The 57,671-nt window shown below is 34.4% G+C and carries 50 protein-coding genes, 3 tRNA genes, 2 rRNA genes and 1 pseudogene (1 of these 56 running past the window's edge); 22 read left to right on the forward strand and 34 right to left on the reverse strand.

What is annotated here, in order from left to right; all coding sequences use genetic code 11:
• The 5 genes from IC220_RS00005 to typA all read right to left on the reverse strand — a co-directional run.
• On the reverse strand, window positions 1-135 hold a 135-nt coding region (locus tag IC220_RS00005; RefSeq protein ID WP_369408739.1), incomplete at its 3' end, for a transposase.
• 12 nt (window positions 136-147) lie between these two features.
• On the reverse strand, window positions 148-573 hold the full coding sequence (locus IC220_RS00010) for a ComF family protein (RefSeq protein WP_223158709.1): 426 nt from the start codon (window positions 571-573) through the stop codon (window positions 148-150).
• A gap of 49 nt (window positions 574-622) precedes the next feature.
• Window positions 623-1,153, reverse strand: coding sequence for a cytochrome c oxidase assembly protein (locus IC220_RS00015; protein ID WP_188152572.1), 531 nt, complete (start codon window positions 1,151-1,153; stop codon window positions 623-625).
• A 13-nt stretch (window positions 1,154-1,166) separates the two neighbouring features.
• The gene (locus tag IC220_RS00020) at window positions 1,167-1,889 is read right to left on the reverse strand and encodes a Bax inhibitor-1/YccA family protein (protein WP_188152573.1); all 723 of its coding nucleotides are present in this window, start codon (window positions 1,887-1,889) and stop codon (window positions 1,167-1,169) included.
• A gap of 141 nt (window positions 1,890-2,030) precedes the next feature.
• Window positions 2,031-3,863, reverse strand: a complete 1,833-nt coding sequence (typA, locus tag IC220_RS00025; protein ID WP_188152574.1) for a translational GTPase TypA — start codon at window positions 3,861-3,863, stop codon at window positions 2,031-2,033.
• Between the two features lie 239 nt (window positions 3,864-4,102).
• Here typA and IC220_RS00030 point away from each other — a divergent pair.
• Window positions 4,103-4,176 (forward strand) — tRNA-Arg (locus tag IC220_RS00030).
• A gap of 107 nt (window positions 4,177-4,283) precedes the next feature.
• On the opposite strand, the gene IC220_RS00035 is transcribed toward IC220_RS00030, so the two are convergent.
• Entirely contained in the window at window positions 4,284-6,617 is a 2,334-nt protein-coding gene (locus IC220_RS00035; protein ID WP_188152575.1) for an ankyrin repeat domain-containing protein, read from the reverse strand.
• Window positions 6,618-6,813: 196 nt separating this feature from the next.
• On the opposite strand from IC220_RS00035, the gene murG reads away from it, so the two are divergent.
• The 3 genes and pseudogenes from murG to IC220_RS08165 form a co-directional block, all read left to right on the forward strand.
• The gene (gene murG / locus IC220_RS00040) at window positions 6,814-7,848 is read left to right on the forward strand and encodes an undecaprenyldiphospho-muramoylpentapeptide beta-N-acetylglucosaminyltransferase (RefSeq protein ID WP_188152576.1); all 1,035 of its coding nucleotides are present in this window, start codon (window positions 6,814-6,816) and stop codon (window positions 7,846-7,848) included.
• A 76-nt stretch (window positions 7,849-7,924) separates the two neighbouring features.
• On the forward strand, window positions 7,925-10,336 hold the full coding sequence (gene mutS, locus IC220_RS00045; protein WP_188152577.1) for a DNA mismatch repair protein MutS: 2,412 nt from the start codon (window positions 7,925-7,927) through the stop codon (window positions 10,334-10,336).
• 286 nt (window positions 10,337-10,622) lie between these two features.
• Window positions 10,623-10,728 (forward strand): annotated as a pseudogene (locus IC220_RS08165) (IS982 family transposase); the annotation flags it as partial.
• Here IC220_RS08165 and IC220_RS00050 read toward each other — a convergent pair.
• The 7 genes from IC220_RS00050 to hflK all read right to left on the reverse strand — a co-directional run bounded on the left by IC220_RS00050 (window position 10,700) and on the right by hflK (window position 16,454).
• Complete coding sequence (locus tag IC220_RS00050; protein ID WP_188152578.1) at window positions 10,700-11,326, reverse strand: SURF1 family protein; 627 nt, start codon at window positions 11,324-11,326, stop codon at window positions 10,700-10,702. The pseudogene IC220_RS08165 and the gene IC220_RS00050 sit on opposite strands and share 29 nt — an antisense overlap.
• Window position 11,327: 1 nt before the next feature.
• Window positions 11,328-11,804, reverse strand: a complete 477-nt coding sequence (gene bfr / locus IC220_RS00055) for a bacterioferritin (RefSeq protein ID WP_188152579.1) — start codon at window positions 11,802-11,804, stop codon at window positions 11,328-11,330.
• A 53-nt stretch (window positions 11,805-11,857) separates the two neighbouring features.
• Window positions 11,858-12,343 carry an RDD family protein gene (locus IC220_RS00060; protein ID WP_188152580.1) on the reverse strand — a complete coding sequence of 162 codons (486 nt, stop codon included), beginning with the start codon at window positions 12,341-12,343 and terminating at the stop codon, window positions 11,858-11,860.
• Window positions 12,344-12,351: 8 nt separating this feature from the next.
• Window positions 12,352-12,990 (reverse strand): HAD family hydrolase, encoded by a 639-nt coding sequence (locus tag IC220_RS00065; protein ID WP_188152629.1) that lies wholly within the window; start codon window positions 12,988-12,990, stop codon window positions 12,352-12,354.
• A 93-nt stretch (window positions 12,991-13,083) separates the two neighbouring features.
• Window positions 13,084-14,553, reverse strand: a complete 1,470-nt coding sequence (locus IC220_RS00070) for a DegQ family serine endoprotease (protein WP_188152581.1) — start codon at window positions 14,551-14,553, stop codon at window positions 13,084-13,086.
• 3 nt (window positions 14,554-14,556) lie between these two features.
• Window positions 14,557-15,423 carry a protease modulator HflC gene (gene hflC, locus IC220_RS00075; RefSeq protein ID WP_188152582.1) on the reverse strand — a complete coding sequence of 289 codons (867 nt, stop codon included), beginning with the start codon at window positions 15,421-15,423 and terminating at the stop codon, window positions 14,557-14,559.
• A 2-nt stretch (window positions 15,424-15,425) separates the two neighbouring features.
• A complete protein-coding gene (gene hflK / locus IC220_RS00080; protein ID WP_188152583.1) occupies window positions 15,426-16,454 on the reverse strand; it encodes an FtsH protease activity modulator HflK in 1,029 nt (342 codons plus the stop codon).
• Between the two features lie 399 nt (window positions 16,455-16,853).
• Here hflK and IC220_RS00085 point away from each other — a divergent pair, with 399 nt between their 5' ends.
• From IC220_RS00085 to trhO, 7 genes are all read left to right on the forward strand, one after another.
• Window positions 16,854-18,776, forward strand: coding sequence for an actin-bundling T4SS effector WalE1 family protein (locus tag IC220_RS00085; RefSeq protein ID WP_188152584.1), 1,923 nt, complete (start codon window positions 16,854-16,856; stop codon window positions 18,774-18,776).
• 215 nt (window positions 18,777-18,991) lie between these two features.
• Complete coding sequence (locus IC220_RS00090; RefSeq protein WP_188152585.1) at window positions 18,992-19,777, forward strand: succinate dehydrogenase iron-sulfur subunit; 786 nt, start codon at window positions 18,992-18,994, stop codon at window positions 19,775-19,777.
• 233 nt (window positions 19,778-20,010) lie between these two features.
• Window positions 20,011-20,454, forward strand: a complete 444-nt coding sequence (locus IC220_RS00095; RefSeq protein ID WP_188152586.1) for a PAS domain-containing protein — start codon at window positions 20,011-20,013, stop codon at window positions 20,452-20,454.
• A gap of 67 nt (window positions 20,455-20,521) precedes the next feature.
• Window positions 20,522-20,728: a 50S ribosomal protein L35 gene (gene rpmI / locus IC220_RS00100; RefSeq protein WP_188152587.1), complete on the forward strand. Its 207-nt coding sequence runs from the start codon at window positions 20,522-20,524 to the stop codon at window positions 20,726-20,728.
• A gap of 17 nt (window positions 20,729-20,745) precedes the next feature.
• Window positions 20,746-21,105, forward strand: coding sequence for a 50S ribosomal protein L20 (gene rplT / locus IC220_RS00105; protein ID WP_188152588.1), 360 nt, complete (start codon window positions 20,746-20,748; stop codon window positions 21,103-21,105).
• 11 nt (window positions 21,106-21,116) lie between these two features.
• A complete protein-coding gene (gene fmt / locus IC220_RS00110; RefSeq protein ID WP_188152589.1) occupies window positions 21,117-22,025 on the forward strand; it encodes a methionyl-tRNA formyltransferase in 909 nt (302 codons plus the stop codon).
• 36 nt (window positions 22,026-22,061) lie between these two features.
• Complete coding sequence (gene trhO, locus IC220_RS00115) at window positions 22,062-22,874, forward strand: oxygen-dependent tRNA uridine(34) hydroxylase TrhO (protein WP_188152590.1); 813 nt, start codon at window positions 22,062-22,064, stop codon at window positions 22,872-22,874.
• 7 nt (window positions 22,875-22,881) lie between these two features.
• Here the strand turns inward: trhO and IC220_RS00120 are convergent, their stop codons facing one another.
• From IC220_RS00120 to IC220_RS00135, 4 genes are all read right to left on the reverse strand, one after another.
• Window positions 22,882-23,736: an ankyrin repeat domain-containing protein gene (locus tag IC220_RS00120; protein ID WP_188152591.1), complete on the reverse strand. Its 855-nt coding sequence runs from the start codon at window positions 23,734-23,736 to the stop codon at window positions 22,882-22,884.
• A 90-nt stretch (window positions 23,737-23,826) separates the two neighbouring features.
• On the reverse strand, window positions 23,827-25,164 hold the full coding sequence (gene ffh, locus IC220_RS00125) for a signal recognition particle protein (RefSeq protein WP_188152592.1): 1,338 nt from the start codon (window positions 25,162-25,164) through the stop codon (window positions 23,827-23,829).
• Window positions 25,149-26,702 (reverse strand): proton-conducting transporter transmembrane domain-containing protein, encoded by a 1,554-nt coding sequence (locus tag IC220_RS00130; RefSeq protein ID WP_188152593.1) that lies wholly within the window; start codon window positions 26,700-26,702, stop codon window positions 25,149-25,151. Before IC220_RS00130 ends, ffh begins: the two co-directional genes overlap by 16 nt.
• Before the next feature lie 103 nt (window positions 26,703-26,805).
• On the reverse strand, window positions 26,806-26,943 hold the full coding sequence (locus IC220_RS00135; protein ID WP_188152594.1) for a hypothetical protein: 138 nt from the start codon (window positions 26,941-26,943) through the stop codon (window positions 26,806-26,808).
• Between the two features lie 75 nt (window positions 26,944-27,018).
• On the opposite strand from IC220_RS00135, the gene truA reads away from it, so the two are divergent.
• Window positions 27,019-27,756, forward strand: a complete 738-nt coding sequence (truA, locus tag IC220_RS00140; RefSeq protein ID WP_188152595.1) for a tRNA pseudouridine(38-40) synthase TruA — start codon at window positions 27,019-27,021, stop codon at window positions 27,754-27,756.
• A gap of 45 nt (window positions 27,757-27,801) precedes the next feature.
• Here the strand turns inward: truA and uvrC are convergent, their stop codons facing one another.
• The 4 genes from uvrC to IC220_RS00160 form a co-directional block, all read right to left on the reverse strand.
• Window positions 27,802-29,619 (reverse strand): excinuclease ABC subunit UvrC, encoded by a 1,818-nt coding sequence (gene uvrC, locus IC220_RS00145; RefSeq protein ID WP_188152596.1) that lies wholly within the window; start codon window positions 29,617-29,619, stop codon window positions 27,802-27,804.
• On the reverse strand, window positions 29,619-31,853 hold the full coding sequence (glyS, locus tag IC220_RS00150; protein ID WP_223158710.1) for a glycine--tRNA ligase subunit beta: 2,235 nt from the start codon (window positions 31,851-31,853) through the stop codon (window positions 29,619-29,621). Before glyS ends, uvrC begins: the two co-directional genes overlap by 1 nt.
• Window positions 31,854-31,856: 3 nt before the next feature.
• On the reverse strand, window positions 31,857-32,696 hold the full coding sequence (locus IC220_RS00155) for a glycine--tRNA ligase subunit alpha (RefSeq protein ID WP_188152597.1): 840 nt from the start codon (window positions 32,694-32,696) through the stop codon (window positions 31,857-31,859).
• Between the two features lie 61 nt (window positions 32,697-32,757).
• Window positions 32,758-33,498 carry a phosphatidylglycerophosphatase gene (locus tag IC220_RS00160; protein WP_188152598.1) on the reverse strand — a complete coding sequence of 247 codons (741 nt, stop codon included), beginning with the start codon at window positions 33,496-33,498 and terminating at the stop codon, window positions 32,758-32,760.
• 186 nt (window positions 33,499-33,684) lie between these two features.
• Between IC220_RS00160 and IC220_RS00165 the strand changes: the two genes are divergently transcribed.
• From IC220_RS00165 to IC220_RS00180, 4 genes are all read left to right on the forward strand, one after another.
• Window positions 33,685-33,756 (forward strand) — tRNA-Glu (locus IC220_RS00165).
• Window positions 33,757-33,930: 174 nt separating this feature from the next.
• Window positions 33,931-34,005, forward strand: a tRNA-Arg gene (locus IC220_RS00170).
• Window positions 34,006-34,136: 131 nt separating this feature from the next.
• Window positions 34,137-35,264: a molecular chaperone DnaJ gene (gene dnaJ / locus IC220_RS00175; protein WP_188152599.1), complete on the forward strand. Its 1,128-nt coding sequence runs from the start codon at window positions 34,137-34,139 to the stop codon at window positions 35,262-35,264.
• A gap of 219 nt (window positions 35,265-35,483) precedes the next feature.
• The gene (locus tag IC220_RS00180) at window positions 35,484-38,189 is read left to right on the forward strand and encodes a hypothetical protein (protein WP_188152600.1); all 2,706 of its coding nucleotides are present in this window, start codon (window positions 35,484-35,486) and stop codon (window positions 38,187-38,189) included.
• Between the two features lie 75 nt (window positions 38,190-38,264).
• Here the strand turns inward: IC220_RS00180 and IC220_RS00185 are convergent, their stop codons facing one another.
• Window positions 38,265-40,088 (reverse strand): ribonucleoside-diphosphate reductase subunit alpha, encoded by a 1,824-nt coding sequence (locus IC220_RS00185; protein ID WP_223158711.1) that lies wholly within the window; start codon window positions 40,086-40,088, stop codon window positions 38,265-38,267.
• 22 nt (window positions 40,089-40,110) lie between these two features.
• Complete coding sequence (locus IC220_RS00190) at window positions 40,111-41,190, reverse strand: methyltransferase domain-containing protein (protein WP_188152631.1); 1,080 nt, start codon at window positions 41,188-41,190, stop codon at window positions 40,111-40,113.
• A gap of 298 nt (window positions 41,191-41,488) precedes the next feature.
• On the opposite strand from IC220_RS00190, the gene IC220_RS00195 reads away from it, so the two are divergent.
• Window positions 41,489-44,277, forward strand: a 23S ribosomal RNA gene (locus IC220_RS00195).
• Window positions 44,278-44,332: 55 nt separating this feature from the next.
• Window positions 44,333-44,439: ribosomal RNA gene (gene rrf / locus IC220_RS00200) — 5S ribosomal RNA — on the forward strand.
• A 46-nt stretch (window positions 44,440-44,485) separates the two neighbouring features.
• Here rrf and IC220_RS00205 read toward each other — a convergent pair.
• The 3 genes from IC220_RS00205 to rpmH all read right to left on the reverse strand — a co-directional run bounded on the left by IC220_RS00205 (window position 44,486) and on the right by rpmH (window position 45,330).
• The gene (locus IC220_RS00205; protein WP_188152602.1) at window positions 44,486-44,773 is read right to left on the reverse strand and encodes a hypothetical protein; all 288 of its coding nucleotides are present in this window, start codon (window positions 44,771-44,773) and stop codon (window positions 44,486-44,488) included.
• Between the two features lie 82 nt (window positions 44,774-44,855).
• Complete coding sequence (gene rnpA / locus IC220_RS00210; protein WP_188152632.1) at window positions 44,856-45,212, reverse strand: ribonuclease P protein component; 357 nt, start codon at window positions 45,210-45,212, stop codon at window positions 44,856-44,858.
• Window positions 45,196-45,330 carry a 50S ribosomal protein L34 gene (rpmH, locus tag IC220_RS00215; RefSeq protein ID WP_188152603.1) on the reverse strand — a complete coding sequence of 45 codons (135 nt, stop codon included), beginning with the start codon at window positions 45,328-45,330 and terminating at the stop codon, window positions 45,196-45,198. Before rpmH ends, rnpA begins: the two co-directional genes overlap by 17 nt.
• Before the next feature lie 84 nt (window positions 45,331-45,414).
• Between rpmH and pstC the strand changes: the two genes are divergently transcribed.
• The 3 genes from pstC to IC220_RS00230 all read left to right on the forward strand — a co-directional run bounded on the left by pstC (window position 45,415) and on the right by IC220_RS00230 (window position 48,277).
• Entirely contained in the window at window positions 45,415-46,518 is a 1,104-nt protein-coding gene (pstC, locus tag IC220_RS00220; RefSeq protein WP_223158712.1) for a phosphate ABC transporter permease subunit PstC, read from the forward strand.
• A 62-nt stretch (window positions 46,519-46,580) separates the two neighbouring features.
• Window positions 46,581-48,020 carry a F0F1 ATP synthase subunit beta gene (gene atpD / locus IC220_RS00225; RefSeq protein ID WP_188152605.1) on the forward strand — a complete coding sequence of 480 codons (1,440 nt, stop codon included), beginning with the start codon at window positions 46,581-46,583 and terminating at the stop codon, window positions 48,018-48,020.
• Entirely contained in the window at window positions 48,017-48,277 is a 261-nt protein-coding gene (locus tag IC220_RS00230) for a F0F1 ATP synthase subunit epsilon (RefSeq protein ID WP_188152606.1), read from the forward strand. Before atpD ends, IC220_RS00230 begins: the two co-directional genes overlap by 4 nt.
• 43 nt (window positions 48,278-48,320) lie before the next feature.
• On the opposite strand, the gene pheT is transcribed toward IC220_RS00230, so the two are convergent.
• Together pheT and dprA are read right to left on the reverse strand one after the other, a co-directional pair.
• A complete protein-coding gene (pheT, locus tag IC220_RS00235) occupies window positions 48,321-50,642 on the reverse strand; it encodes a phenylalanine--tRNA ligase subunit beta (RefSeq protein WP_188152607.1) in 2,322 nt (773 codons plus the stop codon).
• Between the two features lie 79 nt (window positions 50,643-50,721).
• Window positions 50,722-51,828: a DNA-processing protein DprA gene (gene dprA, locus IC220_RS00240; RefSeq protein ID WP_188152608.1), complete on the reverse strand. Its 1,107-nt coding sequence runs from the start codon at window positions 51,826-51,828 to the stop codon at window positions 50,722-50,724.
• Between the two features lie 164 nt (window positions 51,829-51,992).
• Between dprA and IC220_RS00245 the strand changes: the two genes are divergently transcribed.
• Entirely contained in the window at window positions 51,993-52,388 is a 396-nt protein-coding gene (locus IC220_RS00245) for a ferredoxin family protein (protein ID WP_188152609.1), read from the forward strand.
• Here the strand turns inward: IC220_RS00245 and trpS are convergent.
• From trpS to purF, 6 genes are all read right to left on the reverse strand, one after another.
• On the reverse strand, window positions 52,382-53,371 hold the full coding sequence (trpS, locus tag IC220_RS00250; RefSeq protein WP_188152610.1) for a tryptophan--tRNA ligase: 990 nt from the start codon (window positions 53,369-53,371) through the stop codon (window positions 52,382-52,384). The two genes, IC220_RS00245 and trpS, sit on opposite strands and share 7 nt — an antisense overlap.
• Before the next feature lie 3 nt (window positions 53,372-53,374).
• Window positions 53,375-53,926 (reverse strand): nucleotide exchange factor GrpE, encoded by a 552-nt coding sequence (locus IC220_RS00255; RefSeq protein ID WP_188152611.1) that lies wholly within the window; start codon window positions 53,924-53,926, stop codon window positions 53,375-53,377.
• 55 nt (window positions 53,927-53,981) lie between these two features.
• Entirely contained in the window at window positions 53,982-54,950 is a 969-nt protein-coding gene (locus tag IC220_RS00260; protein WP_188152612.1) for a polyprenyl synthetase family protein, read from the reverse strand.
• Between the two features lie 23 nt (window positions 54,951-54,973).
• Window positions 54,974-55,249, reverse strand: a complete 276-nt coding sequence (rpsP, locus tag IC220_RS00265) for a 30S ribosomal protein S16 (RefSeq protein ID WP_188152613.1) — start codon at window positions 55,247-55,249, stop codon at window positions 54,974-54,976.
• A 62-nt stretch (window positions 55,250-55,311) separates the two neighbouring features.
• A complete protein-coding gene (locus tag IC220_RS00270; protein ID WP_188152614.1) occupies window positions 55,312-56,337 on the reverse strand; it encodes an ankyrin repeat domain-containing protein in 1,026 nt (341 codons plus the stop codon).
• 79 nt (window positions 56,338-56,416) lie between these two features.
• A protein-coding gene (purF, locus tag IC220_RS00275; RefSeq protein WP_188152615.1) for an amidophosphoribosyltransferase crosses the window boundary here: on the reverse strand, window positions 56,417-57,671 show its 3' portion. Its footprint extends 119 nt past the window's final position; only the last 1,255 of its 1,374 coding nucleotides appear in the window; its start codon lies off the right edge, out of view; it ends in the stop codon at window positions 56,417-56,419.

A 57,671-nucleotide genomic window follows, 5' to 3' on the forward strand; every position in this document is an offset into this window, starting at 1 on the left:
TCCTGTTCGCCCTATCCACATCACTGCTGCTATGAACTTTCTGTTGTCCTTTGCACTCCTTCCACTATCCCCTTTCTTTCCGGGTAAACTCTCCTTTATCCTTTCCCATTGCTTATCTTTTAAGTCGTATAACATCCTTAGCTTCTCTCAAAAATTGTTATTATAACTCCTTTCTTTTTGAATGTCTACACTACCTAATGGTACAGGAATAATTACCTCAACATCATGAAATATATCTTTATGAGTTTGATACATCCACTTTGCAAAAATTTTCACATAATTTAAATTATCGAAAAACTTAAAGTTTACTATCATATTTTTACTATTTTGATCATAGGCAAAAACTGATCTTAATACCTTGAATTGCGGGGGATTAGCAATGCATTTACCACACGTATAAATGTTGCCTGCAATTACTGAGCCACAAACATTGCAGTAGTGTTTAGTTAAAAAATTGATTTTTTTGTTACATTCATTGCATAAATCAAGATTCTCACCAATGATGCACTCACAACTTGCACATACATTAGGAAATATTAGATTTTTAGCTTTGGTCAGTAGTGCAAAGCTCATAATTTAAATTATATTAATATAATAACTATATTATATAATAATTTTAGTATTATTTAAGCTTAAAAAACGTATATGATAAAGTAATTTCACTTAAATCTTTAGTATTATGATCACGCATTATTTCAGGATCTACAAAAAAAGATACTGGCATAGCCGTCTTTTGTCCTGGCAACAACATTTGCTCTTCGAAGCAGAAACATGCAACTTTATTGAAATACTTACCTGCTTTAAAAGGTGTGACATTGTATACAGCCATTCCATACAGAGGCTGGTCAGATAGATTTTTTGCATAGTAGAAAGCTAAGCTTTGTTCTCCTATTTTTGTATCAATGTAATTAACTTCCGGACTGAACTCCCAAGGTAAACCAGGTATCACATCAGCATTAAAATAAACCCTAAGTTTTTGATCAGTTGTATTTACTGTTGCATTGATCACCTTTTTTGTCGTACCACCATACCCGGTAGCCTTACAAAAGATACTATATAGTGGCACTGATGCATATGCAAAACATAGCATTGATATCACTAATGATACTAAAAAGAAAACTATAGATTTATTCTTCTTAGAAAAGAAGAACATCTAATATCTATTTCTAATCTCTATTATTAAGCAGGTTTAGTAACCTGAGTAAATTGAGAAATATGTTGATAAAGTCGAAATAAAGACTAGTTGCACCTAATATTGCCAATTTCGTAGTTGCAACTTCTGATCCATCATTGAACCTATAATAAACGTCTTTAATTCTTTGAGCATCATACGCAGTCATTAAGGTAAATACTATTACTGATACAAACGATACTGCAAAATAGAGCGAACTGCTTCCAAGAAAGAAATTTACTAGAGACGCAATAATTAATCCCCAGACTCCCATAATGAGAAAAGAACCCATACTTGTTAAGTCCTTTTTTGTATTATTACCATACAGAGCCATAGAACCGAACATTATTGCTGTAATGAAAAATGCTCTTGTTATATTTGCCGCAGTATATTTTATAAAAATATACGACATAGAGGCCCCCATTAAGGCTGAAAACGCAAAGAACATGACAATCGTGGCTTGAGCGCTAAGTTGTGGAAGTTTATAATACATGAAAAATACTAGCACAATTGGAGAGAACATTACCATGAGTGATAACATAGGATTAGAATGTATCACTTGGAATAAACCAGAAGACACAACAAAAAATGCGACCAATCCCGTAACCCCAAGAGCTAAGGCCATATAATTATATACCTTAATTAAATAATCTCTTAGTCCAGCACTATAGTAAGCACCCTGAGAGCGGATATCTTGTTCATTTTTCATATAAGACATAATTCAACTCCTTTCATCACCTAGTAGCAAAACATATTATAATACAAAATTACATTTTTATCAAGTTAAGAGTTACAATGATCTATTCTACCTTAACTAAAAATTCATTAATAACTTTTCTCTAAATTACCTAATATAAGTTTACTCTTTACGCATTGCCCTACCAGCACGCTTACGTTCATTAGGGTCAAGGAATTTCTTTCGTAAACGTATAGATTTTGGTGTTACTTCCACCAATTCATCATCATCTATATACGCTATCATATCTTCCAGTGTCATTATTTTCGGTGGAGTGAGTTTAATAGCTTCATCACTTCCTGATGCCCTTACATTTGTTAACTGTTTGCCCTTTAGCACATTTATTTCCAAGTCATTATCACGACTGTGCTGACCAACAATCATACCACAATACACTTTATCTTGTGGTTTGACAAACATTGTTCCTCTATCTTGTAAGTTGAAAATTGCGTACGCCACAGCTTCACCTTTATCTGTAGAAATTAAAACGCCATTCCTCCTACCAGAAATTGAACCTTTATGTACAGCATAACTATGAAATAAACGGTTAATTATCCCTGTACCTCGAGAGTCAGTTAAAAACTCCCCCTGATACCCAATGAGTCCTCTTGATGGCACTAAAAATGTCAATCTTGTTCTACCATTACCAGAAGGCCTCATATCAATAACTTCACCTTTACGGAAGCTAAGTTTTTCCATGATAATTCCGCTATATTCATCGTCCACATCAATAACTACTTCTTCAATAGGTTCAAGTTTTTTTCCACCTTCTTCTTTAAATAACACTCGAGGGCGTGAAACAGAAAGCTCAAAACCTTCCCTTCTCATATTTTCAATCAACACCCCAAGCTGTAATTCACCACGTCCTCCTACTTCAAATGCTTCACCACTTGGTGTTGGAGTCACAGTAATTGCAACATTGGTCTCTGCTTCTGCATATAGACGATCTTTTATAACAGTGGAAGTAAGTTTTGTACCCTCCTGCCCAGCAAAAGGTGAGTCATTAACACTTAGAGTAATTGCCATTGTTGGCGGATCAACAGGAGTTGAACTTATTGCAGTTGTTACTTCTGGTACCGCTATAGTATTTGAAACTGAAGCTTCTTCAAGCCCTGCAATTGCAATGATATCTCCTGCTACAGCCTCCTCTACTGGAATACGTTTTAACCCAGAAAATGATAGTAACTTTGTTAATCTTCCACGCTCAATTATCTTTCCATCTAGATCAAGCACCTTAAGATCTGAATTAACCTTTGCAACACCTTGATAAACCTTACCTGTTAGTATTCTTCCAAGAAATTTATCAGATTCAAGTAATGTAACCAGCATAGCAAATGATGCATCTTGATCATAACTAGCAGGTTTTATATAGTCCAAAACTGTTGAAAATAAAGGAGCTAAATCTTTCCTTTCATCAGAAAGCTCTTTAGCACACCAACCATTTCTCCCTGAAGCATACAGCACAGGAAATTCTAACTGTTCGTTTGTTGCATCTAGATTGAAAAAAAGTTCATATATTTCATTCAATACTTCATCAATTCTACTATCGGGACGATCAACTTTATTGATTATTACTATCGGCTTTAAATTTGCTTTTAGTGCCTTCGATAACACAAACTTAGTTTGTGGCATTGGACCTTCTGCAGCATCAACCAACAACAACACTCCATCTGCCATACATAACACTCTTTCTACTTCTCCACCAAAATCTGCGTGTCCTGGAGTATCTATAATGTTAATTTTTTCTTCATTCCACATAATTGATGTGCATTTTGCAAGTATAGTAATCCCACGCTCACGTTCTTGATCGCCACTATCCATTATTCGCTCTTGAATCTCTTGATTCTCACGAAATGTACCACTTTGTTTTAGCATATTATCAAGTAAAGTAGTTTTACCGTGGTCAACGTGAGCGATGATTGCGATGTTGCGTATTGATTTAAATCCCATTGCCATAAATTTTAAAATTATAATTGTAACATATAAGATTTAATTTTATAACAAGTTTTGCAATAAGTCTAGTATTGCTTTCATAAAGAAATTAGATCACTTGAAAAACCTATTTCTGATGGTAGTGTTGCAGTCAAAGCTTGTCTATGCTTCTCAAACACATCCAAGAGACACAAGGTCTATTCTCACATTTTACATGAAATATCTTGACTTTAGGCCTGTTCAGAAGCATTTTATATGTATGTGTGCCTGTAGCTCAGCTGGATAGAGCAGCAGCCTTCTAAGCTGCGGGTCGTGGGTTCGAATCCCTCCAGGCACGTTCTCTTTAGATCTATCTACACTTTCTAAATATATGATCCCAAAGCGCATTAAAAAAATCAGTGAATAATGCAGGCAAGCTTTCCTGCCTGCATTTTAAGAGGTATACTACTTACAATTACCAATGGTTTGTTTTTCCTTATGTTCTACACGATTCTGCCATTGTTTTCCATCTCCGTCTGAAGAATTTTGTGGTGGTAGCTGTTCTACAACACTCTGGCATTTCTTATCATTTCCCTCCTTTTCTTTCTCTGGGGATTTTTGTTTTTGCTGCTGTTTTACACGATTCTGCCATTGTTTTCCATCTCCTGTCTTTTCTTCTTTTGGAGGGTTTGTATACTCATGCATTACTTCAGGCATTGGAAGTTTTTCAGATCTGACAAAGAACCCTTGCTTAATCGCTTCATTTACTGACAATCCTCCTAGTGAACAGTTAATACCTATTTTTTCATTGCTATCTAACTTTGCTAGTGTCTCTTTATCCATAACTTCCACTTTTACTAGATCTTTACTCTTTTCGTTAGTATATAACCTAACTTTTAACTCTCCTGCACTAGTATGGAAAGTTAATACTACATCACTACCATCTGCAAGATTAGTGTAATTCCTCTTGCCATTATGTGTTTCAATTTCCGCTTCACTTTTTCCAATTCTTATTATATCTTTGCGTGTTTCAATTTTCACTTCATCTTTTCCACATGCTATCTTTCCATTTACTAATCCTAAATTTCTTGCCCCACCTATAACTTTTGCAACATCTATTTTACTATCTTTTGAAAATTCTAGGAAAAAAGTAGTGTTATCCATTATTGCACTATTCAATTTACCACTAATTACAGCACCTTCTGCCATCTCCACAAAGTTCCGATTGAAATTCAAATGCGTGTCATAAGCTTTGATTAGACTTGTATGTCCTCCAGGCTTTAATGCTTTATCAAAAAGCTCTAAACTATTTCTATTGCCTGATACTGCTCCTCGCAATACCAATTCGCATATTATATCACTAGCAACCTGAGGATTTTCTTCTAACTTACCAATTCTGTCTATCACAGAATCTAAAAGATAAGTCTGATTTTGATCAGTATCTTCCCTATGATATTGAATAAAATTCAACATTATTCCAGAATTAATATATTGATTTACATATTTCTGTAATTCAATCATATTCTTAACTTGCGATAGCCCATTCATGAACTCAAGTCTCATTTTATCTTGTTGTTTTAAATAAGCATCAAACAAACTTTGTGTTGCTTTTTTATCTCCTTCTTCTACCATACATACTTCTCTTTTGACCTTGACTACTCCTATCACCTTTGCCGCGTCTTCCACAAGCTTCCTTACACGATCGCATGCACTATCTTTAGGCAACGTTTCGTACACCTTTATAACACCTTCTTCGTTCCTATGACTTAAAACTGTCTTTAAATCTTCATTGCCCTTATTCTGATCAAGAAATTTTTCTAAATCTTCAACATTTTTGTTGTTAAGTCTAGGTGGAGATATCCAGTCGGTAAATTCATATGTACTGTTAATCAGCCTATATAGCTTTTCGTACAATTCTTTTTGTGTGCTACTAAAGAAGCATTCTGCGTTATAAAAATTATTATCACTTGCAATTTGCATAGGAGTTTTTTTATCATTATCCATTGCACTAAGGTCAGCTCCATTCTTTAAGAGCAAATTTACACACGCTATAGTTTCATCATTAGGACAAATATCATCAGCACAATAATGTAAAGCTGTTTTTTTTCTGTTATCCTGCATGTTTGGATCAGCTTTATTTTCCATGAGTAAACTCACAAGATCATATTTGTCAGCAATATAATGTAGAGGAGCTCTTCCTGCATGATCCTGTATGTTCGGATCAGCTCCTGCCCCTAAGACACACTTCGCTAAGTCATAGTTATGACTCATACATAGTACATGCAACAATGTTAACTCAGATTTCCCCCTTTTAAGATCAAGAACAGCTTTTAAGTCTTTATCAAAATCTTTGTTATCCTTATTGTTATCTAACAATTCTTTAAGCCCTAAAATATCATTGCTCTTGATAAAGTTAAGAAGTTTTATATTTAGCTCTTTTTGACCTTTTGGCAAATCCAGATCACACGCTTCGACACGCCATTGCAATATCACTTGATCTTCATGTTCGTATCTATGTTGATAAGTCGAATTGACAGAAGATAAACGTAAGTTTTGTTTAATGAATTCATAATAATCTTGTTCTGCTGATGAAGTGACTGCTTTCATCTGTGAACCCTTATTTTTTGGTGAAGTGATTGTTTTTGCCTTTGCCTTTGCCTTTGCCTTTGATCCATTTGTTTTTGGCGAATCACCATCGCCATCCCAATTCCAATCCAAATCATCTTGTTCAGTATGAGTTCCTTGAAAAGAATTAGCAAGAAAAGGCAAGCTTTGTATAGTCTTTGAAAATTTAGACATATTGTACCCCCTAAATTATATTATACATTAAGTATAGTATATGTTGTATGTGACATTAACGCAAGCATCAAATTCTCCTTTCATCGTCAGTTAACTGTTCTTTAAGTTTTCAACCATCATTTATAGTTTCACAATTTTGTACGTGCAAATTGTTACATGGTAGTGAATAATCAGGCATTGGTTTGTTATTTCACAGATGGATATTATTCTAGCAACTGGCGGGACGGGTGGACACATCTTTCCGGCTATCACCTTAACAAAAGCATTAAAAACTCAAGGCTATAAATGCATATTATTCACTGACAGGCAGATAAGCAGAGATACGGACATAGAGAATTATGTGCTGCCATTATGCAAACCAAGTGTTCACAAGCTTAAATTTTTTTTCTTACTGTTTTGTAGCTGCATATCAGCACTATATCACATAAGAAAGTTAAAACCCAAATTAGTTATTGGTTTTGGTAGCTACGCATCTTTTCCGACCCTTCTTGCGGCAAAAATTCTTTCAATACCTATAATTTTACATGAACAGAATGCAGTACTGGGAAGAGTAAATAGATTTTTTTTCAAGAGTGCAAAACTTGTTGCAACCAGTTTTCCAACAACCAAGTATGCACAAGGAAATAAATGTGTTGTTATTGGAAATTTTGTTGGTGAGAAAGTGTTAGAAACACAAGATATCACAGAAAATTTCAATATATTAATAATAGCAGGTAGCCAAGGTGCCAACTTTTTCGATGATGTAATAAGCAGTGTCATCTGTGATTTGCCTAAAACACTAAAGAAAAGAATCAAAGTAACGCAACAATGTACAAAGAAAAATATAAGTAAGATTGAGAATCTATATAAGAACAAAGAAATCAATTTTGAATTAAGCGAATTTTTTGATGATATAGAAAAGAAATTGGCTAGTTCACATCTAGTAATTAGCAGAGCAGGAGCAACTTCAATAGCAGAAATCACCCTTTCTAGACGTCCTGCTATATATATTCCATATCCTCACTCAAAAGATAATCATCAATTTTATAATGCAAAGCATATTGAAAACTCGAATGCAGCGGTAATAGTTGAACAGAATAGTCAAGCAAAAGAAAATTTAACGAAATTATTAGTCGACTTATTAAGTAATCCTAAAAAATTATATAATATGGCTAATAGTACTGAAAAAACAGAAATGAAGGATGGAGTGACAGAGTTTATTCAGATGTTAACACTAAAACACTTTTTTTAAGAACTTATTTCTAAATCTTTATATAAAATGGGTTATAATACACTATGTTAATTGTTTGTTGCTAATACAGAATACTATGGATTTAACAAAAGAAAGAGCAACTCCTGTAATGGAGCAGTATTTAAATTTAAAGGCTCAATATAAAGACTATTTGTTATTTTACAGGCTTGGAGATTTTTATGAGTTATTTTTTGACGATGCTATTCAAGCAGCAAAACTGCTGAATATAATATTAACCAAAAGAGGTAACTCGAACGGTAAAGATATACCTATGTGTGGTGTGCCCGCTCATAGTAGCGAATCTTATCTGCATAAACTTATAAATTTAGGATTTAAAGTTGCAATCTGTGATCAACTAGAAACAGCAGATGAAGCAAAAAAAAGGGGATATAAATCTATAGTAAAACGTGATGTGGTAAGAATCGTAACTCCAGGCACAGTGATTGAAGATTCGTTATTAGAGAATAAAAACAATAATTATCTTGCGTCTATTGTTGAAAAAGATGGCGAATATGCTATTGCTTGGCTTGAATTATCTACAGGAAAGTTTTTTTATTCTTCTGTAAGTCTCAAGACATTAGATAGTGATTTATTACGTATTTCACCAAGGGAGTTACTGATTTCCGAAAAAATGGCAGAAGAAGAAGAAATTAGGTCAATTTTAAAGAATTATAAGATATCAATCACGCAGCATGCACAGAATTGTTTTGAATACAACAGATCTCACAGAACTCTGTGTGAGTTTTATAAAGTTAAGGGACTCGAAGTTATAGGCAATTTCAACAAAGTGGAAGTTATGGCATGCGGTGCCTTACTAGAATACGTAAAAGTAACACAAAGGGGTTCTGTTCCCAGACTTGAATTTCCTAAAACTTATAAGCAACAGAATTTTATGCTTATTGATGCTTCAGCAAGGAGAAATTTAGAGTTATTTTCAACTCAATTTGGCGAAAAAAAAGGCTCTTTAATTTCAGTTATTGATCACACAGTTACAGCACCTGGCGGACGTCTATTAAAGCAGATGCTTTCTTCACCACTGGTTTGTCCTAAAGCAATTAACTTAAGGCTTGATACCGTTAAGTTTTTTGTGGACAATCACGAATTTTGTGGGAAAACAAGAGAGATACTGTCTAGTATTCCAGATATCGAAAGATCATTATCGCGTCTAATGCTAGGAAGCGGCTCACCTAAAGATCTTAATCTGTTGAAGATAGGGCTCAACAAAATTTTAAAATTATCTGAGTTTCTACATACAGTGAAATCAAGCGAAAACGAATTGGAAATCATATACAAAAGCCTAGGTGATCACAAAGATATGTGTGAATTTCTCAACAACGCTATTCTGGATAATAATGTCAGCAACGTAAGAGAAGGCGGATTTATTGATCCGAATTATAATGCAGAATTATCTGAGCTGTCTTATATATTAAATAACAGTAATAAGTTGATAACTAAGCTACGTACTTCCTATCGCGATCTTACTGGCATTGCAACGCTTAAAATACTGCATAACAACATACTCGGCTACTACATTGAAGTTTCATCGAATCATAAGATAACTTCAGATATCTTTATTCACAGACAAGGTTTGGCAAACAGTTCTCGTTACACTACCAACGAATTAAGAGAGTTAGAAAATAAAATCCTTACTGCACGTGATGCTGCAATTAATTTGGAAATTAAAATTTTTGGTGCACTATGTAGTAAAATTGCTGAAGAATATGAAAAAATTGCCCTTGCTGCCAATGCCTTAGCAAAACTTGATATCAGAACTGCATTTGCAGAACTTGCTGTGAGGAACAAATACGTGAGACCAGTTATTGATGACAGCAAGGAGTTTAATATCTTAGGTGGTAGGCATCCTGTAATTGAAGTAAATAATAAATTTATTCCAAATAGTATTGACTTGGCTGGTATACATTTAATTACAGGACCTAATATGGCTGGAAAAAGCACCTTTTTAAGACAGAACGCTTTAATTGCAATTCTAGCCCATATGGGGTCATTTGTACCTGCAGAAAGTGCACATATTGGAGTAATTGACAAAATATTCAGTAGGGTTGGTGCAACAGATAACATAGTGGCAGGTTATTCTACTTTTATGGTAGAGATGATTGAAACAGCAACAATAGTAAATCAGGCCACAGACCGTTCTTTAGTTATTCTCGATGAAATTGGTAGAGGTACCGGAGTGTACGATGGGTTGTCAATTGCTCAAGCAGTAATAGAACATATTCATGACGTAAATAAGTGTCGAGCTATTTTTGCAACCCATTACCATGAGCTCACTAAAGTGAGTAAGTATTTAGATCGTGTAAAGTGTTTTTGTGTAAAAATAAGAGAGTGGGACGGAAGGGTTATATTTTTGCATGAAGTAATCGAAGGAATTGCCGATGAATCATACGGAATACATGTGGCAAAGCTTGCCGGTTTTCCTGAATCAATTTTAAGCAGGGCGAGTGAGGTATTTCAAGATTTAGCTAAATGATTTAGTGTCCCCATCGGGGATTATAAAAACCCCTCGCCTTGAGGAGAAGGACAAGTTATAATAAGACCCCCTGCAAAACCGATTTCTGACGGCAATTTTGTTTACCTACGCTCCTCAAATACATCTAGGTGTATGGTCCCTAAGTATTCTGCGGTGCTCACCTGCGTTTCTCCTAAAACGTTTCTCGTCATAAATCGGTTTTGCAAGAGGTCTATTACAGATATAATGCACACTTCAAGCATGATATGAACTTTGAAAGAGGTCTGATGTCTGAAAAATAGGCTGGCACACCAGACATAGATCTCCTGCTGGTGCATATTTTTTCAACACTTATTTCATATTGCATGAAGCGAAAAAAGCCCTCTATTTCTCAGTTTTACTGCCATGGTTAATCCGCAACTGGGGTTTGTAATAAACTATACACATAATTAACCAAATTAAGGCAAGCAAAAACCAAGTTACTGCATATTCCAAATGTTTCATTGGCTGTATAACTAGTTTATCACTTAAGCTATCTTGCCATAATATGCACTTTTCTAGCTTTATACCCAATTCATTTGATATTTCTTCTGTGTTAAATGTAAACCACATATTTGCAGACACATCATTTTTAATAAACCAATTTTTTTTGCTATCACAATATAATACCCCTTCAGTCACTACTTTTTTCACCTTTACTTCCCTTTCTTTTTTCTCACTGGTTATTCCTTTATTGATTAACATATAATTTCCAGTGGTGAGTAGCATAGGAGATAATATATAATACCCATGTTGTCCCGCAAAAACATATAGCTCTACATTACTTAATACTCCATCAATTTTGACATGCCGGTAGTTAAACTTTTCAAGATCATCACTAATTAACAGGTGTATTATTGGAAGATTCATACTTTTTATGATATCATTCTTCCAGTTCAACCTGAACACTTGCCATAATCCTAATGAAAAAAGAAGTGTGAAGATTAAAATGAAGACTATTCTTTTTAACACTTTATACTTGCGTTCTTAAATAATTTTCAATACCCATTAATGCGATAAGATCCATCTGCTTTTCAAGCCAATGAAGATGTTCTTCTTCATTTTTCAATAATTCTTCTAGGAGCATCACGCTAACAAAATCTTTCTCTTTTTCAGCAGTAGAAATTGCTTCTCTGATATCCTTTATACCTTTATCTTCTAATTTTAAATTAGCTGACAAAATTTCTTTTATCGTGTCTTTTGTGAATTTTCCATCATATTTTGATATCTCATTTGTATCCTGAAAATTTGGTATTCCTTTCAGTAATAAAATCCTTTCCGCTAACTTATGTGCATGCTCAAGTTCTTCATTAAGCTCATCTTTCATCTTTTCCGCAAGTTTACTAATCCCATGGTTCTTAAGCACTGCAAAATGTGAAAGATATTGACGTACAGAAGTCAATTCATTTGTCAACAATTTATTAAAATGTTCTAACATTTGTTTATTCATAATTTCTCTTTAGTTTAAATATAATCTATACAATATAGATTGTCATATAGCAATCATTTAACAGCACCCCTGACAACAACTGTATCAAATAATATATCATGAAACGTTTGTCTGTTTTTAGAGAAACAAGCTACCAGATACCAACAGAGAGTGAGCAGCATTATAGAAACTTTCAATATATTCAAAACATTTATTAACGTATCTTGCTCTACAGAAAAATCAGTCAAAATGGCTATGACGCTATTTAATGAAGGAAGAAAGAACTGAGATATACTTCTATCAAATGCTAAATTTATATCTATCTTTGGATAATTCATGCTAATAGTATATATATCCATCAACTTCTGGCCAGGAGTTGCCTGAGCATTTGCAGATATAAAGTAAGTAAAGTAACTACAATTTATACACATGCATGATAAATGAAAGATCAACGGAAAATCTCTTAATAATACAGTAATCAATATGGTTGGAATTAATAAAATTACTATATCTATTAAATACGCACAAAAACGCCTTTGTATGCTTGAAATCTCAATCACAGTAGTTATTACCTATTTTCTAAATATTTTACTATAAAGTCTGTAAGTTTATCAAAACATTGAAAACATAACAAATCTTCATAACCGCTCATTGACTGATTGTATACAATAGGCAAACAATTTGCACCTTTTGCACATAAAATATCTGTAATACTATCTCCAACAAAGAACACATTTTCTTGATTTATCGGTAATGTACTTTCTTCTAATGCAAATAATACAGGAGTTATAGATGGTTTATCTTCTGTAGTATCACCTGATCCAACTATTCTAGTAAAATAAGAATCTAACTTAAAATGGGCTACTTCTTTTTGCAAATTGGTATTTTTTTTATTGCTTACTATGGCTAGATAAACATTGTGGCTTTTTAATGTTTTTAACATTTTTTCCACTCCTTGGTTTAAAGTAATATTTTGCAAGAGTGCCTTATCTAAATATTGCTGATATATTGCATTGGCTTTTTTCCACTGCTCACCAAATAACCCAACCATGTAATCTTTTCTTGATTCATGAGAGTTTCTATCCGCAGTTTGATTTCTATATCCCATTGCATTTATAGTATGCTTTATAGCATTAAAGATATTATCCTGAGTGTCAACCAGGGTATTGTCCCAGTCAAATAATACTGCTAATGGGTTGTTTGCCATTTTTTTCATTAATATATATTTCAACTTAACAAGTAAACAGTACTTTAATACAAAAGTATTAGCAAGTGCTACACTTCTTGCAGATTATGTTCACTACTCTTTCTTCAATTTAATTGAAGTGAAAAATTGATTACCATTGCGATAAATAAGTAACATAATTGCATCCTTGCTGCTTTTCTTTACTGCTAAATTAATTTGCTTTTGAAAATCACTAGTACTTTCAATATCGTTTCCATCCACTTGAATAATGATATCCCCTTTTCTAATATCACGCAGTGCAGCATTACTATTACCATTAACGTTAGTGACTACGACACCTTTCTTAGGCATATCACCTTTATTTTCCCTAAAATCATTTGGTAAATTTGAAACAGTTAAGCCTGTTATATAATCAGATTTCGATTTATCTTCCTCTTGATTATAAACATCATCTTGATTATCCCCTGTAAACTCTTCCACCACAACCTTGATATTCACTTCTTTGCCTTTTCTGAGTAGCTTAACTTGCACTTTTTTCTTAGGCTCAGTTCTGGAAACCATTTGAGGTAATTGTGTCATTCTATCAATTTGTTTGTTATCGAACTCCAGTAATATGTCACCAACTTTAATCCCGCCTTTTTCTGCAGGGCTATCTTTAATTATACTTGAAACCAACGCACCTTTTGTATCTTTTAAACCTAAAGACTCAGCAAATTCTTTTGTTATTTGTTGCACTTGTACACCAAGCCAACCATGTTTTATTTTTTTACCACTTTTTAATATATCAATGATCGATATAGCAAAATTAGATGGAATAGAAAAACCTACACCCACATTACCGCCAGATTCAGATGGAGAATAAATAGCAGTGTTAATGCCTATAACTTCCCCATTAAAATCAAATAATGGACCTCCAGAATTTCCTTTATTGATTGCAGCATCAGTTTGAATAAATTCACTCATAGTGCCAATACTAATATCTCTAGACCTAGCAGAAATAATTCCTTTACTCACAGAACTACCTAAACCAAATGGGTTGCCTATAGCTATAACTGAATCACCAACTCTTGCTTTACTGGAATCACCAAATTTAACAGAAGGAAGTGCCTTATCAGAATTGATCTTAAGTACAGCAAGATCAGTCTGTAAATCGTAACCCAGAACTTCGGCCTTGAAATAAGAGCTATCATTCATAGTTACTGTTATTTCTTTGGCATTTCTAATAACATGATAATTGGTAACTATAATCCCGTCTTTATCTATAATAAATCCAGAACCAAGAGATACTACCTCCTTATTAGTGTGAGGGCCTCTATCCATGAAAAACTGATCAAATTCATCAAAAAACCTCCTAAATTCGTCAAAAAAATTGTCCTTAGGAGCAGCAGGTGTTTTGGCTCTGTTACTATTTTCTTGTTTAATTATTTGTTCGCTTGAAATATTGACAACTGCTGGAATCAGGTCTTCCACGAGATCAGCGAATCCTTGATCACAGCTGCAAAGATTAGATTTACTAGCAGCTTCAGCGTATGAAAAGAATGAGATAAAAAAACATATAAATATAGATAAAAATTTATTTTTCATAAGTTATTTCCAACCCTTATTTAAAATATCCAAAAAACTATTATTTGGCGAAAGCACAAATCTAGTATTGTCACTCGGGAATGACTTACTGTACGCAATCATAGAACGATAAAAGTTAAAAAACTCTTCATCAACCCTAAACGCTTCATTATAAATTTTAGTAGCTTCAGCATAACCACGACCTCTTATTTCATGTGATTCTTTCACTGCACTAGAGATAATCTCTCTTCTTAATTTATCAGCTTTCGATCTAATTTCTTGGCCTGCTTGTTCCCCTTCCGCTCTAATTTCTTTTGCCTCTTTTTCTCTCTCTGTTTGCATACGGCGGAATATTGCAGAGCTATTTTCTTCCGGCAAATCTGCTCTCTTAATTCTCACATCTATTATCTCTATACCAAACTTTTCAGCTTCAGAGTAAACACCGCGCTGAATCAATTGCATAACTTCTGATCTCTTTTCATTCAGCAAACTAATCAATGAAAATCTACCTATATTTTCTCTAATATGTGCTTCCATAATTGGGTACAGCCTTCTGGTTAGCCCTGATTCATTTCTCACAACTTGATAAAAAACAATAGGCTTTATTATCTTATACTTTGCATAAGCATCTACGATAATACGCTTTTGGTCTGCAGTAATTACCTCCCTTGGAGTACTATCGGCTTTTAAATCTAGGACCCTTTTATCAAGAAACACCACGCTATTTATGAATGGTAATTTAAAATATAATCCACTCTCTCTAATATCTCTAACAACTTTACCTAATTGAATAACAATTGCTTGTTTTGTCTCAGAGACAATAAACATTGAATTAAATAGAACAATCAACAAAGTAACAAAAATAAAAGAAATTTTAACACTACGATTCATAACTATTTTCCTAAATTTGTAAGGGGTAAATAAGAGAACATACCTTTTAAATCATCAGTAACGACAACTTTATCTGCTTTATTAAAGATATTTTCCATAGTCTCAAGGTAAAGGCGATTTTTCACGAGAGAAGGATTTTGTTTATATTCCTCATAAAGAGACATAAAACGATTTGCGTTACCTTTTGCTTCATTTATTGCCTCATTTTCATATGCTTCTGCATCTAGTTTTATCTTTATCGCTTCACCTTTTGCTCTAGGTATAACGTCATTACTATAAGAGTGTGCTACATTTATGGTGCGTTCCTTATCTGCACGAGCACTTTGGACATCTCTAAATGAGTCAATCACCTTTGCTGGTGGATCGATTTTTTTCATTTGCACAGATAAAACTTCTATACCCATTTGATATCTATCAAGAATCTGTTGCAATAAAGCTCTGGCGTCTCGAGAAATTTCTGCTCTACCCTGTCCCTCTAGTGCAAAAGAAATAGTATTCTTACCTATAATTTCTCGCATAGCACTTTCAGCAGCATTCTTAACACTTAAACCTGATCTAGAATCACGCACTTTGAACAAATAATCCTTTGCATCTCTAACGCGCCATTGCACTTCAAAGTTGACGTTTACTATATTTTCGTCTCCGGTGAGCATTATACCCTCACCACGATCTATATCCCGAGTATAAGAACTGCTGACTCCAATTTCTTCGCGATTTATTTCCTTCACGTTGACTTTTAAAACCTTACCAACAGGGTAGGGGAAATGATAACGTAACCCAGATGTTTCTGTATTAGAATATTTACCGAAAGTAAGCTCCACGCCTTCTTGACTTGGGTGCACAATATAAAAACCGGTACAGACATAGATCAGCAAGATCGCAAAAATGACAAAATAAGGTTTTTTGCCTCTGTTTTTGGTTAAATAAGCAACCAAATGCTTTAAATCAGATATAGCCTTACTCAAGACATTTTCGTTATTGGGGTCTCTTGGTTTTTTACCAAAATCCCAGGGATTGTACTCATTAGACATAACTATTTGTTCTATGGTAATGTATTGATCTTACTTACCTAATCAAAAGATGCAAATATAAATTATTACTTAATTAGTAGAATATGATCATACACTTCTCTTTCTCTGTGTAGTATAGTTGACTCTATTGAAGTTTCCGGTTTCTTTTTAAATTCATCACCCTTGAGGTGTATAACATCCTCATGGCAGCTGGTGTAATACTGCAAAAGTAAACCAACCAGTATTGTAGCAATTAGCAAGATGAATATTTTTTTCATACTTTATAAATTTCTACACGTACAAGAAAAAGCGTCAAGCGAAATTATTTAGCAAAAAATTAATATTTGCAGCAAATTTAATACTAATTTAATAATTGAGAATATACAATTAAAGCATGTTTATTAATATTGAGGATACAAAATGACACACAAACAACAAAATGCCAATCCTAACGTTCAGGGAAGAGTTCACAACACTGCTCCTGTTAATGGTATAAAAGCTTCAGAAGACGATGCTAAATTCGTAAATCCAACATACGGCTGGGATGGCATGACTGGTCAAGACCAATCTGTTAGCGGTGATTCTCATCATAGTGAAGATGATTTAGATCAAATAAGTGCTGAATTACAAGTGTTAACGGAAAAATTAGATGCTGAAATACAAGCGTTAGATAATAAAGGAAACGCCCAGAGAAATCCTAGCCCAACTTGGGGTGATAATAATAATGTTGAAGCTGGATCAAACCCTGGTTTCACCGATAACTTTGCTAATTGGGACCACTTCAGTGTTACCGCGTCTCATGAACCATTTGGCGATGCTGTTAACAATCAGAGAGATGTAAAAGTTCTTAGAAACTTTGCTCCCGTTATAGCTAATCCCACTAGATTAGCAAACTTCGATAATGAATCACGTCCATACAGATCAAGTCATCTTAATGATGAAGGCTACGACAGCAGTCCTGATTATGGTGACGATTTAGACCACGAGTCAGAAGAAGGTAATAAAAAATTCAAATTCCCAAAGACAAAAGAAGAAGCCGCTGAATTGTTTGGTATAGCAGGAAAAAGATTTTCTGAATTGCCGATAGAGAAGCAAGTGATTTTGGGTGCTGCTGCAGGTGCACTACTTGCTATAGCACTTCCAGTTTTATTATTTGCTGTAGCAGTCATTGCAGCAGGTGCTGTAGTAGGCGCAGCAGGTGCTGTAGTAGGTGCAGTTGTGGGTGCAGGTTTATATGCTGGTGTAAAAACAGTTCAAGGATTTAATTGGACAGCGAAAAAAACAATTGAGGGTACTAAAATTGCTGCGGGGAAGATAGCAAGCGCTTATGCTGCTGCAGATCAAAAAGTAAGAAAAGCGACTAGCGATGGGTTACGCAGTGTAGCAAATCGGTTGGAAAAGCTGGCTGGTAAGACCAATCACCCAGAAGAACTAACGAATCTTGATGAAACTACAAAAGAAAACTGCAAGAAAGCAGTGAAAGTGCTTCAGGATAAAGTTCTTGGTAATCCAGATTTTTCACAAGAAGAACGGGAGTCTATTGTGGCAGCTACGATGGGAAAAGTAGCATTTAAGCTAGGCTTGAAGATAACAACTCAGGAGAACATTACAAAAGACCCTAATGCAACAGAATACGCAAGAGAGGAAGCACAAGAATACTGCGAACTGTGGACAAAACAGAAAAATTTTATTAGTGGTCTGAATTTTAAAAAATTGGGTAACCTTCTTGATAGTGAATACAAATCAGCGCCTAGGGATCTTTACTTATTCAAAACTGCTCTTGCTGATCATCATGGAGAAGTCAATAGTGCTGTACATGAGGCAGTACAGGAATTCTTGGAATACAAACAAGAACGTGCAAATGCTGCTTCAAATGCAGAAAGCAAACCAAAACTTTTCGGATGGTTTAAATCAAAACCTAAAGCAGTATCCGATGATTCAGGATTGGAGAGTGACGCTACCTCTCAAACATCACTCAGTGAAAGCTTGCCTGAAAGTAGACGTGGCAGTTACGCTGGTGAACATACTGAAGATAGAGCAACTCCTCTTGTTACATCTAGGCCGCATGTCCCAAGTTATGGTACCTTCTCATCACCAAACAATATATCTGGTAGTGAGAGTGATAACTTAGCTAATAGTGGTAGCAGCAACTCACTAAGCAATGGCAGTGCTGATAGTGGAGTTAACTCACCTACTGAAGGTTCACCTGTACATGGTAACAATTTACTTAAACCTAATCTAGGTGAAATAGGTCAAACTAGATTAAAGAATACGGGTGACTTGCGTAGGCTCGTGAATGTTGACATTGAGCGACATGTTGGTAATGAGGTAACGGTGAACTAAGGTAGTAAAATTCTGCTTTATTCAAAAGAGTGTTACTAGCTAGTAACACTCTTTTTGCCTCACTTTCTACTCATCTCATTCCTTTTTATCATATCTTTGTTTTATAGCTGGCCAATGTCACTGACTTTTAAGTCAAGTGCTTGCTGTTAAATAAAAAGTATAGTGATAATATCAAAATATGTTATCCTAAAGATTTTGGTCTAATATTATAACATATGGTACAATTTTCTTTACCACGAAATTCTAAAATCAATCAAAAAGGCAAAACTTATCCTGTTCCTGCTGATGCGAAGAATATTAGAAGATTTAAAATTTATCGCTGGTCTCCTGATGATAAGAAAAATCCAAGAATAGATACATTTTTTATTGATATGGACAATTGTGGTTCTATGATACTTGATGTGCTAATAAAAATAAAAGATGAAATAGACTCAAGTTTAACCTTTAGACGCTCTTGTAGAGAAGGAATATGTGGGTCTTGTGCAATGAATATTGATGGAGTTAATACTCTAGCATGCACTAAGTCTGTGCACGATATACAAGGTGATGTAGCAATATACCCATTGCCACATATGCACGTAATAAAGGATTTGGTACCAGACTTAAGTCACTTTTATGAACAATATAAGACAATTAAACCTTGGTTACAGGCTGATAAGCCTGCAGTGGGAAACAAGGAACATATACAATCTCCTAAAGAGAGAGAAAAATTGGATGGTCTCTCTGATTGTATATTATGCGCTTGCTGTTCTACGAGTTGTCCAAGTTATTGGTGGAATAGTGATAAGTATTTAGGTCCAGCTGTACTATTACAAGCATACAGGTGGATTGTCGATAGTCGGGATAGCAAAGCAAATGAGCGTCTTGATGCTTTGAATGATCCATTCAAATTATATCGCTGCCACACAATAATGAATTGCACTAAAACCTGCCCTAAGGGACTTAATCCAGCGAAAGCAATAGTAAAAATTAAGCAGCTTATGGTGCAAAAAATGGATTAAACTTAAATAAAGGTTGTTTATTGTCCGTAAAAGATCTGTAGGCCTTTCTTGAAATTTATTTTCTAATATAATCACCATTATAGTTAAAAAATTAACTCATTTTTGAATTTGAATCATGTTTTAACTATTAATTATAGAAAGTTTATATAAATTTAAACCAATACTATACATCCTGTGGTAAGAAAAAATAAATATATTCAATATAAGTTCTTTGTTTTACATGTGGAAATCGAATGGAAACATACGTAGGCAAAGAAAGAAGGATAGTGAATGTAGTTGCTAAGCATTGGAGTGATATAAAAGGTTCAGATAGAGACTGGCCTGAAAGAAACGAAATAGATACTGCAGAAATCATGGAATCATGGCAGCATAGTTTTATTATTGAAGTGAAAGATCAAGGCTATGTCTGTGAAAATGCAGGAGAAAAGGCTGTTGAATTCTATGGTTTTCAGAAAGAAATGCGCATTGATAATCGATACTCGATTGATGCACCGTTTTTGCGGCTATATAAAATAGATGCAGTACTTGAAAAATTCGATACAGTGGTGGAAAATGGTTATCCAGTGACTGAGCAAGAAGAAAGTGAAAGCATCAAAATAAGACAGGTATTATTGCCACTGGGTGATAAAGGTAATGTAAGCCATATATTGGGTGTGATCACATTTAAGCTTCTTTAAGTGAATAATTTTAGTTTGATTATTTAATAAAATTATTTATACTGATACTTGATTGCTTATTTAGAATATGAAGAAAATAAAATTGAAGACTAAATCTTCTGTTAAAAAACGTTTTAGCCTTACAGCTAAGGGTAAAGTTATTGCTACTCAATCAGGCAAGAGACATGGCATGGTTAAGAGAAGTAAGTCTAACATTCGTAATCAGCGTGGTACAACAATTCTTGGTAAATCTGATTCACGTATAGTGAAACTTTATATACCTTATGGTCTTTAAAATGGAGGTAAGATAGAATGGCTAGGGTAAAGCGCGGAGTTACTACTCATGCTCGTCATAAAAAAATATTGAAATTAGCGAAGGGTTATAGGGGACGTGCAAAAAATTGTTACAGAATTGCACTGCAGAGAGTTGAAAAGGCATTACAGTATGCTTACAGGGATAGAAGAAACCGCAAGCGTGATTTTCGTAGTTTATGGATAGTGCGTATCAATGCAGCAGTAAGGGAACATGGGCTTACTTATGGCAAATTTATTCATGGTCTAACGCTTGCTGGTATTGATTTAAACAGAAAAATTCTTGCTGAAATGGCTGTTAATTATAAGGATGACTTTGCTAAGCTAGTAAAAACCGTAAGTGAGAAGTTAGCGGTATAGTTTCTTAAAACATGAAAATTATTTTCATGGGGTCGCCAGAGTTTGCAGTTATTCCATTAAAACTATTGATACATTCGCAACACGAAGTAATTGCCGTTTATACTAGAGCTCCTAAACCTGCAAATCGTGGAAAAAAATTAACAGAAACTCCAGTACATAATGTTGCTAAAGAAAATAATATAGAAGTGTGTACTGTGAGCTCTCTTAAATTTTCAAAAGAGCAAGAAAAGTTTAGAAGCCTTGCACCTGATGTTGCAGTTGTTGCTGCATACGGATTAATACTTCCACGCGAAATTCTCAATATTCCAGAATATGGATGTATTAATATTCATCCTTCATTGTTGCCTAGGTGGCGGGGTGCAGCTCCGATACAACACACAATCTTAGCAGGTGATCAAGAAACAGGGGTGAGTATTATGCAGATGAATGAAGGGTTAGATTCAGGTCCTATCCTAAAACAGGAAAGGTTTTCGATTAAAGAATCTGATAATTACAAAACATTACATAATAAACTATCTGAGCTAGGAGGGCATTTGCTACTAGAAGTGCTAAGTGAAATTCAAAAACGAGTTCCTATAGAGCAAGATAGTAACTATGCATGTTATGCTGATAAGATAAAAGATTACAGGATTTATGTTGATGATACTTGTGAAGTTGCATATAGGAAAATCAAGGCGCTTTATCCCAAAACGTTTGTAAAAATAGAGGGTAAGCGCATGAGAATACTTGATGCTGATTTTGAGGTAAGTACGCTTTTAGAATCAGAGCAAGGGAAAATCATTAATAATAGTATGCACATAAAGTTAAAAGGTGGTACTTTGATTCCTAAAGTTGTACAAATGGAAGGAAAAAAAACATGTGGTATTGAAGATTTTATTCGTGGTTGTAAAATAAATGTAGCAGGGAAATTTATAGAATGATATTTTTAAATTACTCAGTATTTTTATATATAAGTTATGGATTTTACTATTGCAACTTTCTATTATTTTGTTGAGCTTTCTAATTACTATGACATGAAAGATGAAATAAAAACTGCGTGTGATAACTTCGGGTTAAAAGGTACAATACTTCTTGCAGAAGAGGGCATTAATGCAACCATATCCGGCACAAAAGATGCAATTAATAATATATTCAACTTTTTACATTCTGATCCTAGATTAAAAGATCTAACGTGGAAAGAAAGTTATGCAGCATATCAACCATTTAGTAAGATGAAGGTCAGATTAAAAAGAGAGATTGTCAACCTTGGTGTGAATGGTCTTGATATTTCTCTCAGAGGTGAATACCTCGAACCGGAACATTGGGATGATTTTACTTCTCAACCTGATGTTTTAGTAGTAGATACAAGAAATGAGTATGAAGTAAAATTAGGCAAGTTTAAAAATGCAATAGATCCAAAAACTCAATGCTTTCGCGATTTTCCTCAATGGGCAGAATCATTTACTGAGAATAAAAATCTAAAAATAGCAATGTACTGCACAGGTGGAATCAGATGTGAAAAATCCACAGCGTACATGAAAAGCATCGGATTCAAGGACGTTTATCACTTAAAAGGTGGTATACTTTCTTACCTTGAGAAAAATAAAAACAAGAACAACACGTGGGAGGGTGAGTGTTTTGTTTTTGATGATAGAGTTGCTGTTGATAACTCGCTTATTCCAAGTGATAAGATAAAATGTATCTCTTGTTCAAATCAAGTTTCAACAGATGAACTCAAATCCGTCCCACGTGGCCAAGTACTGTGCTTCAATTGTAAACCTTTAATCTAGTCAAGCATCACACTATTCTATTTTTATTATCACCTACATGGGTTGTTTCAGTTGATTCAAGGGATGCTTCCTTCGAAAAAAGAACTCTATCTATAGCTTTGGCTTGTTTGTAGTCTGGGCTGAAAGAATAAACAGCTAGTAAAGCAACTCCACCAACTAATAGAGCAAGAGACATGCCTATTGCTACTGCAGTGCGACAAGAACTGGCTCCATTGCCTAGTACCAGACACATAGCAGTACCTAGTCCAACAGTAGAGAAAAAACCAGTAGCAAAAGCAATTGAGGAATTTACCAGGGTATTTTCTTTATATCGCTTAGCTTGCTCTTTCATGCCATTAATCAGCGCACTTTTTGCACTGAAGCTTATACCATCTAATGTGAATGGTGTTTTATTATCTTTACTTATGGCAAGAGAATTCACATCATTTGCAAGAAGAATTTCTATTGCATCGGTGTTATTTTCTAAAACAGCTTTATGTAGCAGTGAGATACCGTCTTCATCCGGATAGTTCAGTAACTTGTGCAAATTACTATCATGAAGATATTTTTTATCTTTCATTGCATCTTTTAAGCAATTGATTACATCCTGGAATTTAATATTATTATTTTCAATGTAGTAAGATAAAAGATAATATATCGCTTCCTGACTAACTTTCGTTTCCCACACATTTATTGGTTTCAGAATGGCAAGTTTAAATAGTTCCTTGTTAACAGCTATTCCTTTATTGTTTTGCAGGTACTGTTTTAATTCTTCGATGTGTTGCATGTAATTAGTATTATTTTTGGGGTCGGAGTGTAACTCTTTTCCAATTCTCACAAGAATATCACGTAGATTTGTATCAAGATTTGTGTCATGAGTCATATCATTCCTCCATATTATTAATATATACAATAATAGTACTACAAACTTTATAGAAAGTCAAAATCATTAAAAAATTAAGATATTTCTACTTTACCTTCTACTTAAGAGGTCCATTAAATCAGATTCTTTGGTTTTGCTGTGGTCAGTTTTGCTTAATTTACTTACTATGGAGCTCATTTGATTGTATTGTTTAATCAGAAGATTGACGTCAGTGACGCTTGTTCCGGATCCTTTTGCAATTCTTAATCTCCGTTTTCCATTTAAAATACTGGGATCTTGCCTCTCCTTTTCCGTCATTGAACTGATAATAGCTATATACTTCTTCACTTTGCTATCATCAGGTACACCACTATTTAGCTTTTTTGTGAATGAACTAGGGATAAATTTCATTATGCTTGCAATTCCACCCATCTTGTTTAATGCTTTCAATTGTCCTACTAGATCATTAAGGTCAAATTTGCCCTTTTTCACCTTCTTCTGTAGTTTATCAATTTCTTCTTTTCCAACGATCTCTGCAGCTTTTTCAACCAATGACACAACATCACCCATGTTAAGTATTCTTTGTGCAATTCTATCAGGATAAAAATCATCGAGATCGCTTAATTTTTCACCACAGGCAATAAATTTAATGGGACAGTTGGTGATCATTTTCATAGAGAGAGCAGCACCTCCACGTGCATCACCATCAACACGTGTAAGGATAATACCAGTTATATCTATTGCTTCGTTGAATGACTTAGCAATGTTAATTGCATCTTGACCCGTCATGGCATCAGCTACTAAGATAATTTCTGTAGGTGAGGTAAGTTTCTTTACATCCTTTAGCTCATTCATCATGCTATCATCGATGTGAAGTCTGCCTGCAGTGTCGAGGATTACAACATCATACCCTTTTGCCTCTTCCATAGCCATTTTTGTAATTTCAAGTGGCTTTTTATTTGCAATTATAGGCAAAGTTTTAACATCTATCTGCTTACCTAACACTTCAAGTTGTTTCTGTGCAGCCGGTCTGTAGATGTCCAAAGAAGCAAGTAGAACTCTCTTCTTTTGTTTTTTTAACTTTAAAGCAAGTTTTCCTGAAGTAGTTGTTTTACCTGCACCTTGTAATCCCACCATCATAATAACAGCGGGAGGTTTGACTGAGAGGTTTAAATCACTTTTTTCTGCGCCAAGAATCGCAGCTAAATTATCCTGGACAATTTTAATGATCATTTGTGCAGGAGAAACGCTTTTAATAACCTTCTCTCCAACAACTTTATCTTTTATATTGTTGATGAATTTTTTTGCTACCTCTAGTGAGACGTCAGCTTCAATTAGCGCTATACGTATTTCACGCATGGCAAGGTTGAAATCATCTTCAGAAATTAATGATTTTCCTTTCAACTTACTAAATACAGCACTTAAATTATCAGTTAAGGATTTAAACATAATAATACTAGTAAAACAGTAATTAACACAAGAGAAGTAGCTGAAACAAAGGCTACTGAATTATAACCAAATACTTCTTTAAATTTATCAATATTATTAAAGTATGAACTAGTTAGCAAATTAGTCAAGCTCTGCATCATTCTAATGAATCTGTCTTTCATTGTAAGAATTAGTCTATTTAATAATGAAGTAATGTAAGGTATAAAAGCTCTAAAAATCCAATCAACATCCATTTTAAAGTTTATTCTGGGTGAGAATAACTTGTACAAAGGAATAAACAATAAAGTGGTGCAGAATAATAGATTAAACTGGTACCAAAGATTTTGCTTGTTATAAACTAGATCAAAAATCAGGGACTTATTGTAAATAAATAAATATGGATTACCAGCAATAACGCATACTAACGCTAAAATTATCATAGGCAAGTTACTTCCATGTGCAACTGGAGATTTTGATCTATTTTTAGAGACAAACATGTAATAGAAAAACTTTAGTCCTAAACTTGAATAAAGTAGAGGGTACAAAATCTTTAATAAATTCTTATATATTGTTAATTCAGCACTAGCCATTTTAATTTCAGATGTAATGCATGACTTGCTGATAAATCCAGCAGTGCCAGGAAATGCTGCCATTGTTAGTATGGCAATTGCAGTGCACATACTCTCCACTGACAAAAATTTGCCCACTCCATTGAAATTCACTGCTTTTGTCCGAGAGATAATTGAATTGACCACAGTGAAAAGCAGTAACTGATAAGTAATGGAAAAAATTATATTAAGCATAAGCAATGATATGGCATTTTTTGAGTGGCTAAGCAAACTGCCAGTCATAATCAATATGCCCATTTGCCCTACAACATTATAGCCTAAAAATCTACGAATGTTTTGTTCAAGTGCAGCGAATACAATGCTATAAAGTGCAGTAATTGCCCCTAAAATGGCCAATATTTCAGTATAATTTTGCCACGAGCTGTAGGTATGTAAAAGCATTACTAAGAAAGAAACCTTAGTGGTAAATAAAGATAGGTATGATGCACCATGTAACGATGCAGCAGGATATGCATCGACAACCCAGAATGAGAAAGGAAAACAGGCACAATTCATTAATAAACCTATGATTATTAGACCAGTGTTTTGGATAGACAGGCCCGTTATTAATAGCATTCCGATAAAAAAGTGCGTGCAAGCATATCTTATTGCATAACCACTATCCTTACCACCAGCTGCAATAATGAAAAATGAACTGATACTCATTAACTCACAGAATACTATCACTAATATCATCTGTTTAGATAATATAGCACCTAACGAACTAGCAGTATAAAAAGTAAAAAATAGCATTTCTGTAAGAGTCAAATTTTGTGCTGGTAATACAATCAAAAATGCACCTAACAGAAAAGATGTGAGCACAATACGCACAGATAGATCGAAATTCAGAATCTGCTGCAATGCTAAATTTGGATAAAATGGTGAGTTATAAAAAACTATGATAGTCAATATAGCTAATAGAAGTAATAGCAGTGGCTTATAGAGCTGCATAACAGTTCAGATCAATATGACTTATACTACCAAACTGGTAGGGAAAATCAATAGACCTCTTGCAAAACCTATTTCTGACGGCAATTTTGTTTGCCTACGCTCCTCAAATACATCCTGCGGTGCTCGCCTGCGTTTCTCCTAAAACGTTTCTCGTCATAAATCGGTTTTGCAAGAGGTCTAATCTACAAACCCCAGGGCTACCTAATGAAAAGATCTGATAGGTATTTCTTCCTATTAACATAGAACAAGTAAAATCTAATTTGCAAAGCAAAATAAATTGAGTGTAATGTAGATATTATACCTTGAACTTAACACCGTGCGTTATAAGATCGTAATAGAATACAACGGCAGTAATTTCTCCGGTTGGCAAAAACAAAAACACTCTGTAAATTCAATACAAGAAGTAGTGGAAAATGCTATATTTAATTTTACTGGTGAAAGAGTCGCTTTATATTGTGGTGGTAGAACTGACGCAGGAGTTCACGCTTTAGGACAAGTTGCGCATTTTGACATGCAAGCAGAATTTGAACTTTATAGAGTAAGAAACGCAATAAACTACCATTTGAAATCAACAGCTGTATCTATACTGGATGTAGAAATTGTTGATGATATATTTCATGCGCGATTTTCAGCAAAAAAGAGGTATTATGAATATAAAATAATTAATCGCTACGCTCCTGCAGTTCTGGAAGCTGGGTATGTGTGGCAAGTATTTAAACCACTTGATGTAAATATCATGCGTGAGGCTGCCGAATATTTACTTGGAAAACATGACCTTTCAAGCTTTCGTTCGAAGGATTGCCAGGCAAAAGATCCAGTAAAAACAATTGATAATATAGACATAATACAAAATAGAAATCACATATATATTAAGATATCTGCTCTTTCTTTTTTACATAATCAAGTAAGAATCATGGTGGGCACTTTGGTTGAATTTGGAATAAATAACACTGACCCACGTGAAATGTTAAAAATATTAAATCACTGTAAAAGAAGTGCTGCTGGAATTACAGCACCACCTTTTGGTTTATATTTAGTAAAAATAGATTATTAACCATCTTGTGTTTTAGATCCAGAGATACTGTACACCTAAGCTTTTCTACTTCTCTTGCATCCATAGTGGGTGTTTATGAATAATTTCTGCTAATTCTTTATTAATTCCAGGCACATTCTGAATTTCAGTTATTGAGGCTTTACTTATGTTTTCAATGGAGCCAAAGTAAGATATTAATGCTTTGCTTCTCTTGTCGCCAATACCAGGTATTTCATTTAATTGTGAAACTAAAAACTGTTTATCACGTTTTTTTCTGTGTGTAGTAATAGCAAAGCGGTGAGCTTCGTTACGCAACAGTTGCAAGTAAAGCATGATCTGATTATTATATTCCAAACTAAATTCTTCTCTATTTGGCATATAAAATCTCTCTTTTCCTGCATTACGATCTGGACCCTTTGCTATGCAAGCAAAAGGAACATTGATGTTTAATGTCTTCAACACATTTTCTACTACGGAAACATGCCCTGGTCCACCATCAATAAGCAAAAAATCAGGTATTACGTCTTTTATACTGCCAGAAAAACGTCTTGTCAGTACTTCTTCCATCATTCTATAGTCATCACCCAGGATTTTTCCTTTGATAGTGAATTTTCTATATTCATTGTGCAGAAAACCTTCCTGCCCAGCAACAACCATCACACCAACTTGTTGATGTCCAGATGTATGGCTATTATCATAAATTTCAATACGTTGTGGAATATTTGGCAAACAGAAGATTTTAGCCAAGTCTTCTAGCTTTTCCAGATTATTCTTATGATCTATAAGCTTTTGCTCTAAGCTATGTTGAGCATTACTGTAAATGGACTTCAGTAAGTCACGTTCTTGCTTGTTTTTTGCATATAGTATGGTTATTGATTTTTGAGTGGTTTGACGCAACGCTTGTTCTATAATTTCAATATTATTCATGCAGTGAGGAACATAGATTCTTAATGGCAGGTCAGATGTCTGATACGAGTGGACTAAAAAAGTAGATAAAATATCATCATCCGAATGATCACTACAGTTTTCAATGAAGTAAGGAATATCGCCATAGTTACACCTATTTCTAAATGACAACACATGAATACAAGCTAAGTCTCCTTTACGTGCAATATTGAGAAAATCTGCGTCTTTTTCAAAAAAGAAGTCGATAACTTTGATCTGAACTTGTGCAAGAGATTTTAACCTATCCCTATACACAGCAGCGCGTTCATATTCTTCTGCATTACTACATCTTTGCATCGCGGAGAGTAATTGTTTTTCTACTTTTTTATTCTTGCCAGCTAATGTAGCTTGTGCTTGTTTTACTAATTTACCATAATCATTCTTTGTGATTTTGTTTACACACGGTGCTGAGCAACGGTGCATTTGATATTCAATGCATGCTTTTTTTGCTGAAAGGAAGGAGCGATCTGAACACGTTCTTAATAGAAAGGCTTTTTGCAATGACTCCATAGTATTTTTGACTGCAGTGGCAGAAGGAAACGGACCGTAGTAATAAAATTCATTTTTTTTAAATTTACCACGAAACTTCGCTATCATTGGATATTCATGTTTAGAAATTGTGATATAAGGGTAAGATTTTCCGTCTTTGAGTAAAATATTATAAGGTGGGTGCAAGGATTTTATTAATTGTGCTTCAAGCAAAAGGGCTTCAATTTCATTTTCAGTAATAAAAACTTCTATTTTGACTACTTTTGAAAGCATGACTCTGATTCGTTCAGAAAGATTTTCAACATGAACGTAAGCAGATAACCTGGATTTTAAATTTTTTGCTTTCCCAATGTATAAAATTCTATTTTTATCTCCTATCATTTTATACACACCACAAGATTGTGGAGAGAAATTAATTTGTTCTTTTATTATTGCTTGAACATTGATCATTACTTAATCTGTATTAGGCTAAAATCCGCTACCAAATGAAAAATGGAAACTACTTTAACCAATAGAGATAATCTGTTTTTTCTTAATTCACTAGAATCGCAATTAATTTTTACATTGTCCATAAATTGATTGAGAGGTGGAACAAAGCTTACAAGTTCATCAAGTGCTGCACTAAAATGGTTATTTTTTACTGCTTGCTTGATGCTTTCAAAGGAGGTCATAACGCAACTTGATAATTCAACCTCTTCACTCTCAATTAAAAACCTTTTGCTGTAACACTCTTTGTAAGTAACTTTATCTTTTTGGCTTGCTTTATGAACTATATTACTAACTCTTTTATATATGTTGAGAATTTGTACGCCTTTTTGCTCATTAAGATAGCTGTCCAACATAGCTATCTGTCTTTGTGCTGTTAATAAATCGTTAACATTATTTCTGTGTAATATTGAATCTATGATATCCCGTTTCATATTCTTATTTTTTAGGATAACTTTAAACCTTTCCAAACAGAATTTAAATACTAATTCTGAAATCTGCTTTCTATCTGGTCTGTTGTGTTTTTCAACTGGTACAGTATCTTTAGTGAGTGCCGTTCTCGAGTATAAAGATACTGATTTATCTATTAATAACTTTATTGGAATATGTAAATTGTTTTCAAGTATTAATCTAATTATACCAATAGATATTCTCCGCAAACCAAACTGATCATATGAGCTAGAGATTTTTTCTCCTGCTGCAACCAGACCAACCAAACTATCCATTTTATCAGCGAGAGATACAGCAATTGCTGAAGGGGATGTGGGACACTCTTGATCAGGTCCAACTGGTTTATAATGCTCTACTATGGATTCTACTACTTCTTGATCTTCGTGAAAATGAGCTGCATAATGCCCACCCATTATTCCTTGTAGCTCATGAAATTCTCTGACTATTGATGTTGCTAAGTCAGCTTTTGCTAAATATGCAGCACGTTCAACCTTAATTAATGAGGCATGAGGAATCCATATGGCTATATATTTTGATAGAGCTATAATACGTTTTACTTTTTCCTGAACACTGCCAAGATAACCATGGAATGATATTGAATCTAGTTTATTCACATAGTAATCTAAGTTATGCTTTTTGTCCTGAGATATTAAAAATTGAGCATCAGCAAGGCGCGCTTCTAATATTTTTTCATGTCCTTTAATGACATTATCATTTTTAACGTTAACAACAGTAGCAAAATATAAAATCTTTTGCCCATCGCTCAAAGCAAGATACTTCTGTTGTGTATGTACTATACTGAGTATTACTTCCTTAGGTAGTTCGGCAGATTTTTCTTGATTTACTTTACCAAATAATACAATCGGATATTCTATCAATCCGGTTAATTCATTCAATAAATAGTCATTTTGTTCAAGTTGTAAATTATGTTTTTTGGTAAAATCTTTAATCTGATCTAATATGAACTGCTTTCTTTTATCCTGTTGAAGAATAACGTTATTTTTTTCTAACAATTTAAAGTAGTCTTGTGGTGTTTCTACGGTTAAAACTTGATTAGACCTCTTTCGAAACTCAATTTCTGATGGCAATTTTGTTATCGAAGCTGAACTACGCTCCTCAAATACATCCTGCGGTGCTTCGCTTGCACTTCTCCTCTCACCATAAATCGGGTTCGAAAGAGGTCTATTGTGTGAAAGCAGGCGATGACCGTAAGTTACATTAGATGCAGTAATTCCAGCAAAAGATATAGGGATGACTTCACCGTCCAAAATACATAGAATGTTTTTAATTGGTCTTACCCATCTTTCTTTTCTTGTACCCCACCTCATGCTCTTAGGCCACGAAAAATTTTTCAGCATTTCTTCTAACTGATTGCCAAGAAATTCTTTTATGTTAAAAGCACAACTGTCTCTTTTTATAAAGTAAAAATCTTCGTCATTTATTTTGCGGATAAAGACATCCTCCATACTTTTTTGGTTTTTTCTTAAAAAACCCTCTAAAGCATCCTGTGCTGCATTAACATTTGGACCTTTAATTTCATCATTGGAGCTTTTTAGCTCTAAGATCCTTATGTCATCGATAAAAAGAGTGATACGACGTGCTGTGATGAAAACCTCTATAGATGAAAATTTTATATTATTCTTATGAAAGGTACTGGTAATATAATTCTTAATTTGCGTTACCGCTAAATTATGCATTCTTGATGGTATTTCTTCAGAAAGACACTCAAATAATAACTGTGATGACATATGCTATTTACTCATGTATAATTCACAACATTTTTTTGTCAGCTCTCTAACCCTACCTATATATGCTGTACGTTCATTTACACCCAATACGCCTCTTGCATCAAGTAAATTAAGTAGGTGGCTAGTTTTAATACATTGTTCATAGGCTGCTAGTGGCATTTCTTTCTCAACAAGAAATTTACATAACTTTTCCGTATCTTCAAATTGTTGTTGCACTACCTTTGTTTCATAGTACTCCAATGCTAGATGGGAGAACTCATATTCTCTCTGCTTAAAAATATCTCCATAGGTCACACCATGATCATTCCAAATTATATCATAGATATTATCTACGTTTTGTATGCACATCGCCAAGCGTTCTAATCCATATGCAATTTCTCCAGGAATCATACTACAGTCAACCCCGCCAACTTGTTGTATATAAGTAAATTGTGTAACCTCCATGCCATTGCATACAATTTCCCATCCGAGTCCCCATGCACCAACACTTGGGTTTTCCCAGTCATCTTCAATAAATTTTATATCATAATCTTTAGTTGATATTCCAACTGCTTCTAGACTAGCAAGATAAAGATCTTGTAAATTATCAACAGACGGCTTTATTAGCACTTGATATTGATGATGTTGATATAAGCGATTAGGATTATCTCCATGACGCCCATCTGCAGGTCTAATGACTGGCTGTAAATATGCAATCTTGGTTGGTTTTGCATCAATTGCTGACATAATTGTCGCCGGATGTAGTGTGCCAGCCCCAACTTCAGATGTATATGGGTGCAATATGGTGCACCCTTCATTGGACCAGAAAGCTTGTAACTCTTTTATTATGTTTTGTAAATTCACTAAATTGTATACCTTTTGTGTTTAATATATAAATAACTATGCATAATTCAATATTTATTTTTCATAGAATACTATATAAGTAATCTTTGAAAGCCAATAAATTTTCTTGTACATGTTGAATTACACTAGTATTGAAAGCTATTGCACTAGATATAGTTAGCTCACAGAATATGAATGCTGTTAAATATAGTAATATTATTGCATAAAAAGTCTGCACAATTCCCTCGAGAGTAATTGATATAGCATTATTATAACCTAACTGTATTGAACTTATTGGCCATGGTTTAATTACTTCTATAATATTAAAAAATATATAAGGTATCATAAGAAGAAATACAAAATGCATAAAATCATTAAACCAAATAGGACATTGAAGTATTTGTTTACATATGTTTCCGTAGAATTTACTGATGCAATAATAGATAGATATTATTGCTGGCATTGAACATGCTACAGTTAATATTTGCCCTGAAGCTATCTGTATGACTATGCTTTCGCCACTGTTTGCTGAAGGATCTTGAGCGTGCAAAATGAGTATTGCTATTATTTGAACACCTAGCATCCCTACTGCTATTTTCATGAGAATAGCAGCCACTACCATGCCTGAACTTGGCGTTGCATATAATAAATATCTGCTGCCATAAGTGAGAATTAGTATCATATCAACAGTGAACAATGCTAAGAAAGCAGACCAATAACTTTGCCAACTTGGTAAATATCCTACTCCTAAAAAAGAACTAATTGTTTTACTAGGGAAGACTTTACCTACTATCCTCCCAAAAAGTATTAACAAACTTTTCATATAAGGTCTCTTAGTAATTTTTTAAATTTATCATTCATTATACTTAGCATAGTTAGTTTATCAATATAATATAATTAACTCATAGTGACCATACCCAGAAAAAGGGTAAGGATGGTTAGAGTTGAAAATAATTGAGTTGACTTTATGCGTTATGTGTAGTTAATATAAACTTACTTAATGCACATTGACTCTTTCGTCTAGTGGTTAGGACACCACCCTTTCACGGTGGTAACACGGGTTCAAATCCCGTAAGAGTCACACTTATACAATGTAGTAGTAAAAAAAATTGCAATGACTGGCAATTGTAAGGCAGCAGTTTAAGAATCACAACTTCAAGCTCTTGATCATGCTTTGTGGACTATGCGCCTAATACAATATTTAATTAAACTCATTGAATCGAATCAGGGAATCTGCTACAGTTTATTATTAAGGGCACCCTTAGCTCAGTTGGATTAGAGCATTTGACTACGGATCAAAAGGTCGGGCGTTCAAGTCGCTCAGGGTGCATTTATGTGGTTTTATATATTAGGGTGATATAAAAACCTCTTTTATTTGATGACGAATGCTTTAGTTAAGTGCTTGAAATTAATACATAAAATACCTATCTTATTCTTAAAACAGGGACTAAATTATTATATATGGAAAAAGACTACTATGAGTTACTTGGGGTGGATAAAAACGCCAATGTTGATGAAATAAAAAAATCGTATAAGAAATTAGCATTAAAGTACCACCCTGATAGAAATCCTGGTAACAAAGAAGCAGAACAAAAGTTTAAAGAAATAACAGCCGCCTATGAAGTTTTATCGGACTCTAATAAGAGAGCTGGATATGATAACTACGGACATGCAGGTGCTGATGGTGGATTTGATTTCAATCAAGGTTTTAGTTCTGCAGGGGATTTTAGTGATATATTTAATGATTTTTTTGGTGGAGGTTTTGGGAATAGACCACGTGCGAAGAGGAATACAGAAAGTCAAGGAACGCCAGGGGCGGATTTGCGTTATGATCTTAAAATTACTCTAGAGGATGCATTTCAAGGTATACAAGCTCCTATACATTATGTAACGAATGTAAGGTGTGATTCATGTCAAGGTACAGGAAGCGAGGGCGCAATTAAACCAGTGCAATGTAGCACATGTCAAGGTAGTGGTAGAGTGAGAAGCCAACAAGGGTTTTTCACTATAGAAAGAACATGTCACACGTGTTATGGTGAAGGGAAAATAATACACAATAAATGCAAAAAATGTAGTGGTAATGGGCGTAGAAGAGATGAAGTGAACATATCAGTTTCAATTCCAAAAGGTGTAGAAGATGGTACAAAAGTAAAAGTCAGTGATAAAGGAGAAGCTGGAGCAAGAGGCGGTAAGAACGGGAATTTGTATGTATGTGTGAAAATAGCTCCACACAAAGTTTTTACTAGAGATATGGCGCATTTACACTGTAAAGTGCCTGTAAGGATGACTTTAGCAGCACTTGGTGGTGAAATTGAAGTACAGTCGATTGATGGTGCAAAAATAAAAATAAAGGTGCCAGAAGGTACTCAAACTGGTACTAAGCTGCGCTGCAGAGAAAAGGGTATGCCGTATATCAATTCACATACCCGCGGTGATTTATATGTACAAGTAATAGTTGAAACTTTACATCCAAAAAATTTAACGAAAAAACAAATTGAGCTGTTAAAAGCGTTGGAAGAAAGTGAAAGTTTGAATCAGCAACCCGAAGGATTTTTTAATAAAGTAAAAAAAAAGTATAGTATGTTTTAACACAACAGTATTTGCAAAACCTTTGGTGATGTAAAGTGTGGTTTAGTGTCAGGCACTAGTTTACGTATAAATTCATATGGAGTCAGGTCTTTAAGAATTTTAAGTCTTTCCCATCATAAAAGCCTATTTTATAACTTGCACAAATTTTATCCACAGAGTCTAATAAAAAATTAACCATATGCTACGATAATTATATAAGTGATTAATAGTAGAGGATATATGACGGGTACAACAGATACAAAAAATACAGGCATTAACTACGCTATCTTTTTTGAATATTGGAAAAATTATAGCAAAAAGGTGAACAATTTTGACACAGAAGTGTCTGAGATTGTAAAATCAGGTAATGCTGCAAATTTTAGAGAGATGGTAATAGGGGAAGGTGTCGTTATAAAAAGCCCTGATGGATCTAAATCACTACTTCACCATGCTGTTACTTGTGAAGGTGAAAACAGAATAGAGATGATCAGTGCTGTGTTACAATATAGTATGAATGACATTAATCACCAAGATGAAAATGGTAATACTCCTTTAATGCATTTTTTATATGAAGCACAAGAAAAAGGTAAGTACACGAAAAAAGACCTAAAAGAGATAATAAAATTTTTGGTAGAACGTGGTGCTAGTTTTGAGATGAGAAACAATGAGGAAAAGACGGCTGATGACCTAATCACTGTCTTAGTAAGTGAAGGGATTTTAGATGAGGGGATTGATAAGATTATAAATGAGGCTGAAGAATCTTCACATTTACCAAATCAAATTAAAGCACAGCTTAACGAGCATATTACAAAAAATGGAAATCCAATTATTGCGGAAGTTGCGGTATATGGTAATTATGCACAAATTAAGTTAGATAGTGATGGTGCAGAATTAAAAATAAGTGAGTTTTTACAGGGTGATTTTTGTAAGAATAGTGGAATTTCAGGGTTTTCAACATTTCATAATGATGACAAGGGTGGAATGCATGGCTTCTTATCACCGAATGGAGTAAGAAACTATACTGTCACTGATGGTTCATATGACATGACATTGGACTGGGTTGTTGGTAAAGAGAAATGCACTATTACAATCAATATAAGTGAGGATGGTGTAGTAGTGATTGATAAAGATGGCGAGATAGTAGAAGACAGAAATGGTCTTACTGATGAACAGTTGAAAGCAAACAAATATGTAACAATAAATGGTTTATCTTTATTTGACGCAATAAACAAGGGAAGAAATAGAGAACAAGAGATAGAACAGGAGAATATGCAAGAGACAGACGAAGTGGACTTGATTGCTTCATCCAGTCATGAGCGGGTTCGTAATCGTAAAGAACCTCTTCAACTTGATGTGCGATACAAATTGACAGATGAGAAGGGTAACCCGTTGAAAAAATTGCGATATAGTAAAGGAAAGACAAGTCCTAAAGTTATGGAGTTGTCTGATGGTGAGACAAGTCCTAAAGTTGTTGATTGGTCTGATGGAGATACAGGTTCAGGTGTTCCTAGTGCTCCTATACTTACTAGGCAGTCTAGTAGAGATACAGATTCCTCGTTGTTTGATTCCAAAAAGATAAATGCTCCTGAATGGACTGCACAGTTTCATTGGCAAAAGTCTCGTGAAGTAGGTGATAACTCTCCGACAAGATTACTATCGGAAGACGAATTTCAAGCTAGGGTGAATCCAAAAAATGCAAGTACTCCTAAACGTACTGAGCAGTCTGATCTAAGAAATACAGATCCTAAACTTGTTGGGCAGTCTGCGAAGAGTCAATATTCCTGGGTTTATGGGCAAGACGGATCACCAAGTACAAGTATTATAGAGGGTGATAGTGCTTCACCTATTCCAGATAGTGTGGATGGTTTTCTAGGTAGTTTTGGTCAAAATGGAGGTAAAAAAAATGCACAATTAAATACTTCAACAAAATTAGATTCTGGCTTTTCATCTCCTACTGGTAATAAAGGTATAGGAGATCGAAGCGTAGGGGAGGGTGATAGTAAGTTGCAGGACAGATTCACAAAGCTGAACATGGGACCTAGTGCTAGTAATGCTCAAACTGAGCAGTCAGATTCCGGTGTTTCATCTCCTACTGGTAATAAGGGTATAGGAGGTCAGAGTACATTGCAGGAATTTAATCGTGAATTGAAGGGCAAACTTGCAGAGCCAAACATGGGATTGAAGTCACCTAGTGCTAGTAATGCTCAAACTGAGCAGTTAGATTCCGGTTTGGGATTATCTCCGAGAGCTTATAGCAATCTAACTATATTCGATCCGAAAGAATTAGAAGCAAGGCTACTACTCTTGAAGCAAAAGCAAGGTATAAAACAACCATTTGATCATATTTTAGGTCAAATGAAAGATGGACCTATGCGTAGGTGGATGGAGAAAAAAAGAGAGGAAGCTGCAGATGGTAATGGATTGGAAGGCCAATCAGGTATATCAAAACCTAAAAATGAATTAGGTCAAAAAGAATTACCAACTTTACAACAGCCAACAGAAAAGGATTTTTCAATGCTAGACTTATCTGAGAAGGAGAGTGGATTGAAGCCTACTGACAGGAGTAAGATGACTAAGCAAACTCTGGAGTACTTGGATATAGAAGCTCCAATAAACCCAGCTCAAAAGCAAGACATAAAAAAACCATTTGGTCATATTTTAGATCAAATGAAAGAAGGATCTATGCGTAGGTGGATGGAGGAACAACAAAGAAAGGGTATACCACAAGCTGCAGATGGTAATGGGTTAGAAGGCCACTCAGGTATATCAAAACCTGAAAATGAATTAGGTCAAAATGGATCTAGAGTCAGCACTGGACAATCTAATGAACAGAAAGGTTTTTCACATACAATAGGAGGAAAATTAGATGATGAATCTCATGTATCAAAATTAATGCGCAGCAAGTCCCTAGTAGATAGGGGAGGGAGGGGAAGAAATACATTTTAACTGAGTAGTAAACTTCTGTCATTCCAGCATTGCTGGAATGACATTAAAAACTCATACATTATCAGAAACAATGAACTACTGGCATGATAAACATTCATCATAGTTGATATCTGTTTTTGGTTGTAATATTTCATTTTTTGTGAATATATCGTGTGAAACTTTATCAGCTCTTTGCATTGATTTAGATCTGCAATAATATAAACTCTTTAGTCCATTTTTCCAAGCAAGCATGTGTATTCTGTGTAAATAGCGCTTATGTATATTTGCAGCTAAGAATAAATTTACTGATTGAGATTGGCAAATATAAGGAGTTCGGTCGTTTGCATGTTCTATGATCCACCTTTGATCAAGCTCATAGGCTGTTTTAAAGACTAATTTTTCTTGTTCATTGAGGAAATCCAAATGCTGTACAGAACCTTCGTTGGTTGAAATTGAAGACCATATTTTGTCGTTGTTTTGATTTTTTTCTGCTAATAATTTTTGTAAAAATTTGTTTCGTACAACAAATGAACCTGTTAGTGTCTTTTGTATAAAAACGTTTGCTGCATATGGTTCTATTCCAGGTGAGGTATTACCTGCTATTATGGAGATTGAAGCAGTTGGGGCAACTGCCAGTTTGTGCGTGAATCTTTCCATTAAATTAACTTCTTTTGCGTCAAGGCAAGGCCCTTTTTCATTTGCGAGTTTTTGAGAAACTGTATCAGCTTGTTCACGTATGTGTTTAAATATTTGTTTGTTCCATTGTTTTGCCGTGACAGATTCAAATGGAATCATTTTGCTTTGTAAAAGTGAATGAAAGCCCATTACACCAAGGCCAACACTACGTTCTCTCATAGCGGAATACTTTGCACGCTGCATTGTGTCTGGTGCTTTTTTTATAAAATCTTCTAAAACATTGTCTAGAAAGCGCATTACATCCTCTATAAAGAGTGTGTTGTCTTTCCATTTTTCATAATATTCAAGATTTAAGGACGATAAGCAACACACAGCAGTTCGAGATTTTCCTTGGTGGTCATAACCTGTAGTTAAAGTTATTTCACTGCACAGGTTTGACATCTTAATATCTAAGCCTAACTTCCTGTAAGACTCAGGTTTATTTTTATTTATTGCATCGGTGAAAATAATATAAGGCTCCCCGGTTTCAATTCTTGCTGTTAGTATTTTTATCCATATATCACGCGCCCTTAAAGTTGAGATGACTTTATTATCACGAGGGCTAATTAAATCCCACCCTTGGTCATCTTCAACAGCTTGCATAAATTTATCTGGCACTATTACAGCGTGATGTATGTTGAGTGCTTTGCGATTTGGATCTCCACCTGTTGGTTTACGCAGATCTAAAAATTCTTCTATTTCTGGGTGAGATACTGGAAGGTAAACTGCTGAACTACCCCTGCGTAAAGATCCCTGACTAATTGCAAGTGTTAAAGCGTTTTGCACTACAATAAATGGTATAATACCTGATGTTTTACCGCTACCTTTTACACTTTCTCCTATTGAGCGTAAATTTCCCCAATAGCTGCCTATGCCTCCTCCACGTGCAGCAAGCCAGACATTTTCATTCCACAGGTCAACTATTCCCTGCAAACTGTCTTCAGTTTCATTAAGAAAGCAAGAAATTGGTAATCCTCTCTCTGTTCCGCCATTGCTGAGTATTGGTGTTGAAGGCATAAACCATAAGTTACTCATGTAGTAATAAATACGTTCTGCATGTTCTGAATTATCAGAATAGTAATGGGAAATACGCATGAATAGGTCTTGATAGCTTTCATTTTCTATTAAATATCTATCTGATAAAACTGCTTTTCCAAAATCAGTTAATTTACTATCCTTTTCAGGATTAATAATAGTTTTGTTCATAATATTCCTCTGTTTTTTATGGGCATTCTCTAAGTCCAAGTAATTTTAATGGTAATGCTTTTTAATCTTTAATTAAAGTCTCTGAATTTTTTTGTTGATGTTGTAATACAAATAAAATACCGTCAACCTGACTTCCATATATCTTACAGTAACTGATATAACTTATTTGCATATTTATTTCTTGTGCAACATGTTTAACATAGCTTTCTGAGTGACGGAAGTAATCTCCTCTATTTACAAAATCAACTTCATCACCTTCCTTTCTTCTTACTAAACATACGATAGCTCCTTTTTTACTTATAAATTTTTTTACCAGTTCTAATTGGAATTTTTGTGAATAATGCATGACTTCAGCAAAAATAATAACATCATATTTATGTTTTTTTTCTTTCTTAAGAAAATCAGTTATTTCCATATGAATTAATTCATTGTAAACTGCTTTTCCCTTTATGAAACATCCCCTTGCAATATTTAGCATCCTATTTGAAATGTCAATTCCTGTAATATGACTTCCAACATTGTGTATCTTTAAAAAATGACCACATATTCCGGTGCCACAACCAAGATCTAGTATGTTGAGTTTAGAGTTACAATCGTTGTTAAAAATTTTTGTGATTGCCATGTATATAAGTTCATGTCCTCTATATTGTTTAGCAATCAACCAATGTTCAACAAAGTATTCACCTGTGTAATCGAAGTATTGCTTGATAAGATTTTTAGGTATTTCTTGAATTAGTGTTGGATTTGTCATTTTTTTTATATAGTAAGATGCTTCTTCATGGGTGCTATCCAACTTCAGTGTTTTTGCAAAGTAATGGTAGGCTTTGTTTATGTTGCCTGTTGCAAAATGACATCTTCCTATATTATACCAAACTATAGGTGAGTTTGCACGAAATATACCAATCACCCAAAACCGCAGCTTAGCGTCTGATATGTTACCCTTATAAAAATGATATAGACCTATTTCAACATTAGTATCTAAGAGATTTTTAGACTTTTCACAAAGTATTGTTATTTCTTCATGGAAGGAGTTACACTTATTTACAAAAAAATATAAAATCCTCCTAATATTGAATACACCAATGAGTTTACGCATAAAACTTAAAATTGCATTCCTTATAAGGGACATACTGTTTTTCATATTTCTAGATACTCCATCATTTTCATACAAATTGATTTTTAATCAAAATATTTTTTCATTAATTTTTACTTTATATTGCATGTTTATTTAGATTACTTACCACAGAATTATTAGTATATTAATGTTGTCAGCATAAGTAAATGTTTTGTGCATAAAAAAATATTGACACACTGTTTTTTGTTTTATACCATTGAGAAAGTAAGTTTTTGATGTTTGACAAGTTTTATGGTAGAGATTAATTTAATCTCAGTTCAATTTTTTTAATATTTAACTCTACATATTCTGCATATAGTCAGGTAAATAAATTATTAAGAGCACTTGATGGATGCCTTGGCGTTAAGAGGCGATGAAGGACGTGGCAGGCTGCGATAAGCTGCGGGGAATTGTCAACAAGTTTTGATCCGCAGATTTCCGAATGGGGAAACCCAACTAGTTTAGCTAGTTATTATACATTGAATAAATGTATAAAGCAAACTTGGTGAACTGAAATATCTAAGTAGCCAAAGGAAAAGAAATCAAAAGAGATTCTGTTAGTAGTGACGAGCGAACGCGGAAAAGGCTAGTGATTTAAAAATAAGAATTAAAATACTCTGGAAATAGTAACCATAGAAGGTGATAGTCCTGTATAAGTAGAAAGTTTTTAAATCCTCGAGTAGGGCGGGACACGTGAAATCCTGTTTGAACATGGGGGGACCATCCTCCAAGCCTAAATACTCCTTAACGACCGATAGTGAACGAGTACCGTGAGGGAAAGGTGAAAAGAACCCCGGGAGGGGAGTGAAATAGATCCTGAAATCAAGTGCTTACAAACAGTTGGAGCTCTATATTTTTCTACAAGAGCAATCTTGTATTGAGTTTATATTAGAGTGACAGCGTACCTTTTGCATAATGGGTCAGCGAGTTAATCTATGAAGCAAGCTTAAGCCGTTAGGTGTAGGCATAGCGAAAGCAAGTCTTAATAGGGCGTTTAGTTTTATGGATTAGACCCGAAACCAAGTGATCTAGTCATGACCAGATTGAAGGTGTGGTAAAACACACTGGAGGATCGAACCAGTTAATGTTGCAACATTATTGGATGAGTTGTGATTAGGGGTGAAAGGCCAATCAAACTTGGAAATAGCTGGTTCTCCGCGAAATCTATTTAGGTAGAGCGTTGTATGTATGTTGTTGGGGGTAGAGCACTGGATAGACTAGGGGGATTCACCGTCTTACCAAATCTAACCAAACTCCGAATACCAACAATTAATTATACAGCAGACACACTGCGGGTGCTAAGTCCGTGGTGGAAAGGGAAACAACCCAGATCACTATCTAAGGTCCCAAAATTACAGCTAAGTGGGGAAGGAAGTAGAAAAACCATTACAGCTAGGAGGTTGGCTTGGAAGCAGCCATCCTTTAAAGAAAGCGTAACAGCTCACTTGTCTAAATAAGTTTTTCTGCGCTGAAAATGTACCGGGGCTAAAGCTGTATACCGAAGATGTGAGCGCCTATTGATCAAGATCAATAGGCGCGGTAGCGGAGCGTTCCGTAAGTCTGTGAAGGTAGTTTGAGAAGACTGCTCGAGATATCGGAAGTGAGAATGCTGACATAAGTAGCGTAAAAGAGTGTGAAAAACACTCTCACCAAAAATCTAAGGTTTCCTACGTTAAGTTAATCTGCGTAGGGTTAGTCGGTTCCTAAGGCGAGTCCGTAAAGGAGTAGTCGATGGCAATTAGGTTAATATTCCTAAACCTCTTAAGTGTGACGGGTTTCGTATTTGTATAGGTCTTATTGGATTGACTTATGCTTAAAAGAAGCTCCAGGAAATAGCACTTATATTTATGAGGCCGTACCGTAAACCGACACTGGTGGATGAGTAGAGTATACTAAGGTGTTGAAAGAATGATGTTGAAGGAACTCGGCAAATTATACCTGTAACTTCGGAAGAAGGGTAACCTGCTTTTAGGCAACTATTGGTAGGTGGCACAAAATAGGGAGTAGCGACTGTTTACTAAAAACACAGGACTCTGCAAACACGTAAGTGGAAGTATAGGGTCTGACGCCTGCCCGGTGCTGGAAGGTTAATAGGAAGGGTGCAAGCTCTGAATTGAAGCCCCAGTAAACGGCGGCCGTAACACTGACGGTCCTAAGGTAGCGAAATTCCTTGTCGGGTAAGTTCCGACCCGCACGAATGGCGTAACGATTTCTCCACTGTCTCCAACATCAATTCAGCGAAATTGAATTCCCCGTGCAGATGCGGGGTACCCGCGGTTAGACGAAGAGACCCCGTGCACCTTTACTATAGCTTTACATTGCTGTTAAAAGTGTGATGTGCAGGATAGGTGGGAAGCTTTGAAGTTATGGCGCTAGCTATAATGGAGCTGTCATTGAGATACCACCCTTCACACTTTTGATATCTAACTATGTTTCATTATCTGGAACTAGGACATTGTATGGTGGGTAGTTTGACTGGGGCGGTCGCCTCCTAAAAAGTAACGGAGGCGTGCGAAGGTAAGCTAGAGCTGGTCGGAAATCAGCTTAATAGTATAATGGCATAAGCTTGCCTGACTGCAAGGCTGACAAGCCAAGCAGAGACGAAAGTCGGTCATAGTGATCCGGTGATTCTGTATGGAAGGGTCATCGCTCAACGGATAAAAGGTACGCCGGGGATAACAGGCTGATGGTGTTCAAGCGTTCATAGCGACGACACCGTTTGGCACCTCGATGTCGACTCATCACATCCTGGGGCTGGAGAAGGTCCCAAGGGTTCGGCTGTTCGCCGATTAAAGTGATACGTGAGTTGGGTTTAGAACGTCGTGAGACAGTTCGGTTTCTATCTGCCGTGGGTGAAGGAAATTTGAGAAGGTCTGACTCTAGTACGAGAGGACCGAGATGGATATACCTCTGGTGTACCAGCTGTTATGCCAATAGCATCGCTGGGTAGCTATGTATAGATGGGATAATTGCTGAAAGCATATAAGCAAGAAACCCTCTTCAAAAAGATTTCCCAATTAAGGCCGTGGAAGACTACCACGTTGATAGGCTAGGTGTGTAAGCATGGTAACATGTTAAGCTAACTAGTACTAATAGCCTGATTGATTTATTTGCTTGATATATGTGTATATGTAGTGTTAAATATTAAATTAAAGAAAGTTTTTATTGACTTGGTGGCTATAGCAAAGATGAAACACCCGATCTCATCTCGAACTCGGAAGTGAAACTTTTTAGCGCTGATGGTACTTGAAAAGGGAGAGTAGGTCGCTGCCAAGTTTATAAAAACTTTCTTTATTTCATTTTAAAACTTCACATAAAAATCTTAACTACGTTGTCTTTGCTTTTTTTCTTGTGCAATAATAGTATTTACTTTTAAGGGTGTACCCTTTTGAGTAAGTGCATGGGAAGGCTGTACTTGTGTCATTGATGTAGCATCTGTAGACTGATGTAAGATATGGCCTGCACTTAATTCTACTTCTGTCTTTTTCTTTAAAGAATCATAGACAAGCTTTTTTGTTTGTGCCAGTGTTGATGTTACATCTCTTCTCAAACTGCATCTAAGCGTTTGTTGTTCTTTAAATTCTTTCCTTGTAAATTTTTCCCCTGCCATTAAACACCCATTAATCTATTTTAAAAACTTTACTTATGTTATCATAATCAAAGCAGTTGTAAATACCTTTTGAGAAATTTTTTTACTTTATTTTTTTAAGGCAAATAGTTAGATCTTTTTGTAAATTATGATAATTTGTTTGGGTAATGCTCTTGTGAGTTAATATTATGTAATAATACCCTATATTGCTTATATTTAATATTGTTTTGGTAAGCATGCGAAGTTGTCTTTTTATTTTATTTCTTTTTGTTGCTTTTCCCATTTTTTTACCAACAGCTAAACCTACTCTAATTGTATCAGTGTACTTTTTAGATTCTATTTCTTTTATCGCATACAATGACATATAAAACCCACGATAGAAAGAACTACTAGGTATCAGTTTCTTTTTAAATGCTAGAGAAAAATCTTTTTTTTTATGCTTATTATGCGCATAGTTTATTACACCCTAATGAGCGACGTCTGTTTAGAATTTTTCTTCCAGCTCTTGTTTCCATACGTGTACGAAACCCATGCCTACGTTTTCTGATTAAATTTTTTGGTTGAAATGTTCTCTTCATTGTTTTTATATTAATATAATAGTTATTTTAGATTATTTTACTTTATTGTCAAACAATGGTTAATTTATATAGTACTATTGTAAGATGAAATTTGATGAATTTATTTTTAACGTGAAACCAGTTTTACTCATATTTGCGCTGCTTACTCTTTTATTCTGCTTTAGGGATGAATTTCAAAAGATGAGTAAGGTAAAATCTTATTTATATCTTAGTTGTTTATGGATATTAATTTGTTTATTAATTTTCTGTAATAATTATCTTGTAATTATAGCATTATTTCTTTTTTTACTTTCTTTTATTTTTAAAAATAAAAAATATAAAATAGCAAAATTTATACTATTTATAGCTTTAGCTATATCGGTTTTTATTACCTTATTTATAATGTTATCTATCTTTATTCAGTCTATTAGTTTTTTTGATAAAGTAGCTGTTTCAGAATTTTTGTTTTGTTTGAAGTGGGATCACAATGTAACTAGTGAAGAGAAATCAGGGTGTTTTGGTATGGCACCACTTTTAGTTGGCACGTTGCTTATAACCATTGTGGCAATGTTGGTTGTTATTCCATTAGGTTTATTTGCTGCAATATATATCAGTGAATATGCTAATAAAAAAATGCGTTATATAATTAATACAACTTTACAGATTTTATCTGCTATTCCTACAGTCGTGTACGGATATTTTTCAATAGTTTTTTTATCCTTTGCTGTCAAGCAAGCAGTAGGTTTATTTGGTTTGAATATAAATTCAGAAAGTGCTTTAGTTGCGGGTCTGTCGATTGGAATTATGATTCTTCCTTTTTTTATTTCTTTATTAGAAGATGCAATAAGGTCTGTTCCGAAAAGTCTGCGTTATGGCTTCATGGCGTTAGGTGCAACTCCAGCAGAGACTATATGGCATATAGTGATACCTTATGCAATGCCTACAATTTTAAGTGCGGTTTTATTATCCATTTCTAGAGCTGTAGGTGAAACTATGATTGTATTAATGGCTGTTGGAATTAATGCAAATTTGACTTTCAATCCTCTACGTTCGGTTACTACTATTACTGTACAAATTGCGACATTGCTTACTGGAGATCAGGATTTTAGTAGTGCACATACTTTGGCTGCATATGCACTTAGTTTAGTGTTATTTATTATTACATGGGTATTGAACGCATTTGCACTGTTTATAATCAGGCGTAATTAGCAAATAATGTTGCAAAATCCTTATGAATAATATAGAATTTATTTTTTAAAGAGTTTTTTGTAGTGTCAAGCGGTAAAAATACAAAGTTAAATATAGGGAAAGTAATAAAAATAACTCAAGCAGTTATTGATTTAAGATTTGAAGGTGAACTACCTAAGATATTTAATGCTTTAAAAAGTAATTTGAAATATAAGGGTAAGGAATTAATTTTAGAAGTTTCACAACATGTAGGTGATAATGTGGTGCGTTGCATTGCGATGGATAGTACAAATGGTGTATCGAGAAACGATGAATTTGTGGATACAGGTGCTCCGATATCAGTACCGATTGGACGTGCAACTTTAGGCAGAATTTTTAATGTTGTTGGAGAGCTCATAGATGAGCGTGGCCCACTGAATGGGGAATTTATCTTAGAACCTATACACAGGGACCCACCAAGTTTTACTGAACAAAAGATACAGGAAGAAGTTTTAGTTACGGGAATAAAAGTTATAGATCTTCTTGCACCTTACCTCAAAGGAGGCAAAATTGGTCTGTTTGGTGGTGCTGGAGTTGGTAAAACTGTTTTAATAATGGAATTAATTAACAACATAGCAAAGGCTCATAAAGGGTTTTCTGTGTTTGCAGGAGTAGGGGAGAGGACTCGTGAAGGTAATGATCTTTATCATGAGATGATTACTTCAAATGTAATAAATATAGATGAGTATGAAAAATCTCAAGCTGTTCTGGTATATGGTCAAATGAATGAACCTCCTGGAGCAAGAGCTAGGGTTGCTTTAACAGCACTTACTATGGCGGAGTATTTCCGTGATCGTGAAAGTCAAGATGTATTGTTTTTTGTGGATAATATCTTTAGGTTTACTCAAGCTGGTTCTGAAGTTTCTGCATTGCTTGGAAGAATACCATCAGCTGTTGGTTATCAACCAACGTTGGCAACTGATATGGGTATGATGCAAGAAAGGATAGCTTCGACTACTTCAGGCTCTATAACTTCTGTTCAAGCTATATATGTTCCTGCAGATGATTTAACTGATCCAGCTCCAGCAACTACTTTCTCTCACCTTGATGCTACTACGGTGTTGTCGAGGCAGATAGCTGAAATGGGAATATATCCTGCTGTTGATCCACTTGATTCAACTTCTCAATCTTTGTCACCTGAGATAATTGGTGAGGAACATTATAAGGTTGCTTCTGAAGTGAAGCGTATATTGCAGACTTACAAATCTTTGCAAGACATTATTGCTATACTTGGTATGGATGAGTTGTCTGATGAGGATAAAATTATTGTTGATAGGGCGCGTAAGATTCAAAAATTCCTTTCTCAACCTTTTCATGTTGCAGAAGTATTTACTGGTATGCCTGGCAAGTTTGTTTCACTTGCTGATACTGTTTCTAGTTTTAAGGGTATTATTGAAGGTAAATATGATCATTTGCCAGAAGCTGCGTTTTATATGGTAGGAAATATAGATGAAGCAATTCAAAAAGCAAAAGAGTTAATATGAATGCTTTTAAAGTAAAGTTTTTTTCTCCTGATAATTATATTTCATTTGATAGAGTGTTATCTGTTTTAGTAAATGGAATGGAAGGCAAGCTTATGATTCAAGCTAATCATGCACCTTATTTAATTTGTATACTATCTGGTGAAGTGGTTGTAAAAATGAATAACCAAAAAGAAGAAAAATTTATGATAGATCGTGGTATGTTAGAAATTGCAGATAATAATTGTAGCATTGTCACAAGTGAATTTCGGGTGATTTAAAAATACTTTATTTTGCTGCTTTGTACTAAATCTTTTAGGTCTATTATCTAATAATACCTCCAGTACTTTCACACACTAAATCAACTATTGCTTTGGACTCCTTTTGAATTTCCTCCTCAGTGAGGGTATGAGTTGGGGAGCAAAAAGTAACCGATAGTGCTATAGACATTTTATTAGGCTCTATATTACTTCCATGATATATATCAAACACTAGAACCTCTATAATGAGCTCTGAACTTTTCTTTACTGTGTTGATTATGTTGCCTATTTTTACCTCTTTATCTATTATGAACGCAAAATCGCGTTTGACATTTTGGTACTTATAATCAACAAATTTTTCTTTATTAATATGTAAGTTTTGTATGTTTTCTAAAATTACTTCAAAGCCTACAACTTTCTTCTTGATTTCAAAAAAATCTATTACACTTGGGTGTAACTCTCCAAAATAGCCTACTATCTTATTTTTAAAGGAGAAAGCACCTGATTTTCCTGGATGATAATATTTTTTGTCTGTTTTTTCTATTGTTAATTTGTCACAATTGATATTGAAAAATTCTAAAATCGACATAAAATCAGCCTTTGCATCAAAAACATCTATTTCTCTATCAATATTATAATGGCTTTTTGATAAGTTATTTCCTGATCTTATTCCACTTAAAACATACTTAGGTTGACTTAAAACATCCTTATTTTCATATGTGGGTCCAATTTCAAAAATCATGAGATCAGATGAGCCACGCACAACGTTATCAGCTGCAACTTGCAGTAAGTTTGGTATTATACTTGGCCTCATTATATTAAAATTACTATTAAATGGATTTTCAATAGTAAATAGCTTGTCCGCGTATCCAAACCTTTCGGCTATTGAACTGCTCATAAATGACCAAGTAAGTACTTCACAGAATCCTCTGCTTGACAGTAAAATACGTAAATTATCATATACACTAATTATAACTTCAGCGTTGCTAGTTAGTTGCTCTTCTTTTATCTTCTCGTAGCCATATATTCTTACAACTTCTTCAACTAGATCGACAGGCATGGTAACATCTGGTCTCCAGCTTGGAACTCGAACATTCCAGTTGTCTTTTTCAACTTTAAATCCTAATCTTGTTAAGATGTTGAATATTTCATCAGGAGATATTATCACACTTCCAAGTTTACTGACATCTTGATAGTTAAAGTCAATGTAATGGTCTTTCTTTTCTAAACTACCGGCAGATACTATATCTGAAGCTGCACCACCACATAAATCTATAATCATTTTAGTTGCAAGATCAAGTCCAGCGGTAACAAAGCCTGGATCAACTGATCTTGCAAACCTATAGCTAGAGTCTGTTGAGATGTTTAGTTGCCTTGAAATGGAAACCGGATCAAACCATGCAGATTCTAAAAAGATATTAGTAGTTTCAAGGGTACATTCGCTGTGCTTTCCGCCTATGACTCCAGCAATCGCATGGATACTCTGATTATCAGAAATAACATTTATATCACTATCAAGTAAATATTCTTTCCCATTTAAAGCAGTAAAGACCTCCTTATTGCCTGCTTTCCTTACTGTAAGTTTTTTATCTATTTTGTCTGCATCATATGCATGCATTGGGCGACCAAAGGATATCATAATGTAATTAGTGATATCAACTATTGTGGAAATAGAACGAATTCCTATTGATTCTAGTCTATCTTTTAACCATTTTGGACTTTTTTTATTTTTTACATTGGCAAGATACCTGCCACTGATGAAACTTTGTCCGTCAGTTACTTCAACATCGATCGATGAATTTATAGAACTAGTGATTTGTGGAATACTTACAATTTTCAGTTCACCGATTCCAGTTGCAGCTAAATCTCGAGCTATTCCATAGATGCTCAAACAATCTCCACGATTTGGGGTGATATTAACATCGATTACAGAATCACAATTAAAAAACTTGCTTCCCACTGTGTAATCATCGGAAAGTTCTATTATTCCTTCACTCTCCTCTTGAGTTAGTGCCAATTCGGAAGCGGAGCAGAGCATTCCTTCACTTAATACACCACGTATTTTTGTGGGTTTAATTGTAAAGTTACTTTCCGGCAGTGTACTACCTACTGATGCAAGCACTGTTTTCATATTATTTCTAACGTTATTTGCTCCACAAACTATTTGCAGAATTTTACTTCCGTCATTCACTTGACATAATTTTAATTTATCAGCGTTTGGATGCGATTTAACTTCTGATACTTCTGCAACAACAAACTTAGCTAACGTTGAATTATCCACAACATTTTCTACTTCTAACCCTATGTGAGTTAACTTCTCAGTGATTTCTTCTAAATTAGCATCTGTTTGTAAATATTCTAACAACCAAGATAATGTAAATTTCATGAACCTTTAAAGAAATAAAAGATTATTGTAATATAAAACATGATAATTTTAAAGATCATTATTCCTCCTAAGGAAGGAATCACCCAGCATCAAAGATTAGTGATATTTTATTTCCTGGTGAACGCTCTATTTTATTTTCCAGTTCTAGTTCTAAAAGAGCCATTAAAGCCGTATTGGCAGATAGTCCACTTGCTAATATAAGTTCATCTACATCAATAGGTACGGAGTTGATATAATCAACAATTACTGACTTTGCTTGTTGTAATTTCTCTTGCTTGATATCTTTTTTACTTAGATCCAAAGCCTGAGTGTCAAAAAAACTTTTTTGATGTGGAGGTAAGTTAAATTTAATGCTTTCTATTATATCATCAGCGGATTCAATAAGTTTAGCGCCATTTTTAATTAAATAGTTACTTCCGCCATAGCGTGAATCTAAAGGGAAACCAGGAACTGCAAAAACGTCTCTTCCTTGATTTAAAGCAAAATTTGCAGTTGTCAAAGAACCAGAATGTTTCGATGCTTCAACTACCACGACACCCAATGATAAACCAGATATAATGCGATTTCTTTGAGGAAAATATTGTGGTTTAGGTTGAGTAGCAAGTGGCAGTTCAGTAATTACTAATCCTCCGTTTTCGATGATTTTTTTATATAAAGCTAAATTCTCTTTTGGATATACTATATCAATTCCACTTGCCATAACGGCAATTGTTGGGTGATTTTTATATATCACACTATTTGCTGCAGTATCAATTCCTTTTGCAAGTCCAGAAACAGTTACAAAACCAGCTTCACTTAGATCAAGTGCCAGCTTATTGGCAAAATTTCGACCATTTATTGAAGAGTTACGCCCACCAATGACTGCAATAATCTCACGATTTAATAATGATATATCACCTAGTACAGTGATTATAGGTGGACAATCTAATATATTTCTTAAAAAATCAGGATAATTTGGATCACATGCAGGTATAATTTTAGCTCCTATTTTCTCTGTGTGATCGATTTCCTTCTGTGCATCTTGAATTCCATATACTTTTTTATTATCTAGTCTGCTAAAGTATTCAAATGCATTGTTCAGTGACCCGGAAGCTCTTAGCAAATTAAAAAATTTTGTAGGTCCAACAGTTCTTGCTAAGCTTACCCATATTGCCAGTTCTTTATTGTTTAGTTTATTTATCTTCATAAAAGAATTCATCTCTATTAATACAACCTATAGTTTAGTATAAAAATATTTAATAAAGTATTAATATCTAAATTATAATATATATTAATAAATATTTCATCAGAAGACTTGAATTATTCATCAGTTTAGTGTACCTAAATATTATACAAATATATATATCTTTTATGACACATTTTGTTACAGATAAATGCATAAAATGCAAATATACAGATTGTGTAGAAGTGTGCCCTGTTGATTGTTTTTATGAAGGTAAAAATATGCTTGTGATCAATCCAGATGAATGTATTGATTGTGGGGTATGCATACCGGAGTGTCCAGTAGATGCAATTGTTACTGACGATTCTACAAAAGACATTCAAGACTTAGGTGATGAGCTACTTACCAGTGAACAAAAAACTTTTAGGTTATTTTATAATATCAATGCAGAGTATTCAAAAAAATGGCCGCAGATTACAGCTAAAAAGCAACCCTTAGATACAGCGGAAGAATATAAGGAAAAGAAAGATAAATCAATACATTTTAATGAGAATGTAGAACAATCTAATGCAGATGATTACTGAACAAAGCCTATAATGTCCTTGATTTCTTTTATATTTCTGGTGGCGATTTCTGCTGCTCTTTTTGTGCCTTTTTCGAGTATTTTGTGTAAGTAACACCTGTCTTCCAGCAGATTATGCATCTTTTCACGTATAGGTGACAAAACACTGATAATTAGATCAGCCAATTCTTTTTTGAAGTATTCCATGTTATGCTTATTCATTTGTTCGCACACTTCGTCTATATCGATATTACTAAGCAATGAATAAATACTGACCATGTTACATATCTCTGGCCGATCTGTTAAATCAAAACCTGTGATTAAGTCTGTTTTTGCTTTTTTTACCTTACTAGAAATGTAGTCATTTGAATCATCAAGATTAATGCGTGAATAATCAGAAGTATCAGACTTACTCATCTTTTTTGTACCGTCTCTCAAGCTCATTATCCTCAACAAACTACTTGTAGTGAGGGTGTCAGGTAAAACAAAATAATCTTGTTTGTAGTGATTATTAAAAGCTGATGCAATATCACGTGTAATTTCCAGGTGTTGCTTTTGGTCGTCACCAACAGGAACATATTTGGTTTTATAGAGCAAAATATCTGCAGCCATAAGTACTGGATAACTATATAGCCCTAAAGAGGATTTATTCTTATCACCAGCAGCTTTGTCTTTAAATTGAGTCATGCGGTTAAGCCAACCAATCGGTGTGTAACAACCAAGTAACCAGCTCAATTCGGCATGGCTACTAACTGTAGATTGATTAAAAATAATGGCTTTTTCAGGGTTGATTCCACATGCAACGTAAGCTGCCACCATTTTCAAAATGTTACTTTTCAACTCACTTGCAGGAAGCTTATTAGCTGTAATTGCATGCATATCAACAATGCAAAAAAGAGATTTATATTTACTCTGTAAGTCTACCCACTGCTTAATTGCACCAAGATAATTACCTAAATGTATTGTTCCACTTGGCTGAATACCTGAAAAAACAATCTCTCGCATTGCTTAATTGTTATCTGATTTTTTAGAGATAATTACCATTGCAGGGCGAAGTAATCTCTTTTTTATTGTGTAACCAGTTTGTAAAACTTCTATTATAGTACCAGGCTCCTTTTCGTTATCCTCTTTTTCTATAACGGCTTGATGTAAGTTGCTGTCAAAAGGCTCGCCAAGTGGACTTATTTCTTCTATCTCATGTTTTCTTAAATCGTTCATAATTTTTTGATGAGCTACCTTAACTCCTTCATGAACAGGGTCTCCATCTTGCAAATTTTCTATTGCTCTCTTTAAATTATCGCATGAATCAATCATATCACGTGCAAAACTCGTCATAGAATAATCTCCTGCATCTTTAACTTGTTTTTGCATTATACGTTTGATATTTTCATTGTCTGCGATAGCACGACGCAGATGATCCTCAAGTTGAGCTGCGCGTTCTTTTAATATGTTCAATTCTTCGTTTAAGTCACCTATTTGCTCATTATTATCTGGTGGACTATTAACTTTTTGCTTATTGACCATATTAACAAATTTCTTCTTTTTTTCTTGCTCTGACATATTACTTCTCTTAAGAACCTACATAAATATATAGCGATTAATCTAAAAATATCAACTACATTTGTCTTTCTATGCTTGAATTTAAAAAGTCAATTAAAATGCTTTTATAAACAGAATCAGCAAAGGTGCTTATATTACTTTTTGCAATGTTAATATAGTGTTTCGCTTTTTCTATGGAAAGCCGAATGGCGTTATGCTTTTCTATGTAATGCAAAGCTTGATCAAAATCATGCTCGTTGGAAGAAAAACATTTTTGCCAAAATTCTTGCTCTTTTGGACTACCTTGCTCATATGCTATAATTACAGGTAATGTTACTCTGCCACCAAGAAAGTCCTTTCCTGTTTGCTTTCCGGAAATACTGCGATTAGCAATATAATCTAGTACATCATCAATTATCTGAAATGCTATACCAAAATTGAAACCAAAGTCCTTCAATTTCGTTATCTCATTGTCTGTTGCACCAGACACAACAGAGGCAGCTTCACAGCATGCAGAAAATAAAGATGCTGTCTTTTTCTCAATAATATAAAAATAATTTTGCCTCATTATTTTGGGATCAAATTGTGTACTCATTTGCTTTATTTCACCATTTACAAGTGAATACGATGCTTCAGATAAAATGGATAAAATATTTAAATTTCCACATTCTATAAGCCACCTAAATGCCATGGTTAATAATAGATCACCAACCAAAATGCTCAACTTATTTCCCCATATTTTATTTGTTGTTTCAATTCCATGACGTACGTCACTTTCATCCAGCACATCGTCATGAAGTAAGGTAGCATTGTGTATAAACTCTACAGCAGCAGCAACGTTAATCTTATTTTCTCCTGAATAGTTTAGCATCTTGCATATTATAAAAATAAGTTTAGGTCTTATTTTCTTTCCACCTGATTTTATTAGGTTCGAGATAATATTAGTAGCAAGTGAAACTTGTTTATTGCTGATATCAATATTATTAAGGATAAAATCTTCCATTATGAGCAAATCGGAAGATGTAGTGCTATCTAGATTCTGCATAAATTAGCATCGAGAAATTTTTCTTATACCTTATTCTCTTCTGCTTCTGAATGTATTATACCCTTTTTAATAAACCATAAAACTCTATCAGTTGCTTGTGCACCCACACTTAACCAATATTTTAACCTGTCAGCTTTTACTACAACGCGATTCTTGTTATCCTTCGGCAACATAGGATCATACTGTCCTATTCTCTCAATAAAACGTCCATCTCTTGGTGCTCGTGAGTCAGCAACAACAATTCTATAAAAAGGACGCTTTTTTGCTCCAAACCTTGCCAATCTTATTTTAACTGCCATGTTAACCTTTATTTATACATTAAGTTTTATTTTATATGTTTAATAAAATAAGTCAAATGAATTTATCCCCTCATCATACCAGTGCGAGCACTTTGGTGCGTTATTTGCGTGAGACGAGTTTCAGGTTCTATTTTTTGTGTTTGTCCACTCAATTGTGTGAACTGGTTTATTCTTTTTCGTACTAGTCCTTCTTGTACTAGTCCCTTTTTACAGCAAGGAGTGTCTTTAACAGGCTCTTTTTCTGGCTTTTCTTCACTACTAATGTAACCACTGTCCCGAGATATACTGTCTTTATCTTGCGGTGTTAAAGATTGCTCATGATTTATAGAAACATATCTGCCATCTTTTAGGTGAGCACCTATAATAACAGGTTTTGATTTTTTATCTTCTGCGCGGTGTTCTCTCGCCATTCTTTTTGCAGCAAAGTCTGCTTTAGCATATATAGGTTCTTGTTCTAATGACTTGTCCTGCATGTCAGATCTCTTTTGTTCTATTACTTTGCTTTCTATGGCAGAATTTACTTCGGCATATATAGGTTCCTGAGGTAAAGAGTTAGTATCTTGTAAATCATCTATCTTATCATAAATAATCTTATTATCCATAAATTGTGCTTCAGTTTTTTGTTGAGGTGTTGGTGGAAGTGGACGCTCTATATTCACTAAAGTGTGCTTTCTTTTAGTATTTATTTCATCTGTATGATCATATTCAGAACCTTTTTCTAATAAAAATCTTATTATAGGATGAAAGATTATCTCCTCTGGTAAGTTTTTTGATGGATCTAATATCAAATTTCTTGAGATCGCTAGTCTTTCAACAGCATGTGTTATAGCATTTCTCTTATTTTTATCAAGTGAATTGACATCAGCTCCTGCATTGACAAGCAATTTTACTATGTCAGTTTTAAGATTTTTTATAGCATATGTAAGTGCATCATTTAAGTATTTATTGTCTTTACTTCTGACAGATTTTTCTTTTTTAAAATATGAAAAAATTTTGTCTAATGTATTAAAGGCACTCAAAGTAAAGTTTACAATTTTCTTGTTGTTAGATTTTATAGCTTGAATCAATAAATATTTTTTAATATTCATAAGTTATCCCTCACTGTTTTAGTTGTTTAGGATGGTATGCTATCTTATAACGGTTGATTTTTTCTTAAATCCGATGCTGTTATGTACCAATCGGATAATTACCAGTGAAACAGGCATCGCAATATTGTGGTGCAGTACTATTACGCTTTTCCTCTTTAACAGCATAATATAACCCTTCAATACTCAAGAAAGCTAAACTATCGACTCCGATACTTTCTTTCATTTCCTCTATGGATAGATTTGCTGCAACTAGATCTTTGCAATCAGGTGTATCTATTCCATAAAAACAGGAGTATTTAATAGGTGGGCTTGAAATTTTTAAGTGAATTTGCTTTACCCCTGCATCTTTCAATATAAGTATTATATTTTTTAATGTGCTGCCTCGCACTATACTGTCATCTATTAAAACTATATTTTTATCCTTTAAGATATGTTTATTGGCGTTATATTTTAGTTTTACTCTTACTTTACGCACCTCAGCAGTTGGTTGTATGAAAGTTCTTCCTATGTAATGATTGCGAATTATCCCAAGCTCCATAGGTAATCCTGAGTGCTCAGAATATCCAATAGCTGCTGGTATACCGGAATCAGGTATTGGTACAACTATATCTGCATTACTGTCTTGAGGACTTTCTTTTGCAAGTGTTCTTCCTATTGCTTTTCTTATATCGTATATAGACCTATTCTCCATGATACTGTCCGGTCTAGAAAAATAGATAAACTCAAAAACACAAAAACTTGATTTTTGTTGTAAAAAAGGAAAGACTGAAGTTAATTTACCATTTCTATCGATAGTTACCAACTCACCAGGTTTTATTTCTCTCACAAAACTTGCATTTACTATATCGAGAGCGCAGGTTTCAGATGCAAGTACATAAGAATCATTCAATTTACCCAAAACAAGAGGTCTAATTCCTGCAGGATCACGTACTCCAATGACCATATCTTGGTTAATTGCTACAAAAGAATAAGCACCTTGTGCCTGCTTTAATGCATCTATAAAACTCTCTAAGAAAGTGTCTTTAGTACTGGCTGCTACCAGATGTAACACTATTTCTGTATCTATATCTGACTGAAAAATACATCCTTTTTGAATCAATTGTTCACGCAATGCTTGAGTCTTAATTAAGTTACCATTGTGTGCTATAGCAAAATCACCAAATTTACTGCTGCTAAGCATCGGTTGTACTCCGTATTTGCTTCCACTTGTTGAGTACCGCACATGACCTATTGCATAATTTCCAGGTAGGGAACTTTTTATTTCATCTATGTCATCTAATACACTACTTACTTGACCTGGAAAGTGATAAGAATACACCTTGCCGTTTTGGCTT

It is taken from the genome of Wolbachia endosymbiont of Pentalonia nigronervosa, assembly GCF_014534705.1.
GTDB lineage: Bacteria > Pseudomonadota > Alphaproteobacteria > Rickettsiales > Anaplasmataceae > Wolbachia.

Coding starts and splice junctions, on each gene's coding strand:
- uvrC (WP_188152596.1), bottom strand. CDS start 29,619: ATGATCAATGTTCAAGCAATAATAAAAGAACAAATTAATTTCTCTCCA.
- IC220_RS00085 (WP_188152584.1), top strand. CDS start 16,854: ATGACACACAAACAACAAAATGCCAATCCTAACGTTCAGGGAAGAGTT.
- IC220_RS00160 (WP_188152598.1), bottom strand. CDS start 33,498: ATGAAAAGTTTGTTAATACTTTTTGGGAGGATAGTAGGTAAAGTCTTC.
- IC220_RS00135 (WP_188152594.1), bottom strand. CDS start 26,943: ATGTTAATAGGAAGAAATACCTATCAGATCTTTTCATTAGGTAGCCCT.
- IC220_RS00260 (WP_188152612.1), bottom strand. CDS start 54,950: ATGCAGAATCTAGATAGCACTACATCTTCCGATTTGCTCATAATGGAA.
- IC220_RS00015 (WP_188152572.1), bottom strand. CDS start 1,153: ATGTTCTTCTTTTCTAAGAAGAATAAATCTATAGTTTTCTTTTTAGTA.
- dnaJ (WP_188152599.1), top strand. CDS start 34,137: ATGGAAAAAGACTACTATGAGTTACTTGGGGTGGATAAAAACGCCAAT.
- glyS (WP_223158710.1), bottom strand. CDS start 31,853: ATGTCATCACAGTTATTATTTGAGTGTCTTTCTGAAGAAATACCATCA.
- IC220_RS00035 (WP_188152575.1), bottom strand. CDS start 6,617: ATGTCTAAATTTTCAAAGACTATACAAAGCTTGCCTTTTCTTGCTAAT.
- IC220_RS00020 (WP_188152573.1), bottom strand. CDS start 1,889: ATGTCTTATATGAAAAATGAACAAGATATCCGCTCTCAGGGTGCTTAC.
- IC220_RS00270 (WP_188152614.1), bottom strand. CDS start 56,337: ATGAATATTAAAAAATATTTATTGATTCAAGCTATAAAATCTAACAAC.
- IC220_RS00130 (WP_188152593.1), bottom strand. CDS start 26,702: ATGCAGCTCTATAAGCCACTGCTATTACTTCTATTAGCTATATTGACT.
- hflK (WP_188152583.1), bottom strand. CDS start 16,454: ATGTCTAATGAGTACAATCCCTGGGATTTTGGTAAAAAACCAAGAGAC.
- rplT (WP_188152588.1), top strand. CDS start 20,746: ATGGCTAGGGTAAAGCGCGGAGTTACTACTCATGCTCGTCATAAAAAA.
- mutS (WP_188152577.1), top strand. CDS start 7,925: ATGGATTTAACAAAAGAAAGAGCAACTCCTGTAATGGAGCAGTATTTA.
- murG (WP_188152576.1), top strand. CDS start 6,814: ATGGATATTATTCTAGCAACTGGCGGGACGGGTGGACACATCTTTCCG.
- IC220_RS00095 (WP_188152586.1), top strand. CDS start 20,011: ATGGAAACATACGTAGGCAAAGAAAGAAGGATAGTGAATGTAGTTGCT.
- hflC (WP_188152582.1), bottom strand. CDS start 15,423: ATGAATCGTAGTGTTAAAATTTCTTTTATTTTTGTTACTTTGTTGATT.
- IC220_RS00120 (WP_188152591.1), bottom strand. CDS start 23,736: ATGACTCATGACACAAATCTTGATACAAATCTACGTGATATTCTTGTG.
- fmt (WP_188152589.1), top strand. CDS start 21,117: ATGAAAATTATTTTCATGGGGTCGCCAGAGTTTGCAGTTATTCCATTA.
- ffh (WP_188152592.1), bottom strand. CDS start 25,164: ATGTTTAAATCCTTAACTGATAATTTAAGTGCTGTATTTAGTAAGTTG.
- IC220_RS00070 (WP_188152581.1), bottom strand. CDS start 14,553: ATGAAAAATAAATTTTTATCTATATTTATATGTTTTTTTATCTCATTC.
- IC220_RS00245 (WP_188152609.1), top strand. CDS start 51,993: ATGACACATTTTGTTACAGATAAATGCATAAAATGCAAATATACAGAT.
- IC220_RS00230 (WP_188152606.1), top strand. CDS start 48,017: ATGAATGCTTTTAAAGTAAAGTTTTTTTCTCCTGATAATTATATTTCA.
- typA (WP_188152574.1), bottom strand. CDS start 3,863: ATGGCAATGGGATTTAAATCAATACGCAACATCGCAATCATCGCTCAC.
- trhO (WP_188152590.1), top strand. CDS start 22,062: ATGGATTTTACTATTGCAACTTTCTATTATTTTGTTGAGCTTTCTAAT.
- rpsP (WP_188152613.1), bottom strand. CDS start 55,249: ATGGCAGTTAAAATAAGATTGGCAAGGTTTGGAGCAAAAAAGCGTCCT.
- trpS (WP_188152610.1), bottom strand. CDS start 53,371: ATGCGAGAGATTGTTTTTTCAGGTATTCAGCCAAGTGGAACAATACAT.
- IC220_RS00090 (WP_188152585.1), top strand. CDS start 18,992: ATGGTACAATTTTCTTTACCACGAAATTCTAAAATCAATCAAAAAGGC.
- pheT (WP_188152607.1), bottom strand. CDS start 50,642: ATGAAATTTACATTATCTTGGTTGTTAGAATATTTACAAACAGATGCT.
- IC220_RS00010 (WP_223158709.1), bottom strand. CDS start 573: ATGAGCTTTGCACTACTGACCAAAGCTAAAAATCTAATATTTCCTAAT.
- pstC (WP_223158712.1), top strand. CDS start 45,415: ATGAAATTTGATGAATTTATTTTTAACGTGAAACCAGTTTTACTCATA.
- dprA (WP_188152608.1), bottom strand. CDS start 51,828: ATGAAGATAAATAAACTAAACAATAAAGAACTGGCAATATGGGTAAGC.
- IC220_RS00190 (WP_188152631.1), bottom strand. CDS start 41,190: ATGAAAAACAGTATGTCCCTTATAAGGAATGCAATTTTAAGTTTTATG.
- rpmI (WP_188152587.1), top strand. CDS start 20,522: ATGAAGAAAATAAAATTGAAGACTAAATCTTCTGTTAAAAAACGTTTT.
- IC220_RS00180 (WP_188152600.1), top strand. CDS start 35,484: ATGACGGGTACAACAGATACAAAAAATACAGGCATTAACTACGCTATC.
- bfr (WP_188152579.1), bottom strand. CDS start 11,804: ATGAATAAACAAATGTTAGAACATTTTAATAAATTGTTGACAAATGAA.
- IC220_RS00065 (WP_188152629.1), bottom strand. CDS start 12,990: ATGGCAAACAACCCATTAGCAGTATTATTTGACTGGGACAATACCCTG.
- IC220_RS00205 (WP_188152602.1), bottom strand. CDS start 44,773: ATGGCAGGGGAAAAATTTACAAGGAAAGAATTTAAAGAACAACAAACG.
- IC220_RS00255 (WP_188152611.1), bottom strand. CDS start 53,926: ATGTCAGAGCAAGAAAAAAAGAAGAAATTTGTTAATATGGTCAATAAG.
- rpmH (WP_188152603.1), bottom strand. CDS start 45,330: ATGAAGAGAACATTTCAACCAAAAAATTTAATCAGAAAACGTAGGCAT.